The organism is Mycobacterium sp. IS-2888 (assembly GCF_001954215.1).
Lineage (GTDB): Bacteria > Actinomycetota > Actinomycetes > Mycobacteriales > Mycobacteriaceae > Mycobacterium.
This window is the reverse complement of the sequence record NZ_MBET01000070.1, coordinates 56,808-100,717: the sequence shown is the minus strand read 5'-3', so window position 1 is coordinate 100,717 and position 43,910 is coordinate 56,808. Positions and strand designations below refer to the sequence as shown.

40 protein-coding genes, 1 tRNA gene and 1 pseudogene (1 of these 42 only partly in view) are annotated in these 43,910 nt (G+C 66.5%); 28 read left to right on the top strand and 14 right to left on the bottom strand.

Translation table 11 applies throughout. The features are described from left to right. Positions 1 to 91: 91 nt before the first annotated feature. Genes A5745_RS13850 through cysK form a run of 3 tightly spaced genes read right to left on the bottom strand, consistent with a single transcriptional unit; the run spans position 92 to position 3,377 of the window. A complete protein-coding gene (locus tag A5745_RS13850; protein ID WP_076116638.1) occupies positions 92 to 1,738 on the bottom strand; it encodes an NAD-dependent malic enzyme in 1,647 nt (548 codons plus the stop codon). 20 nt (positions 1,739 to 1,758) lie between these two features. Beyond that, positions 1,759 to 2,442: a serine O-acetyltransferase gene (cysE, locus tag A5745_RS13845; RefSeq protein WP_076116637.1), complete on the bottom strand. Its 684-nt coding sequence runs from the start codon at positions 2,440 to 2,442 to the stop codon at positions 1,759 to 1,761. Positions 2,443 to 2,444: 2 nt separating this feature from the next. Continuing rightward, a complete protein-coding gene (cysK, locus tag A5745_RS13840) occupies positions 2,445 to 3,377 on the bottom strand; it encodes a cysteine synthase A (RefSeq protein WP_076064687.1) in 933 nt (310 codons plus the stop codon). Positions 3,378 to 4,058: 681 nt separating this feature from the next. Here cysK and A5745_RS13835 point away from each other — a divergent pair. The 11 genes from A5745_RS13835 to A5745_RS13785 are packed head-to-tail and all read left to right on the top strand — an operon-like array spanning position 4,059 to position 14,743. After that, positions 4,059 to 4,826 (top strand): ABC transporter permease, encoded by a 768-nt coding sequence (locus A5745_RS13835; RefSeq protein WP_076064688.1) that lies wholly within the window; start codon positions 4,059 to 4,061, stop codon positions 4,824 to 4,826. After that, the gene (locus tag A5745_RS13830) at positions 4,823 to 5,671 is read left to right on the top strand and encodes an ABC transporter permease (protein ID WP_076064689.1); all 849 of its coding nucleotides are present in this window, start codon (positions 4,823 to 4,825) and stop codon (positions 5,669 to 5,671) included. The genes A5745_RS13835 and A5745_RS13830 overlap by 4 nt, the downstream gene beginning before the upstream one ends. A gap of 2 nt (positions 5,672 to 5,673) precedes the next feature. Then, positions 5,674 to 6,939 (top strand): MCE family protein, encoded by a 1,266-nt coding sequence (locus A5745_RS13825; protein WP_139329602.1) that lies wholly within the window; start codon positions 5,674 to 5,676, stop codon positions 6,937 to 6,939. Between the two features lie 11 nt (positions 6,940 to 6,950). Then, positions 6,951 to 7,967: an MCE family protein gene (locus A5745_RS13820; RefSeq protein WP_371336942.1), complete on the top strand. Its 1,017-nt coding sequence runs from the start codon at positions 6,951 to 6,953 to the stop codon at positions 7,965 to 7,967. Continuing rightward, on the top strand, positions 7,964 to 9,139 hold the full coding sequence (locus A5745_RS13815) for an MCE family protein (RefSeq protein ID WP_139329597.1): 1,176 nt from the start codon (positions 7,964 to 7,966) through the stop codon (positions 9,137 to 9,139). The genes A5745_RS13820 and A5745_RS13815 overlap by 4 nt, the downstream gene beginning before the upstream one ends. Positions 9,140 to 9,141: 2 nt before the next feature. Then, positions 9,142 to 10,485, top strand: coding sequence for an MCE family protein (locus tag A5745_RS13810; RefSeq protein ID WP_371336941.1), 1,344 nt, complete (start codon positions 9,142 to 9,144; stop codon positions 10,483 to 10,485). Then, positions 10,482 to 11,603 (top strand): virulence factor Mce family protein, encoded by a 1,122-nt coding sequence (locus A5745_RS13805; RefSeq protein ID WP_076064693.1) that lies wholly within the window; start codon positions 10,482 to 10,484, stop codon positions 11,601 to 11,603. The genes A5745_RS13810 and A5745_RS13805 overlap by 4 nt, the downstream gene beginning before the upstream one ends. Continuing rightward, the gene (locus A5745_RS13800; protein ID WP_076064694.1) at positions 11,603 to 13,072 is read left to right on the top strand and encodes an MCE family protein; all 1,470 of its coding nucleotides are present in this window, start codon (positions 11,603 to 11,605) and stop codon (positions 13,070 to 13,072) included. The genes A5745_RS13805 and A5745_RS13800 overlap by 1 nt, the downstream gene beginning before the upstream one ends. A 15-nt stretch (positions 13,073 to 13,087) precedes the next feature. Then, positions 13,088 to 13,651, top strand: a complete 564-nt coding sequence (locus A5745_RS13795; RefSeq protein ID WP_076116628.1) for an Mce protein — start codon at positions 13,088 to 13,090, stop codon at positions 13,649 to 13,651. Further along, on the top strand, positions 13,648 to 14,226 hold the full coding sequence (locus tag A5745_RS13790; protein WP_139329596.1) for a hypothetical protein: 579 nt from the start codon (positions 13,648 to 13,650) through the stop codon (positions 14,224 to 14,226). The genes A5745_RS13795 and A5745_RS13790 overlap by 4 nt, the downstream gene beginning before the upstream one ends. Positions 14,227 to 14,236: 10 nt before the next feature. After that, positions 14,237 to 14,743, top strand: a complete 507-nt coding sequence (locus A5745_RS13785) for a CAP domain-containing protein (protein WP_076116626.1) — start codon at positions 14,237 to 14,239, stop codon at positions 14,741 to 14,743. 16 nt (positions 14,744 to 14,759) lie between these two features. Here A5745_RS13785 and A5745_RS13780 read toward each other — a convergent pair whose 3' ends face one another. Next, positions 14,760 to 15,041 carry a hypothetical protein gene (locus A5745_RS13780; RefSeq protein ID WP_254848571.1) on the bottom strand — a complete coding sequence of 94 codons (282 nt, stop codon included), beginning with the start codon at positions 15,039 to 15,041 and terminating at the stop codon, positions 14,760 to 14,762. Between the two features lie 101 nt (positions 15,042 to 15,142). Between A5745_RS13780 and A5745_RS13775 the strand changes: the two genes are divergently transcribed. Continuing rightward, positions 15,143 to 15,610 carry an LppP/LprE family lipoprotein gene (locus A5745_RS13775; RefSeq protein ID WP_076064746.1) on the top strand — a complete coding sequence of 156 codons (468 nt, stop codon included), beginning with the start codon at positions 15,143 to 15,145 and terminating at the stop codon, positions 15,608 to 15,610. 22 nt (positions 15,611 to 15,632) lie between these two features. On the opposite strand, the gene A5745_RS13770 is transcribed toward A5745_RS13775, so the two are convergent. After that, complete coding sequence (locus tag A5745_RS13770; protein ID WP_076116621.1) at positions 15,633 to 17,576, bottom strand: acyl-CoA dehydrogenase; 1,944 nt, start codon at positions 17,574 to 17,576, stop codon at positions 15,633 to 15,635. Between the two features lie 95 nt (positions 17,577 to 17,671). Between A5745_RS13770 and A5745_RS13765 the strand changes: the two genes are divergently transcribed. Beyond that, positions 17,672 to 18,400, top strand: coding sequence for a VIT1/CCC1 transporter family protein (locus A5745_RS13765; protein ID WP_076116618.1), 729 nt, complete (start codon positions 17,672 to 17,674; stop codon positions 18,398 to 18,400). Here the strand turns inward: A5745_RS13765 and A5745_RS13760 are convergent. Together A5745_RS13760 and A5745_RS13755 are read right to left on the bottom strand one after the other, a co-directional pair. Continuing rightward, positions 18,395 to 20,821, bottom strand: a complete 2,427-nt coding sequence (locus A5745_RS13760; RefSeq protein WP_076116616.1) for an ATP-binding cassette domain-containing protein — start codon at positions 20,819 to 20,821, stop codon at positions 18,395 to 18,397. The genes A5745_RS13765 and A5745_RS13760 overlap by 6 nt on opposite strands. Before the next feature lie 118 nt (positions 20,822 to 20,939). Then, the gene (locus A5745_RS13755; RefSeq protein ID WP_076064702.1) at positions 20,940 to 21,437 is read right to left on the bottom strand and encodes a MarR family winged helix-turn-helix transcriptional regulator; all 498 of its coding nucleotides are present in this window, start codon (positions 21,435 to 21,437) and stop codon (positions 20,940 to 20,942) included. Between the two features lie 106 nt (positions 21,438 to 21,543). Here A5745_RS13755 and A5745_RS13750 point away from each other — a divergent pair, with 106 nt between their 5' ends. Genes A5745_RS13750 through A5745_RS13735 form a run of 4 tightly spaced genes read left to right on the top strand, consistent with a single transcriptional unit; the run spans position 21,544 to position 26,705 of the window. Next, positions 21,544 to 23,589, top strand: coding sequence for an ABC transporter ATP-binding protein (locus A5745_RS13750; RefSeq protein ID WP_083662925.1), 2,046 nt, complete (start codon positions 21,544 to 21,546; stop codon positions 23,587 to 23,589). Continuing rightward, complete coding sequence (locus tag A5745_RS13745) at positions 23,586 to 24,443, top strand: energy-coupling factor transporter transmembrane protein EcfT (RefSeq protein ID WP_076064703.1); 858 nt, start codon at positions 23,586 to 23,588, stop codon at positions 24,441 to 24,443. Before A5745_RS13750 ends, A5745_RS13745 begins: the two co-directional genes overlap by 4 nt. A gap of 8 nt (positions 24,444 to 24,451) precedes the next feature. After that, on the top strand, positions 24,452 to 24,901 hold the full coding sequence (locus tag A5745_RS13740; protein ID WP_076116661.1) for an SRPBCC family protein: 450 nt from the start codon (positions 24,452 to 24,454) through the stop codon (positions 24,899 to 24,901). Beyond that, positions 24,894 to 26,705, top strand: coding sequence for a sulfatase-like hydrolase/transferase (locus A5745_RS13735; RefSeq protein WP_076116614.1), 1,812 nt, complete (start codon positions 24,894 to 24,896; stop codon positions 26,703 to 26,705). Before A5745_RS13740 ends, A5745_RS13735 begins: the two co-directional genes overlap by 8 nt. Here the strand turns inward: A5745_RS13735 and A5745_RS13730 are convergent. Beyond that, positions 26,683 to 27,129, bottom strand: coding sequence for an Lrp/AsnC family transcriptional regulator (locus tag A5745_RS13730; protein WP_076064705.1), 447 nt, complete (start codon positions 27,127 to 27,129; stop codon positions 26,683 to 26,685). The genes A5745_RS13735 and A5745_RS13730 overlap by 23 nt on opposite strands. Before the next feature lie 114 nt (positions 27,130 to 27,243). Here A5745_RS13730 and ddaH point away from each other — a divergent pair, with 114 nt between their 5' ends. The 4 genes from ddaH to A5745_RS13710 are packed head-to-tail and all read left to right on the top strand — an operon-like array spanning position 27,244 to position 31,706. Further along, positions 27,244 to 28,089: a dimethylargininase gene (gene ddaH / locus A5745_RS13725; RefSeq protein ID WP_076116612.1), complete on the top strand. Its 846-nt coding sequence runs from the start codon at positions 27,244 to 27,246 to the stop codon at positions 28,087 to 28,089. Next, positions 28,086 to 29,321 carry an ornithine--oxo-acid transaminase gene (rocD, locus tag A5745_RS13720; RefSeq protein WP_076064707.1) on the top strand — a complete coding sequence of 412 codons (1,236 nt, stop codon included), beginning with the start codon at positions 28,086 to 28,088 and terminating at the stop codon, positions 29,319 to 29,321. The genes ddaH and rocD overlap by 4 nt, the downstream gene beginning before the upstream one ends. Before the next feature lie 28 nt (positions 29,322 to 29,349). Continuing rightward, positions 29,350 to 30,831 (top strand): amino acid permease, encoded by a 1,482-nt coding sequence (locus A5745_RS13715; RefSeq protein WP_076064749.1) that lies wholly within the window; start codon positions 29,350 to 29,352, stop codon positions 30,829 to 30,831. Further along, on the top strand, positions 30,828 to 31,706 hold the full coding sequence (locus A5745_RS13710) for a universal stress protein (protein ID WP_076064708.1): 879 nt from the start codon (positions 30,828 to 30,830) through the stop codon (positions 31,704 to 31,706). The genes A5745_RS13715 and A5745_RS13710 overlap by 4 nt, the downstream gene beginning before the upstream one ends. Before the next feature lie 75 nt (positions 31,707 to 31,781). Here the strand turns inward: A5745_RS13710 and A5745_RS13705 are convergent, their stop codons facing one another. The 5 genes from A5745_RS13705 to A5745_RS13685 all read right to left on the bottom strand — a co-directional run bounded on the left by A5745_RS13705 (position 31,782) and on the right by A5745_RS13685 (position 35,612). After that, positions 31,782 to 32,060, bottom strand: a complete 279-nt coding sequence (locus A5745_RS13705; RefSeq protein WP_139329595.1) for a hypothetical protein — start codon at positions 32,058 to 32,060, stop codon at positions 31,782 to 31,784. Positions 32,061 to 32,083: 23 nt separating this feature from the next. Then, a complete protein-coding gene (locus A5745_RS13700; protein WP_139329594.1) occupies positions 32,084 to 32,413 on the bottom strand; it encodes a hypothetical protein in 330 nt (109 codons plus the stop codon). 98 nt (positions 32,414 to 32,511) lie between these two features. Next, a complete protein-coding gene (locus tag A5745_RS13695; RefSeq protein ID WP_076064711.1) occupies positions 32,512 to 33,849 on the bottom strand; it encodes an extracellular solute-binding protein in 1,338 nt (445 codons plus the stop codon). A 79-nt stretch (positions 33,850 to 33,928) separates the two neighbouring features. Then, positions 33,929 to 34,753 carry a carbohydrate ABC transporter permease gene (locus tag A5745_RS13690; protein ID WP_076064712.1) on the bottom strand — a complete coding sequence of 275 codons (825 nt, stop codon included), beginning with the start codon at positions 34,751 to 34,753 and terminating at the stop codon, positions 33,929 to 33,931. Next, complete coding sequence (locus A5745_RS13685) at positions 34,740 to 35,612, bottom strand: carbohydrate ABC transporter permease (RefSeq protein WP_076116610.1); 873 nt, start codon at positions 35,610 to 35,612, stop codon at positions 34,740 to 34,742. The genes A5745_RS13690 and A5745_RS13685 overlap by 14 nt, the downstream gene beginning before the upstream one ends. A gap of 33 nt (positions 35,613 to 35,645) precedes the next feature. Between A5745_RS13685 and A5745_RS13680 the strand changes: the two genes are divergently transcribed. From A5745_RS13680 to A5745_RS13650, 7 genes and pseudogenes are all read left to right on the top strand, one after another. Beyond that, positions 35,646 to 37,163, top strand: a complete 1,518-nt coding sequence (locus A5745_RS13680; protein ID WP_076116608.1) for a TldD/PmbA family protein — start codon at positions 35,646 to 35,648, stop codon at positions 37,161 to 37,163. Further along, entirely contained in the window at positions 37,160 to 38,533 is a 1,374-nt protein-coding gene (locus tag A5745_RS13675) for a metallopeptidase TldD-related protein (RefSeq protein WP_076116606.1), read from the top strand. The genes A5745_RS13680 and A5745_RS13675 overlap by 4 nt, the downstream gene beginning before the upstream one ends. Before the next feature lie 40 nt (positions 38,534 to 38,573). Beyond that, complete coding sequence (locus tag A5745_RS13670; protein ID WP_076116603.1) at positions 38,574 to 39,401, top strand: carboxymuconolactone decarboxylase family protein; 828 nt, start codon at positions 38,574 to 38,576, stop codon at positions 39,399 to 39,401. 34 nt (positions 39,402 to 39,435) lie between these two features. Then, positions 39,436 to 39,509 (top strand) — tRNA-Ile (locus A5745_RS13665). 111 nt (positions 39,510 to 39,620) lie between these two features. Beyond that, a pseudogene (locus A5745_RS24710) lies at positions 39,621 to 39,739 on the top strand (helix-turn-helix domain-containing protein); the annotation flags it as partial. A 9-nt stretch (positions 39,740 to 39,748) separates the two neighbouring features. Beyond that, positions 39,749 to 40,951: a calcium/proton exchanger gene (gene cax / locus A5745_RS13655; protein WP_254848570.1), complete on the top strand. Its 1,203-nt coding sequence runs from the start codon at positions 39,749 to 39,751 to the stop codon at positions 40,949 to 40,951. 261 nt (positions 40,952 to 41,212) lie between these two features. Next, a complete protein-coding gene (locus A5745_RS13650) occupies positions 41,213 to 42,310 on the top strand; it encodes a cytochrome P450 (protein WP_139329593.1) in 1,098 nt (365 codons plus the stop codon). Between the two features lie 35 nt (positions 42,311 to 42,345). On the opposite strand, the gene A5745_RS13645 is transcribed toward A5745_RS13650, so the two are convergent. Next, positions 42,346 to 43,910 carry the 3' portion of an NAD-binding protein gene (locus tag A5745_RS13645; protein WP_076116598.1) on the bottom strand. Its footprint extends 196 nt past the window's final position, so the window shows 1,565 of its 1,761 coding nt (coding positions 197-1,761); its start codon lies off the right edge, out of view; its stop codon occupies positions 42,346 to 42,348.

The following is a 43,910-nucleotide window of genomic DNA, read 5'->3' as shown; positions in this document are numbered from 1 at the left end:
TGTGTGTGAACCCAGGGCGGGAAATCGCCTGAATCCCGCCACCAGCTCACACTGAAAGCCGAGGATTCACACTCGACGCCCTAAACCCGGGCTAGTCGTAGACCGGCCGCCACATCGCGTCGTGCACAGCCTGCCGAACATCGTCGTGCTCCCGGGTCGCCACTCCGTCTTCGACGGCGGCGCGGTAGACGGCCTCCGCGACCGCCGCCGAGATGGCACGCAGGTTCTGCACATCGGGCAACAGTGAATCGCCAGGGTTCGCCGGACTGGCTTGCCGCACAATGGCTTTCGCCGCCGCCTGCAACATGCCCGGGGTGAACAGCCGCGCTCGGGCGACGATGATCCCCAGGCCGATTCCGGGGAATACCAGCACGTTGTTGGCCTGGCCAATGGTGTAGGTGGTGCCGTCGTACTCGACTGGGGCGACCGGGGTGCCGGTCGTGATCAGTGCCCTGCCCTTGGACCACTGCAGCACATCGGCCGGCATGGCCTCCATGTGCGAGGTCGGGTTGGACAGCGGAAAGATCATCGGCCGTTCGCAGGAAGCGGTCATCGCCTCGACGACCTCCTGGTTGAACGCGCCGAACACGGTCGACGAACCCAACAGAATGGTGGGTGACGCCAGCTTGATCGCGTCCACCAATCCCACCCGGGCCCCGGCGGCCACACCGAGCTGCTGGCGGTTCTTGGCGTAGGGCACCTGGAAAGCGCGCAAGTCGTCCATGTCGTCGAAGAGCAGGCCCTGCTTGTCGATCGGCCAGATCTGGGACCTGGCCTGTTCGTCGGTGGCGCCATCGGCAACCATCGCATCCCGGATCTGATCGGCGACACCGATGCCGGCGGTCCCGGCCCCGAAGACGATCGCTTTCTGGTCGCGCAGCGGAACGCCGGTGATGTGGCAGCCGCCGTACACGGCGGCCACGACCACCGCCCCGGTGCCCTGGATGTCGTCGTTGAACACGCAATAGTCGTCGCCGTAGGTCTGCAGGATCTTCCGGGCGTGGAGCGGTCCGAAGTCCTCGAAATGCAGGATGGCATGCGGAAACATCTCGTGGGCGGTCTCGATGTAGCGCCTGATGAACTCGTCGTACTCCGCGCCGCGGCGCCGCGCGTGCCGGTTGCCCAAATAGAACGGGTCTTGTAATAGCTGTTCGTTATCCGTGCCGACGTCGAGCGACACCGCGATGCAACGACGGGGATCGACGCCCCCGCCGGCGGTGTAGAGCGCCAATTTGCCGACGGCGATTTGGATTCCGCCCACACCCCAGTCACCGATACCCAAAATGGCTTCGGCGTCGGTACAGACGATCAGGTCGACATCGTCGGGTTGCAATCCGAAAGTCTCGAAGGCCTCGCCGATCTCGTCGGGCTCGTCGATGGTCAGAAAAAGCCCGCGCTGCCCACGATATTCGTCGGAGAATCGTTGAATGGCCTCGCCGACGGTGGGCGTGTAGACCACCGGCATCAGCTCGGTCAGATGGTCTTCGAGCACCTTGTAGTACAGCAGTTCGTGACGGTAGTGCAGCTGCTCCAGGAGCAGATTGCGCCCCAGATCAGTTGCGAGGCTTTGCAATTGACGCCATACGCGATCGGCTTGTTGATCGAGCGTGAGCACGGCCGACGGAAGGCGGCCGGTAAGGCCCAAGCGTCGCCGCTGCTCGTGGGTGAAGCCCACCCCGCGATTGAGGCTCGGCGCGGCCAACGCTGGCGGGATGCGCGGCGTGCAGGGATCGCTCATCACAACCTCCAGGCCTGGTGTCAGATGGAGAAGTCCTCGCCGTGCCACACCCCGGCCTCGGGTGGCCGGATCACTCGGCCGTTCTGCGGGCCCTCGCCCAAAGCCTCCAGCTTGGCCACCCTGGTGAGCAGGGATTGCAGGCTGACGCCGACGAGGTCGGGCATCATCGAGTCGTCCGGCGTGCCCCGGCCGGCGCGGCTGATGACCTGCCCGGGGACCCCGACGACCACCGAACTCGACGGCACCGGCTTGACCACCACGGCGTTGGCCCCGATCCGGCTGTCGTCGCCGATTTTGATCGCGCCGAGGATCTTGGCGCCCGCGCCGATGGTCACGCGGTCGCCGACGGTGGGATGACGTTTCCCGGTATCCGCCCCGCTGCCGCCGAGGGTGACGCCGTGGTACATGTGGACGTCCTCGCCCACCTCCGCGGTTTCCCCGATCACCACGCCGGTCGCGTGGTCGATGAACAGGCCGGGGCCGAGGGTCGCGGCGGGGTGGATGTCGACTCCGGTGAAAATGCGGGTGAGCTCGGCGAACGTCCGCGCGGCCAATCTCGCGCCACGGTTCCACAGCCAGTGGCTGATCCGGTGACCCCAGATGGCGTGCACGCCCGGGTAGGCGAAAACGACCTGCAGCGTCGTGGGCCGGGCGGGATCGCGCTCCTTTGCCGCCCGTATATCTCGCCGCATCGCTGCGAACATGGCTAGTCCGCCACGTCGGCGAACAGGGGCGTGCTCAGGTAGCGCTCGCCGAAGTCGGGGAGCACGACGACGACCAGCTTGCCGGCGTTCTCGGGCCGGCGCGCCACCTGCAGCGCCGCCACGGCGGCGGCCCCCGAGGAGATGCCGACCAGCAGTCCCTCTTCGGCGGCCAGCCGCCGGGCCAGGTTCAGCGAGTCATCGTTGCCGACCGTGATGACCTCGTCGACCAGATCCATATCGAGGACCGCCGGGACGAATCCGGCGCCGATGCCCTGGATCGGGTGGGGTCCCTTCTGTCCGCCGGACAGCACCGGCGACGCGGCCGGTTCGACGGCGACGAATTGCGCCGACGGCTTGCGTTCCTTGATGACCTGGGCGACGCCGGTGATGGTCCCGCCGGTGCCGATCCCGGCCACGAAGATGTCGACCTTGCCGTCGGTGTCGCGCCATACCTCCTCGGCGGTTGTCGCGCGGTGTATCGCCGGGTTGGCCAGGTTCTCGAACTGCTGGGGCACGAAATAGCGCTGGTCGGTCTTGGCCAGCTCCTCGGCCTTGGCGATGGCGCCCGGCATGCCATCCGGCCCGGGGGTCAGGACGAGTTCGGCGCCGTAGGCGCGCAGCAGCATCCGCCGCTCGATGCTCATCGTCTCGGGCATGGTCAGTACGCATCGGTATCCGCGGGCAGCGCACACCATTGCCAGCGCGATGCCGGTGTTACCGCTCGTCGGCTCGAGGATGATCGTGTCGGGCTTGATCAGGCCGGCCTCTTCGGCCGCGTCCAGCATGGCCACCCCGATGCGGTCCTTCACACTGTTGGCCGGGTTGAACGATTCCAGCTTGGCGACGACGTCGGCGACGGCGCCCTCGGTGACCCGGCGCAGCCGCACCAGCGGCGTGTTTCCGATCAGCTGTGTGACATCCTCGGCGATGCTCATGAAACTTCTTCCTTAGGCGACGGTGGTGCGGGACTGATCGGATCTGCCAGTTGACGGTGCGCCCGGTGCCGGACGTAGTCCTTCAGTGACGCCGAGCGTCAATGGGATTGGCACCTGAAATCGTCCTATGAGTTCGGATTCGGCGGTTGCTTCGGTTGTTTTGGGTTCGTCGATGTCCCGAAAGACTTTGCTCACCCACTGAGTAGGCAATTGTAGAGGTCGCGCGATTGGGTCTGGATTCCGGCTGCCGGCGGCCGGGCCGGCACCGCCTGCATCCCTTCGTGGGCGGCGCAATTGCGTTCACCCTGAATCGAACACTTGCTTTCGGGCTGACTTCTCCGAACTGTGAGCTTTGACAGCGACTGCCGAACGGTCGGCGGTCGCAGATGCGCGAGTAGGTTCCGACATGGCGGAAAGAAATCCGCACGGCCTTGCTGTGGTCGCCCGCGCCCCGCCCAGTCTCGCACCGGCCCCCATCTGAACGCGGCGGCGCACGTTCGCCGCATTGACCAGATTTCTTCTGATTGATTGCAACCCTCACGCCGGGCATCTCTTTGCCCGTAAGTTGCTGCAATGTTCTATGCGTGCAACAGACGACGCCGTCCGCATGTAAACAACGCTTACCCGTTACCGCGCAACTGATTACGAGCGGGTGAAACTTATTACGAAGTTGGGGGACGGATGAACGCCACCGCCGTGGCACGGCCCATGAACGCGCTGGGTCAGTTCTTCGTGCTCAGTATCGAATCCCTGATTGCGGTGGTGCGTGGTCCCTGGGCGTGGCGTGAACTCCTCGAACAGATCTGGTTTGTCGCCCGGGTCTCGATCTTTCCGACGATCATGCTGTCGATCCCGTACACGGTGCTCATCGTATTCGTCCTGAACATCCTGCTCGTGGAGATTGGAGCCGGCGATCTTTCGGGTGCCGGCGCGGCGCTCGCGTCGGTAACTCAGGTTGGGCCGGTCGTCACCGCGATGGCCGTTGCCGGCGCGGGCTCGACGGCGATGTGCGCCGATCTGGGCGCGCGCACCATCCGCGAGGAAATCGACGCGATGAAGGTGATCGGCGTCAATCCTGTTCAGGCCCTGGTGGTTCCGCGCATCCTCGCCGCGACCTTCGTGGCGTTATTGCTGTACTCGGTGGTCGCGGTCACGGGCTTGACGGGCAGCTACATCTTCGTGGTCTTCGTTCAGCACGTCACGCCGGGCGCCTTCATCGCCGGCATGACACTGGTCACCGGGCTGCCGCAGGTGGTGATATCGCTCATCAAGGCGACGTTGTTCGGGTTGTCCGCCGGCCTAATCGCTTGCTACAAGGGCCTGTCGGCGGGCGGGGGCCCCTCTGGCGTAGGGAACGCGGTGAACGAGACCGTGGTGTTCTCGTTCATGGCGCTGTTCTTCATCAACATCGTGGTCACCGCGCTCGGGGTAAAGGTGACCGCGAAATGAGTGACGTCGCGGGCGAACCGACGTGGGTCGCCAACCTCGGGCCCCGGCTGGTCGCCGCCACCCGGAGGCTGGGTGAACAGACGGCGTTCTATGGCCAGTCCTTAGCCTCCACCGGTGACGCGGTACGGCGTTACCCGGGGGAACTGCTGCGGCTGATCGCCGACATGGGTATGGGCACAGGCGCTCTCGCGGTGATCGGCGGCACCGTCGGCATCATCGGCTTCCTCACGCTGACCACCGGCGCCCTCGTCGCCGTACAGGGCTACGACACCCTGTCCAACATCGGAGTCGAGGCGCTGACCGGATTCCTGTCGGCGTTCTTCAACGTCCGGATGATCGCACCGTGCACGGCCGGGGTGGCGCTGGCCGCCACCATCGGCGCCGGCACCACAGCGCAGCTGGGCGCGATGCGCATCAACGAGGAGATCGATGCGCTCGAAGTGATGGGGATCCGCTCGATCACCTATCTGGCGTCCACCCGGATCATCGCCGGCATCCTCGTCGTCATCCCCCTGTACGCGGTTGCGGTGCTGATGTCGTTCTTCGCGGCCAAGTTCGGCACGATTTACATCTACGGCCAATCGCGCGGCGTGTACGAGCACTACTTCTCCACGTTCCTGCGTCCCACCGACCTGTTTTGGTCGTTTTTGGCGGCGCTGACCATGGCGGCGGGCGTGATGGTTGTGCACACCTATTACGGCTTCACGGCGACGGGAGGCCCCGCCGGGGTGGGGGAGGCGGTCGGTCGGTCTGTGCGGTCGTCGATGATCGTCACCGCCTTTGTGTGCCTGATGATTTCGCTGTCCATATACGGGCAATCCGGCAACTTCAACCTGTCGGGATGACGATGAGTACCGACCGCAGCAGGCATAGCAAGGGCAACCGCACCCGCCGGGGCAAGATCGACCCGATTTGGTGGGCGCCAACGTTGTTTCTTCTGGTGGCGGGTTTGATCGTGCTCACGGCCGCGTCGTTCTCGGGCACGTTCCGCCCATCCATCCCGCTCACGCTGGAGTCGGACCGGGCGGGACTTGTCATGGAGCCCGGGGCGAAGGTGAAGCTGCGCGGTGTACAGGTCGGCCAGGTCGCATCGATCGGCACCGACGTGAAAGCGGCTCAGCTGCGTCTGAAAATGGACCCGGGCCCCTTCAAATACCTGCCGAGCAACATCGAGGCGGAAATCAAATCGACCACGGCGTTCGGATCGAAGTATGTCGATCTGATCGTGCCCGAGCACCCCAGCGCTGCGGCGCTGCGGCCCGGCGCGGTGCTGCACTCACGCAATGTCACCGTGGAAGTCAACACGGTGTTTGAAAACCTGCAGTCCGTGGTCCAGGCGCTTGACCCGGCGAAACTCAACGCGATCTTGTCGGCCTTCGCGCAGTCGGTGCGCGGCAAGGGCGACCGGATCGGGCAGGCGATCACCGACGCGGACAACCTGCTGCTCGCCGTCAACCCCAGGATGGGAACGATCCAGCGGGACTGGCGGCTGTTCGGCAAGACGTCGACCGCCTATTCCGATGCGGCACAGGATATCCTGTCAATCCTCGACTCGGCGTCGACCTCGAGCACCACCCTTACCGAAAACCAGCGGTCGCTGGACACGCTGCTGTTGTCGGCGGTGGGCTTCAGTCAGGCCGGCATCAATGTGCTCGGCAACAACGAATCCAACATTGTGCGTTCGGTCAACCTGCTCGACCCGACCACGGCGCTGCTCAACAAATATTCGCCGACCTACACCTGCTTGTTCCAGGGCGCACAATGGTACGTCGACCACGGCGGCCGAGACGCGTTGGGCGGCAATGGCTATTCGGTAATCCTGGACGCGGCCCTGCTTTTCGGTGACGACCCGTACCGATACCCGAAGCATCTACCGAAGGTCAACGCGACGGGCGGTCCCGGGGGCAGGCCGAGCTGCGGTTCGCTGCCCGATCCGAGTGCGAACTTCCCGGTGCGAGCGCTGGTCACCGACACCGGCTGGGGCGCCGCGCCGAACGAGATCCGCACTAACGTGGCCGCCGGTAATCCATGGTGGGCCAACTACTTCCCGACCACCAAGAACCCGCCCGAGGCGCCGCGCTACTTCTGGCGAGGGGGACAGCCGCCGCCATGAGAAGACGAAAGATGTCCGCCGTGATCGCCCGGGTGGCGCTGTTCACGGTGATCTGCCTGGTATTCACCTTCGCGCTGATCGCGGTGTTCGGGCAGTTGCGTTTCGAGGACCGCACCGGCTATCAAGCGGTCTTCACCAACATCTCCGGCCTGAAGTCCGGCAATTTCGTCCGCATCGCCGGGGTCGAAGTCGGCAAGGTCGGCGACCTCACACTGCATCACGATGGCACGGTGACCGTCGGCTTCGCGGTCGACAGAGGAGTGCGGCTCACGGAGGGCACCAAAGCCGTTGTGCGGTACGAAAACCTGATCGGCGACCGGTATCTCGCCCTCGAAGAGGGTGCCGGCGCGCCACGCCGGTTGGCACCCGGCTCGACGATTCCGTTGGCGCGAACGTCCCCGGCACTGGACATCGATGCGCTGATCGGCGGCTTCCGGCCGTTGTTCCGCGCGCTGGATCCCGATCAGGTGAACGCGCTGTCCGGCGAGCTGCTGCGCATTTTCCAAGGTCAGGGCGGCACCCTCGCGTCGGTGCTGGCGCAGACCTCGATGCTGACCTCGACGCTGTCCGGGCGCAGCGAACTGATCGGCGAGCTGATCACCAACTTGAACACCGTGCTGCACACCTTCGCCACGCGCGACCACGAGTTCTCCGACGGCCTGGACAAGCTGTCGGCGCTCGTGGACGGCCTGGCGCAGCGCAAGACCGACATCTCCACCGGGCTGGCGTACATCAACGCGGCCGCCGGATCGGTCGCCGACCTGCTGGTGCAATCGCGCCAACCGATCAAGGACGTGGTGCGCGAGACCGACCGGATGTCCAACCAGATCCTCTCCGACCGCGAGTATTTCGACAACCTGCTCAAGGAGCTGCCCGACATCTATCAGGTACTGGCCCGTCAGGGTCTCAACGGTGACTACTTCGGCTTCTACTTCTGCGAAGTGTTGCTCAAGCTCAACGGCAAAGGCGGCAACCCGATCTTCGCCAAACTGATCGGCCAGCCGAGCGGGCGGTGCACGCCGCGATGAAGCGAATCAACATCAAACCGCTCAGCGAGCGCAACCCCGTCCTGGTCGGCCTTGTCGGCACGGTGATCGTGACGTGCGTGGTGATCGCCGCCTTCGAATACAACAAGTTGCCCTTCATCAAGAACACGAATGACTACTCGGCCTACTTCTCCGAGGCCGGCGGCATCAAAACCGGTAGCACGGTTCGGGTTTCGGGCATGGGGGTCGGGAGGGTCTCGGAGATCCGCCTGGACGGCACCAAGGTCCGGGTCGGCTTCACCGTCCGCAAGGACATTCAGCTCGGCGACCGCACGGAAGCGGCGATCAAGACCGAGACCATTCTGGGCAGCAAGATGCTCGAGCTCACGTCGCGCGGCAACGGGAGCCTGACGGGACCCATCCCGCTGGAACGCACCCGCTCGCCGTACGACCTTCCCGACGCGCTGGGCGACCTAACGACCACCATCAGCGGCCTGGACACCGCCCAATTGTCATCCGCGCTAACGACATTGGCGAACACCTTCAAAGAAACGCCGCCGGATCTCAAACCCGCGCTGCAGGGGGTGGCCCGGTTCTCGGAGACCCTCAACAGCCGCGACGCGCAGCTGCGCAGCCTGCTAGGGAATGCCAACAAGGTCTCGGCGGTACTGGGCAAGCGCAGCCAACAGATCGCCTCCCTGGTCGCCAACTCCAACGCACTGCTGGCGGCGCTGCTGGACGAACGGGATTCACTCGACGTCTTGATGAACAACCTCACCGTGGTGTCACACCAGATCTCGGGGCTGGTCAACGACAACAGGACTCAACTCAAGCCCGCCCTCGACAAGCTCAACGGGGTGCTCGAGGTCCTCGACAACCGCAAAGAAGACCTGCAACGCACCCTGCCCAAGTTCAAGCGGTACGCGATGTCGTTTGGCGAATGCCTGGGTTCCGGCCCATTTTTCAAGGCCTATGTGGCCAACCTGATTCCCGGCCAGCTCAGCGGCCCCGTCCTCGACGCCGACATGTACGACCGGCTTTTGGACCCGAACCAGAAGCTGCCGTCGGAGTCCGTCGACCCGCCGACCGGCACTCCGCCCGTGCCGCCGGAGAACGCGCCGGTCCCGTTGTGGTCCCAGCCGCCGTCACCCCCGCCGTCGACGCCGCCGGTCCGGATCGTCCCCCCGCCAGCCCACCAGCCCGACGGGCCGTGAACATGAACCGTCGCACCCTGCAGATCCTGGCCGCCGTCAGCCTTGCGGCCACGCTGACGATTTCTTCGGTGATCGTCGGCGTGAAGCTTTTGCGCACCGTCGAAAAGAACGCGTACTCGGCGTATTTCGCCGAGACCAACGGCCTGTTCGTGGGCGACGAGATCCGCATCCTCGGCGTCGCCGTCGGTGTGGTGAACAAGATCGAGCCCCAGCCCACCAGCTCCAAGGTGACGTTCTCGGTCGACAAGCAGTATGCGGTCCCCGCCACAGCTCGCGCCGCGATCCTGTCGCCGTCCCTGGTGACCTCGCGGGCGATCCAACTTGTCCCGGCATACTCCGGCGGGCCCAAACTGAGCCCCGGCGCGTCGATCCCGCTCAACCGCACCGCGGTACCGGTCGAATGGGACGACTTCCGCAAGCAACTGGAAAAACTGACCGACGCGCTGCAGCCGACGGCCCCGGGCGGCGTGAACTCGGTCGGCGAATTCATCAACTCCGCCGCCGACAACCTGCGCGGCGAGGGGGACACCGCCCGGGACACCGTACTCAAGCTCTCCGAAGCGATTTCGGCGCTCGGCGATCACGCCGACGACATCTTCAGCACCGTGCACAATCTGCAGCTGCTGGTGTCGGCGCTGTACTCCAGCAGCGACCTGCTGGCCTCTTTCAACCAGAACCTCGCCGGCGTGACGACGGTGCTGTCGAACACACCCAACGAGGTCGCCAACGCGGTGAAGGGACTCGACCAGGCCCTGGGCGATGTGCGCGACTTCCTCGCCGAAAACCGGGAAACAATGGGCGTCACGTTCGACCGGATGGGTTCCATCACCACCGCGCTGAACGACAGCCGCGGCGACATCAAGCAGATCCTGCACATCGCCCCAACGGTTTTCCAGAACTTCCTCAACATCTACCAGCCGGCGCAGAGCGCGATGACCGGCATCATCGCGCTGAACAACTTCGCCGACATCCCGCAGTGGATCTGCAGCTCGATCGAGGCGGCGTCACGCGCGCGGCTGACCCGGGTGTCAAAGCTGTGCATGCAGTACGTCGAGCCGGTCATCAAGAACCGTATCTACAACTACATCCCGGCGGGGCTCAACCCGTTCGTGGGAACGCAGGCCCGTCCCAACGAGATCACCTACAGCGAGGACTGGCTGCGGCCCGGCTACACGCCCCCCGCGGCGCCCCCGCCGCCCGCGCCGCCCGAGGCGCCCGCACCGCCCGACGCGCCCGCACCGCCCGACGCACCGCCCCCGCCCGAGGCGCCGCCTCCACCACCGAACGGCACGATCAGCTCGACGCAGGTGCTGCAGAACCTGATGCTTCCGACGGGGCCATCATGAGACGCGCGATAGCCACGGTGCTCGGAGCGATATGCGTTGCCGCGCTTGCGGGTTGCGGATGGCGAGGCTTGAACTCGTTCACCCTGCCCGGCACCGCCGGCGGTGGCCCGGGCTCCTACACGATCCAGGCGCAGATGCCGGATGTGGTCACCATTCAGGAGAACACCCGCGTCCGCGTCGACGACGTCAACGTCGGCAACGTCACCAAGATCGAGCTGCAGGACTGGCACGCGTTGGTCACCATGCGCATCAACGGCGACGTCCGACTGCCCGCCAATTCGACCGCCAAACTTGGGCAGACCAGCCTGCTCGGGTCGATGCATATCGAGCTCGCACCGCCCAAGGACGAGCCACCGGCAGGTCAGCTCACCAACGGATCGGTCATCCCGCTGGCACGCGCGAGCCTGTATCCGAGCACCGAACAGACGCTGGCCTCGGTGTCAATCCTGCTCAACGGCGGGGGAATTGCGCAGTTGCAGGAGATCAACCAGGCGATCGCCAAGGCGTTCGCCGGCCGGGAAAACGACATGCGCAGCCTGCTGGGCCAGTTGGACGAGTTCATCGCGCGCACCAACGATCAGACCGACGACATCATCGCCGCCGCCGAGAACCTGAACTCGCTGGCGGGTCAGGTGGCCGACAAGGATCCGGTCGTCGACAAGGCGTTGACGACGGTGCCCAAAGCCCTTGCGGTGCTGGCCGACGAGCGCACCAAGATCGCCGACGCGATCGATCAGCTGGGCAAGTTCAGCGCGCTGGCGGCCGACACCATCCACCAAAGCCGGGAATCCCTGGTGAACAACCTGCGCAATATCGCGCCGGTGCTGCGCTCGCTCGCCGACGCCGGCCCGGCGCTCACCAGGGGCCTGGACGGGTTGGCGGCCTACCCCTGGCCCGCGTCCACCGTGCGCAATTGGTTCCGCGGTGACTACGCGAATCTCACCCTGGTCGTCGATTTGACCTTGAGCCGCATCGACCAAGGGCTTTTCACCGGCTCACGATGGGAAGGCAATCTCACCCGACTCGAACTGCAGTGGGGACGCACGATCGGCATGCAGCCGAGCCCGGCCACCGCCGGAAACCCGCTGACCTATCCCTACCACAACGGGGGATACTGATGCTGCGCCTCAATCGCAGGACCTGGATCCAGTTGGCGGCCCTGTCGCTGGTGACGGTGTTGTCCTGTGGCGCAATGGCATTCAACTTCATGAAGTTGCCCGCGACGGTGTTCGGGATCGGGGAATACACCGTCACGGTCGATCTGCCGCAGTCGGGCGGGCTGTATGAGACGTCTGTTGTCACCTACCGGGGTACCGACGTGGGTCAGGTCAAGTCGGTCGACGTCACCGCCACCGGGGTGCGCGCGGTGCTCGCCATGCGATCCGGGGTCAAGGTGCCATCCGACGTCCAGGCGTCGGTGCACAGCCGCTCGGCGATCGGTGAGCAATACATCGAACTGACCCCGCAGCCCGGCAAGGATGGCGACCATTCCCGGTCGCTGCGTGCCGGCGACGTGATTCCAGCCGGCCGGGTCGACGTGCCCGTCGACATCGGTCACCTGCTGGACCTGACCAACCGTGCGCTGCAGGCGATTCCGCGCGACAATCTGCGCACCGTGATCGACGAGAGCAACCGCGCCGTCGCCGGGCTGGGGCCCGAGCTGTCGCGAATCGTCGACGGGTCGACCGCGCTGGCCATCGCGGGAGGCCGAACTGTCGACCCGCTCGCCACCCTGATCGACCAATCGCCGCCGGTGCTCAACTCTCAAGTCCAGACGTCGGGTGCCATCGCCAGGTGGGCCGATCGCACCGCCGCCATCATGGCGCAATTCAAGGCGCAGGACGCTGCGGTGCGAGATCTGCTGACACAGGGCAGTTCCGGGGTGGAGGAGGGTCGCGCGCTGCTCGACCGCGTTGCGCCGGCGATTCCGGTGTTGTTCGCCAACCTCGCGAGCCTCGGTGACATCGCGGTCGTCTACCGCCACGACATCGAACAACTCCTGGTGCTGTTGCCGCAGGGCATCGCGGCGATGGCGGCGATCGTCGTGCCGAGCTCCAACACCAAACAGGAGTACCGGGGCGCCCAGTTGGACTTCAATCTCAACATGAACCTGCCGCCGCCCTGCACCACCGGGTATCTGCCGCCGACCCAGCGCCGCTCACCGGCCAGCGTCGACGCCCCGGACCGTCCGGCGGCGGACCTGTATTGCCGCCTGCCGCAGGACTCGGAGCTCAATGTCCGTGGGGTACGGAACATTCCGTGTGAGGCCAAGCCATGGAAGCGCGCCCCGACGGTTGAACTCTGTGAGAGCGACGAGGAGTACGTGCCGCTCAACGATGGCTACAACTGGAAGGGCGACCCGAACGCCACGACGACGGGCCAGGGCGTACCGCAGTATCCGCCGGGCCAGGACCCGCGGTTGCCACCGCCGCGCGGCACCGCGCCGTCGGCCCCGCCACTTGCCGTCGCAACGTATGACCCGGCGACCGGCGACTACGTGGGCCCCGACGGACACCGCTACACCGAATCCGACCTGGCGCACCCGCGTGCCAAGAACTGGCAGTCGCTGCTGGTGCCGCCACCGTAAGAATGAAGGAGCAAGATGGCCGACGAACCTGAAACCACCGACGAAACGCAATCCGAAGGGCGGCTTGCCCGTTGGCGACACCGGGTCACCGGGCGGCGGCTCTCGGGCGCCGCATCGGTGTTGGTGGCCAGCGCGGCAATCCTGGCGACGCTGACCGGATTGGCCGGCTGGCTCGGATACCGCGCCTACGAAAAGCATGAGGCCCAGGCCCAGCGCGATCTGTTCGTCCAGATCGCTCGCCAGGGCGCGGTGAACCTCACGTCGATCAACTACACCGAGGTCGACGCCGACGTACAGCGGATCCTCGATTTGGCCACCGGAGCGTTCCGCGACGACTTCGCGCAGCGCTCGAAGCCCTTTATCGAGGTCGTCAAGGCCGCGCAGTCGAAATCCGAAGGCACGGTTACCGATGCCGGGCTGGAATCCCAGCGAGGCGACTCGGCCCGAGTTCTGGTGGCCGTCGCGGTGAAGTCACGGACCGCCGGGGGCGAGGAGGCCCCGCGGGAATGGCGCATGCGAATCGAGGTCCAGGCGGTCGGCGACAGCGCCAAGGTCTCCAACGTGGTGTTCGTGCCATGACGACTCTGAGCGACAAGATCGAAGACACAGTCGACGCCGACGAACCAGAGATCGACGAGGTATCCGATGAGGAGCCCGACGCCAGGCGTCCGATCGCGTGGACGCGAGTGCTCACCTACGGTGTGTTCCCCGGGCTGGCATTGCTGGTTGCGCTGGCGGCGGGCTACTTCAAGTGGGTGGACGGGTCGGCCGAGGCCGTTGCGCTGGCCCGCACCGAATCGGCGCGGGTCGCAAGCGAAGACGCGGCCGCTCTGTTGTCGTACAAGGCGGACTCGGCCGACAAGGAGCTCGGGGCGGCGCGGGAACGGCTGACCGGCGAGTTCAAGGACGCTTACACCACGCTCACCCGCGAGGTCGTCATCCCGGGAGCGAAGGAAAAGCACATCTCGGCGACCGCCAAAGTGAGTGCGGCGGCGCCGGTTTCGGTGACCGCCAACCACGCCGTCGTCCTGCTGTTCGTCAACCAAACCGTGACCATCGGCAACGGCGCCCCCACCGACACCCAGCCCGTCATTCGGGTGACGCTGGAAAAGGTCGACGGGCGATGGCTGGTTTCCCATTTCGATCCGGTGTGATGGGGGCCCCATGATCGTGTGGAAGCGCGGTAGCGCGCGGGCGCTGCCGGTGGCCGTGATCATCTGGGGGATAGCGGGATTGGCGACGCCGGCCGCGCACGCCGATAACAAGCGCCTCAACAGCGCCGTCGTCTCCGGCGTCTACACGCTGCAGCACCAGGCCGGCTGCACGAACGATGTCGTCAGGAACAACGCGCTGACGTTGGCCGCCGAATGGCACGCGGATGACATGCTCAACAACCGGAATATCAACGACGACACCGGATCCGACGGGTCGTCGCCGCAGGACCGCGCGAACGCCGCCGGCTTCCAGGGCAAGGCCGCCGAGACCGTGGCGATCAACCCGGCCATGTCGATCAGCAGCCTCGAGCTGATCAACCAGTGGTACTACAATTCCGATGCCATGGCGATCATCCGCGACTGCGCCAACACCGCCATCGGGGTGTGGTCGGAGAACAGTTTGGACCGCACCGTCGTGGTGGCGGTGTACGGGCAACCGGCGCCGCGTAACCGATGACACGCCCAGTCGGCATTTACGACGTGACGTAGTCCTTCGCCGCGTCGAGGTCCTCCACGGCCTCGCCGGTGACTTCGCAGACGCACACTTGCTCGCTGCCGGGCAACCAGCGTCGCAGCTGGGCGTGGCGCTTGCGCAGCAGGTGTTGCGCGTAGACCTTGTCGCATTGCGCCTGGGAAAACGCCATGTCCAGGTTGGTCGGCAGGCCCGCCCAGTCGACGTGGTCGCGACTTACCGCGCCGTGCCGCAACCCGCACCGCAACGGGCAGGCGGGCTTCCCGGCGTCTCTAGCTGCCACATCCGAAATGCTGCGACGGGGATGTTTCAGCCGAATGCGCCGCATGTTTCGGCCGCATTACGGCTTTTGGCTAAGCTCGCGCTGTGCGTCGTCGGCTGATCCTGATGCTCCTGATCCTGGCGACGTCGGCTTGCGGCTCGAACGCTCCGACACCCCGCGCGACGCCGGCTCAGACCTGCAAGGAATCCGACGGGCCCACGGCCGACACGCTGCGAGAGGCCATCGCCTCGGTTCCGGTCATCGTCCCTGGCTCGACGTGGGTCGAGATCGCGCGCGGGCACACCCGTAAATGCCGCCTGTACTGGGTGCAGATAATCCCGACCATCGCCAGCGAAAACACGCCCCAGCAGTTGCTGTTCTTCGATCACAACACGCCGCTGGGTCCCGCTACGCCGAATCCGAAGCCGTACATCACCGTGCTGCCGCCGTCGGATGACACGATCACGGTCCAGTACCAGTGGCAGAAGGGCAACGACCAGCCGTGCTGTCCCACCGGAACGGGCACGGTGAAATTCCAGATAGGACCCGACGGTAAGCTGCGCGCGCTCGGGAAGATCCCCAACGAATAGCGTTGCCCCCCAGGCCCGGCGCCTAGGAATCGGGCAGATTTTCGGGGTGCAGCATTTCGGCGTAGCGCAGCGGCTCGGGGATGCCGAACCCGTCGACGAGCGTTTCGGCATGCGGGCGCAGCGCGCGGCAGCGATCGTTGATACCCCGGGTGACCGCCTTGGCTCGCCCGGTGGACAGATACCCGTGCTCGACATACCAGGCCTTGTCGTCCTCGATCACCGACAACGCGTAGAGGTCGCACACAAGCTCGAGCAGTTCGCGGGCGTCGTCGTCTTCGCACGCGTCGATCCCGGCGACGAAAGCTTCCAGCACCACCCGGTCGATGTGTGCGCTCGCCGCGTGCAGCACGTGATCCTGTACGGCGTTGAACGCGTCGAACTCCGACATGTCTTTCGATTTGTCCCGCAGCCGGCGCGCGACCGAAGACAGCAAGTAGTCCTCGCGCTCCTCGAACATGTTGACCTGGGTGCCGCGGTTGAACAGGCTGCCCTCTTCCTCGCTGTCCTGCCGGGCGTCCACGATTCTTTGCATAATCGCCTCGGCCGCAGTGCGTTTCATCACCCGCTCACCGACGGTGTTGGCGGCGAAGCGCACCCACTCGACCGGGCTCATGCTGCGGATGTCGTCGGCGTAGGCCGTCAGCAGTTCCTTGGCCACCAGTTGGGTAAGCACATGGTTGTCGCCTTCGAACGTGGTGAACACGTCCGTGTCGCCGCGTAGCGCGATCAGCCGGTTCTCGGCCATGTAGCCGGCGCCGCCGCAGGCCTCGCGGGCCTCCTGAATGGCCTGCGACGCGTGCCAGGTGTTGGCCGCCTTCAGCCCTGCGGCGCGCGCCTCCAGTTCGCGCTGCTCGTCGGCGTCGGGTTCATCGGCGGTCTGGATGTCGTGGCACTTGCTGACGAGCTCGTTCTGGGCGAATTGCAGGGCGTATGACTTGGCGATCAACGGAAACAGCCGGCGCTGATGCACCAGATAATCCATGATCAGCACCTCGGTGTCCTCGTCGGGTGCGCTGAATTGCCTGCGCTGCAACGCATATCGGGTGGCGATATCCAGCGCGACACGAGCCGCCGCGCCCGCACTCCCGCCCACCGTGATGCGGCCGCGTACCAGTGTGCCCAGCATGGTGAAGAACCGCCGGTTGGGGTTCTCGATGGGGGAGCTGTACGTGCCATCGGGGGCGACGTCGCCGTACTTGTTCAGCAGGTTCTCCCGCGGTACCCGGACGTGGTCGAACACGATGCGGCCGTTGTCGACGCCGGGCAGGCCGCCCTTGTATTCGCAGTCGGACGTCGTGACCCCGGGGAGGTCGTTGCCTTCGGCGTCGCGGATCGGGACCATCACGCAGTGCACGCCGTGGTTGACCGGCTTGCCGTCCTCATTGGTGATCAGCTGCGCGAAAACCGCTGCCATGGTGGCGGTTTGGGCGGCGCCGCCGATGTAGTCCTTACGGGCCGTGGGGCTCGGGGAGTCGATGACGAACTCTTCGGTCTCAGGGTCGTAGGTGGCGGTGGTCTCCAGCGCCTGAACGTCGCTGCCGTGTCCGGTCTCCGTCATCGCGAAGCAGCCGCGCAGCTCGAGGCTGATGATCTGTTTGACGTAGGCGTCGTGGTGGCGCTCGGTGCCCAGGTTTTCCACGGCGCTGCCGAACAGCCCCCACTGCACCCCGGCCTTGACCATCAGCGACAGATCCGACATCGCGAGCATCTCGATCATCGTGATGGCCGCACCGATGTCGCCCGTCCCGCCGTGCTCTTTGCGGAAGTTGTCGGCGGCGACACCGAACGCGGCCATGATCCTCATCTGCTCGGCAACCTTGGTGCGGGCGATCACCGTGTTCGGCGTGTAGTGCGGGCGGAACAGCTCCTCGGTCAGCGTCCCGCGCATGCGGTTCTTCACGTCACGCCAACGTCCGTCCAACGTGTTGCGCAGATGTTCGGCAGTGCTACTCGTCTCCGGCGCCATAGTGCGACGGTAACCCGCTGCTCGGGCCTTCGAAACAAGTCGGGAGACGCGGGGCTGCCTAGCGGTGTGCCGGTGCCCACCGTTTAGATGGCGTCATGGCCCAGCCGGACACCCCGTCACAGCAACCCGACCCGGCGTACGACGTCGGGCACACCCATCCCGACATCAGCGGAGGCTGGTTACGCGCGGCCACCTTTGGCGCGATGGACGGCCTGGTCAGCAACACCGGCCTGATCGCCGGCGTGGCCGCGGGCGAAGGCGCCCATGCCGTCACCGTCGCCGGGGTCGCCGGGTTGCTCGCCGGGGCGTTCTCCATGGCACTCGGCGAGTACACGTCGGTGACGACGGCCAACGAGCAGATCGAATCCGAGGTCCACGTCGAACGCCGCGCCCTGCGCACCCGCCCGGAAGCCGAACGGGCCGAGCTGATCGGCATGCTCGTCGATCTCGGCCTGTCCGAGAAAACCGCACAGCTCGCCACCGACGAGATCCATCGCGACGAGAACCGCGCGGTCAACGTCCACCTGGTGCGGGAGACCGGCATCAATCCGGACGAGAAGCCGTCGGCGTGGGTAGCCGCGAGTTCCTCGTTCGTCATGTTCGCCGTCGGCGCGCTAATTCCCCTGATCCCTTACCTTCTCGGGTACGGGACGCTGGCGACGGGGATGGCGTGCGGCGCGGCAGGGCTGCTCGTCGCCGGCGGACTGACCGCCCGGTTCACCCGCAAGCCGGTGTGGTGGGCGGCGTCTCGGCAGCTACTCTTTGGCGCGGTCGCCGTCGCGGCGACGTACCTGCTCGGTTTGCTCGTGGCCGCGCTCTTATGACGCCGGCGCCCGATCGACCGGGTTGGGCGAGCGCAGCCGGTACAGGATGAACCCGATCCCGAGCACGCCGAAGCCGGTGAGCATGATCATGTCGAACGCCCACCAACCCGAATAGTGTGTCCACATCTGCGCGTTGGCGGCCAGCGCGTCGATCCGGCGCAGATCGGCGGTGGACGCCGAGGCGGCGAAGCCCCATTGGGCCGGGACAAACCATGAGATCTGCTGGAATCCCCACCTGCTCGCCAGCTGCACCAGGCTGCCGTTGAACAGTACGGATGCCAGAAGCAGCGGTAGTAGCAGCGGCACGACCTCCCGCAGCGAATTGGCCAGCGCCGACAGCGCGAGCGCGACGATGGCGGACACGATCGCGGTCACGGCCACGCTCACGTAGAGCTCGATCGTGGCATTCTGCAGCGCGGCGGCGCCGTGCACGGGCGCGCCTTTGCCGACTACGACGATCGAGAACGTGATAGCCGTGAGGATGGCCGCGGCCACGCTGACGAAGATGAGCTTGCCGGCGACGTAGGCCGGCGTGGACAGCCCGACAGCCTGCTCGCGCCGAAAGACGCGGCGCTCACCGACCACCTCGCGGATGCCCAACGCGGCGCCGATGAGCACCGCGGAGACGTTGAGCGCCGCCAGGATCTCGATGGCCTCATGCAGGTGGGGGCTGGCCGGATTCGGCTTGCCCAGGCCCGAATTGCCGGGAATCAGCAGTGTCAGCGCCGCCAAAACGAAGGGCAGTAAGACCAGGAAGACGGAGTAGACCCGGCTCGCGAGTAGGAGGCGAAGCTGGCGGCCGATCACCAACCGGATTTGCCGGCTCGCGCTGAGTTCGGCGGGCGGTGGCCATGGCGCGGCCGCCGCCGGCGGAGGGGCCGCCGGCTGTTGGGCACGGGCCGCGGCGGGATCGGCGCTCACCTGCCCGAGGATCGTCGACCAGTCGGTGCTGCCCGTCAAAGACTGGATCTGCAGCGGTGTGCCGGCGAAGGCCATGCTGCCGGTGGCCGTGAGCACCACGACCTGGTCGCACATGTTGAGCCCCGCCGGCGAGGTCGGCGAATTCATTGCCACCACCACGACACAACCGATGTCGGCCTGGCGGCGCAGCACCGCCATCACGTGACTTTCCTGACCCGCGTCCAGCCCGGCGCCCGGCTCGTCGACGACGAGCAGCGTCGGCCTGGTAGTGAGCTCCACCGCCAGCGCGGTGCACCGGCGCGCTTCGGGCGGCAGCTTGCTGATCCGGGTCGAGCGGTACGGCGTCAGCTCGAGTTCTTCGAGAATCTGATCCACCACGCGGCGGCGGTGTTCGGGCAAGGTGTCCGGCGGCAGCCGTAGTTTGGCCGCGTAGTCGACCGCTCGTCCGACGGTGAGCTGCCGATGAAGGCGGTCGTCGCGCGCGACAATTCCGATGCGGGTGCGCATCGACACGGGCTCGGCGTGCACGTTGTGGTCGTCTACGGTGATTCGGCCGGAGCTGAGTTTCCTTGTGCCCGCGAGCATTCCGAGCAGCGCGGAGTTGCGTGCGGCCGACGGACCGATCACCGCGGTCAATGTGCCCGGTCGCGCGGTGAAAGAGACGTCCGTGAGCAATGCGCGCCCGTCGACGACCAGGCCCAAATGGTGTGCGGCCACGCCGACTGTGCGCGCGCCGGCCTGCATCGGCAGCCGAAACGTGGGGTCCGCCTGCTCGGTGCGAAAGGACGGAGCCGCGGCGCGCAGCTTTCGAGTTCTCATCCGCTCGATCAGGCCGGGGGCCCGTAGTTGTTCTGTCGCGCCGGCGGCAGCGGGTTCGGGCGGTGGCGGATGCTCGGCCGGCACCGGTGGCGGTGGCGCGGCCGGCGGAACTGGGGACGACGCCGCGGGCGGGTGCGCGGGCGCCGCGGCCGGCCCGACGGGCGGCACCGGCGGCGTGAACGGCCGAACCGGCGGCGGCGCCGGCTGAGACGGTCGCTCAACCTCGTGCGATTGGGTGGGTATCCGCATGGGTCCGGTGTCGCGCTGTGTCGGGGCGGGCGGCGGGTGGGCCGGGCCTTGATGCGGGCCCGGCGGCCCGACCGGCGGTGCGATCTGCGGCGCGACCGGCGGCGTGATCTCAAAGACCAGCCGGGGACCGTGCTGCGGGTCACCGAGCGTGATCGCCTGCCCGTCGTGGATGTCGACCGCCGGCACCCGGAACCCGTTGCTGAAGATGCCGCTGCGGCTCTTGTCGATGGCCACCCAGTGCGTGCCGAGGAACCGCAGCAGAACCTCCGGGCGAGGCGCCTGGGGCGGCACCCCCCCGAGTTGCTCCAGCGGAATGTCAGCCCCGGCGCCGTAGCCCACGACCACGTCGCGGCCCGGCGGGAAGGCATAGCGCATCGATCCGACCCATACGGTGAGCGGGGAGGCTGGCACGGCGGAAGCCTCGGGCCGCATCGAACGCCACCTTTCGTCGCCGGTCAGACCGGATTGATCCCGTCTTCAGACCAATCGGGGATTGATCAAGTGTCTACCCGCCGCCGCTCGGCTATCCACCGGGCGTCGATCAAGCCGATCACAGGGTGTGCCGACGCGGCGCGGCCGCCGCATTGTCGAGTAGTCGGCGCAACACGTCGACCGCTTCGGACAGCACCCGGCGATCGGACGGCTCGAGCAGGGCCAGTTGCGGTTCGATCGCGGCCGCGCGGTCGGCCCGCACGGCGTTGAGCGTGCGCATTCCCTCATTCGTGATGCGAATGCGGACCGCCCGGGCATCCCCGGGATCGACGGTTCGAGTGACCAGGCCGGCGTCCTCGAGCCGGCGCACCTGCGTGGTCATCGTGGGCTGCGAGCAGTGGTCGACGGCGGCCAGATCACCGATGCGGGCTTCTCCGTGGACTTCGATGGTGGCCAGCAGCCTGGCCTGCGCGGCGGGCAGCGGCATCTGGATGCGCTGGGTGGCCAGCCGATTGAGGCGCGCGACGACGGCGAGCAGGTCTGCTCCCAGGCCAGACTGGGGATCGGTGTTTGCGGCGTCAACGACATCGGTGTGGTTGGCGGCGGATGCATTCATACCTACATCGTTGCATAGCTTTGCTAAGCGAGCCGAACCGTGGACACCCCGAGATCCGTCTGTGTGCTGCGACGACTTGGCGCCGCGGCCTGGCAGAATCGTTGGGGTGACCGTTCCGAGATCTCCCCGGGTGGGCCGTCGGGGTGGGTCGCTGCGTCCGGTCGAATTGGCGCAAGCCTCGGTCATGGGCGCGCTGTGTGCGGTCATCGCAATCATTTCCGTCGTCATCCCGTTTGCGGCGGGATTGGCCTTGCTGGGCACCGTGCCCACCGGGCTGCTCGCCTACCGCTATCGGCTGCGGGTGTTGCTCGCGGCGACGGTTGCCGCCGGGATGATCGCCTTCCTGATCGCCGGGTTGGGCGGTTTGATGACGGTCATCCACTGTGCCTACATCGGCGGCCTGACCGGAGTCGTCAAGCGCAGGGGCCGGGGCACGCTGACGGTCGTCGTCTCCTCGCTGATCGCGGGGGTCGCCTTCGGCGTGATGTCCGTCGGCGCGCTGACCGTGATGACCCGCCTGCGGCACCTGATTTTCGACGTGATGACCTCGAACGTGCACGGGGTCGCGTCGTTCCTAGGCCGGGTGCATCTGCAGCGGCCCGCCGATGCGCTGATGCGGTATTTCACTTGGGCACTGGGCTACTGGCAGTGGTGGATGGTGGCCTACTACGGCCTGGGAATCATGGTCGTGTCGTTGATCGGCTGGTGGGCGCTGTCCCGTCTGCTGGAGCGGATGCGCGGCCTGCCTGATGTGCACAAATTGGAGGCGTGGGGTCACGGCGACACTGTCCCGGTCGGGCCGGTCCCCGTGCGGCTGGACCGCGTGCGCTTCCGTTACCCCGGCGCCGGCCAAGACGCGCTGCGCGAGATCAGCCTGGACCTGAAGGTCGGGGAACACGTAGCCATCACCGGGGCCAACGGCTCCGGGAAGACCACGTTGATGCTGATCCTGGCCGGCCGCCAACCGACGTCGGGCAGCGTGGAGCGACCCGGCGCGGTGGGTCTGGGTGAGCTGGGCGGTACGGCCCTCGTTCTGCAGCACCCCGAAAGCCAGGTCCTGGGCACGCGGGTGGCCGACGACGTGGTGTGGGGCTTGCCGCCGGGCACCGAAATCGACGTGAACCGGTTGCTCAGCGAGGTCGGCCTCGAGGCACTCGCCGAGCGCGACACCGGAAGCCTGTCCGGCGGCGAACTGCAGCGCCTCGCGCTCGCCGCGGCGCTGGCCCGGGAGCCGGCACTGCTCATCGCCGACGAAGTCACCACGATGGTGGACCAACAGGGCCGCGACGCGTTGTTGGGTGTGCTCTCCGGTCTCACCACGCGGCACCGGACCGCGCTGGTGCACATCACGCATTACAACAACGAGGCCGATTCCGCGGACCGCAGGATCGATCTCAGCGATTCGCCGGACAACACCGGCATGGTCGAGACCTCGGCTGCCCCCACACCGGCAATCCCGGTGGATTACCGCCAGCCGCACGCACCGGTCATCGAACTCATTGGCGTCGGCCACGAATACGGCAGCGGCACGCCTTGGGCCAAGACCGCGCTGCGCGACATCAACTTTGTGGTAGAGCAAGGCGATGGCGTGCTGATCCACGGCGGCAACGGCTCCGGTAAGTCGACGCTGGCGTGGATCATGGCCGGCCTGACCATTCCCACATCCGGCGCCTGCCTCATCGACGGCCGGCCCACCCATGAGCAGGTCGGCGCGGTGGCGTTGTCGTTCCAAGCGGCCAGGCTGCAGTTGATGCGCAGCCGCGTAGACCTCGAAGTGGCTTCGGCAGCGGGCTTTTCGCACCTCGACCAAGATCGGGTCGCAACCGCTTTGGGCGTGGTCGGACTGGATCCCACACTGGCCAAGCGGGGCATCGACCAGCTCAGTGGTGGCCAGATGCGCCGCGTCGTGCTGGCCGGACTGTTGGCCTGCTCGCCACGCGCCTTGATCCTCGACGAGCCGCTGGCGGGTTTGGACGCCGCCAGCCAGCGTGGCCTGCTGCGCCTGCTGGAAGACCTGCGTCACGAGCGCGGCCTGACCGTGGTGGTGATTTCGCACGACTTCGCCGGGCTGGAGGAGCTGTGCCCGCGCACCCTGCATCTGCGCGAGGGCACCGTCGAACCGATGCCGACCGCGGCGGGAGGCATCGCGTGACGACGACTTCGACGACGGCAACGGCGGACGGCGCAACGCGTCGCCCCACTCGCCCGGTGGTGCTGCTGATCCCGGTGCCCGGACATTCGGCCATCCACGGCTTGTGGGCAGGGACCAAACTGCTTGTCGTTTTCGGTCTTTCGGTGCTGCTGACGTTCTACCCGGGCTGGGTGACGATCGGGATCGCGGCGGCCCTGGTGGTTGCGGCGCTTCGGATCGCACACATCCCACGCGGCGTGCTGCCGTCGATACCACGGTGGCTGTGGATCGCTCTCGCATTGGGCTTCGTCACGGCCGCCCTCTCCGGCGGTCGCCCCAAGATCTTGATCGCCGGGGTCGAGATCGCACTCGGCGGGGCGCTGAACTTCCTGCGGATCACCGCGCTGTCGATCGTGTTGCTCGGGCTGGGAGCACTGGTGTCCTGGACCACCAATGTCGCCGAAATCGGGCCGGCGTTGGCGACATTGGGCCGACCGCTGAAGATATTCCGAATCCCGGTCGACGAATGGGCGGTGGCATTGGCGCTCGCGCTGCGCGCGTTCCCGATGCTGATCGACGAATTCCAGATCCTCTACGCCGCCCGCCGGCTACGGCCGAAACGAATACCGAAGAGCCGCAAGGCTCGTCGCCGACGCCATGCCCTGGAGCTGATCGACCTGATGGCCGCCGCCATCACCGTGACCCTGCGGCGCGGTGACGAGATGGGCGACGCGATCACCGCGCGCGGTGGCACCGGTCAGCTCTCCGCCCGTCCGGTCCGGCCGAAGCTGGCCGACTGGGTGACGATCGCGATCACCATCGCGGCCAGCGGGGCGGCGGTGGCACTCGAGACGATGATGCATTCGCCCTACTGAGCGTGAAAGTGGCCGAGGCTCAGAGCGTCCGCGCGATCGCGGCCCGCGTCCAAGAAGTCTGGGAGGTCCTCGCCGATTTCGGCTCGATCGCTTCGTGGGCCGACAACGTCGACCACTCCTGCATCCTGTCCTGCGGCCCCGACGGCGGGCGAATTGGCACCACCCGGCGAGTTCAGGTCAAACGGGACACCCTCGTCGAGCGCATCACCGAGTTCGACCCGCCGCACGCACTCGCCTACGACATCGACGGCCTGCCCCGGCGCCTGCGCAGGGTGACCAACCGCTGGACGCTGGCGGCGGCGGGCGATTCGACAGTGGTGACCCTGACCAGCACGGTCGAAATCGGGTCTCGCCCACCGCAAAAGCTGGCCGAACGCGTGCTGTGCCGCTTCCTCGCACGACAGTCCGACGTGATGCTCGCCGGGCTCGCGAACCGATTGGAGAACGCCCGTGTCTGATCGCCCCGACATCGTGATCGTGATGACCGACGAGGAGCGCGCCGTTCCGCCGTATGAGGATCCGGACGTCCTCGCCTGGCGCGACCGAACGCTGACGGGACGCAAGTGGTTCGAAAGTCACGGCGTCAGTTTCGCCCGGCACTACACCGGCTCGCTGGCCTGCGTGCCCAGCCGCCCAACGATTTTCACCGGCCACTTCCCCGACCTACACGGGGTCACCCAGACCGACGGCATCGGGAAGACGGCCGACGATTCGCGCATGCGTTGGCTGCGCCAGGGTGAAGTGCCCACACTGGGAAACTGGTTCCGCGCGGCCGGCTACGACACGCACTACGACGGCAAGTGGCACATCTCGCATGCCGACCTGATCGATTCGTCGACCGGACGTGCGCTGGCCACCAACGACGACGACGGCGTCGTCGATCCGGTGGCGGTGCAACGCTACCTGGACGCAGATCCGTTGGGGCCGTTCGGATTCTCCGGCTGGGTCGGCCCGGAACCGCACGGCGCACTGCTGGCCAATGCCGGCATTCGCCGCGATCCCCTGATCGCCGAGCGGGTGGTCGCATGGCTCACCGACCGCTACGCCCGCCGTCGTGCCGGCGACCCCGCCGCGCAGCGTCCCTTCCTGCTCGTCGCCAGCTTCGTCAATCCCCATGACATTGTGCTGTTCCCGACGTGGTCGCGCAGAGGCCCGGTCAAGCCGTCACCGTTGGATCCGCCTCCGGTGCCCGCGGCGCCGACCGCGGACGAGGACCTGTCGACCAAGCCCGCCGCCCAGATCGCCTTCCGCGAGGCCTATTACTCCGGCTACGGCCCGGCGCCCGCGATCAACTGGACCTACGACCGCAACGCGCAGCGCTACCGCGACCTGTACTACCGCCTGCACGCGGAGGTGGACGCGCCGATCGACCGCGTCAGGCGGGCCGTCACCGAAGGTGGTTCGGACAACGCGGTTTTGGTGCGGACCGCCGATCACGGCGATCTGCTCGGCGCCCACGGTGGGCTGCACCAGAAATGGTTCAACCTCTACGACGAGGCGACGCGCGTTCCGTTCATCATCGCCCGGATCGGCGCGGGCTCGACGTCACCTCGAGTGATCACGGCGCCGACGTCGCACGTCGACCTGGTGCCGACGCTGCTCGCAGCCGCCGGTGTGGATGTCGCGGCGGTGGCCGCGACCCTGGCCGAGACGTTCTCGGAAGTGCACGAGCTGCCGGGCCGTAACCTCATGCCGATCGTCGACGGCGCACCCGCCGACGTCGGCCGAGCCGTCTACCTGATGACCCGCGACAACATGCTCGAGGGCGACAGCGGCGCATCGGGCCTGGCGCGCCGCCTGAAGCGCACCGTCAATCCGCCTGCGCCGCTGCGCATCCGAATCCCCGCGCACACCGCCTCCAATTTCGAGGGACTGGTCCTCCACGTGGACGACACGACGGCGCCCGGGGGCGGCGGTCATCTGTGGAAGCTGGTGCGCACCTTCGACGACCCTGGTACCTGGACCGAACCCGGTGTGCGTCACCTTGCGGCCAATGGGCTTGGGGGAGAGGCGTATCGGACGTCCCCGCTCGATGACCAGTGGGAGCTCTACGACCTGACCGCCGACCCGGTCGAAGCCGTCAACCGGTGGACGGACCCGGGCCTGCACGAGTTGCGTCAGCACCTGCGGGCGCAGCTGAAACACGTCCGCGCCAGTTCCGTCCCCGAACGAAATCAGCCGTGGCCCTATGCCTCTCGTCGACCGCCGAGCCCGGCTCCGTCCAGGCTGAGACGACTCGTCAGGTCCGCATTCGGTCGATGAGGTTCGACAGCACCACAATGCTTTCGCTGCGTTCGATGTCGGCGCTTGACCGGATCCGCTCGAGGGCGGTCTCGAGGTGCCGCATGTCACGCGCCAGCACGTGCAGGATCGCGTCCGACGTGCCGGTCACGGTCGCGGCGCTGACCACCTCCGGCATATCCACCCACGCCGCCCGCAGCTGATCGGGCGCGATCGTGCCGTGACAGAACACTTGCACAAACGCCTCGGTGTTCCAGCCGAGCGCATTGCGGTCGATGACGGTGGTGAAACCCTTGATCACACCGTCGTCCAGCATCCGGTCGACGCGACGCTTCACCGCCGGCGCCGACAGATTCACCTTCTGCCCGATTTCGGCGAACGTGGCCCGCGCGTTCTCGGTGAGCTCGGAGAGGATGCGCTCATCGGTCTCGTTCAGACGTTCCATGCCACTCCTCAGCGCAACAAATCGTCGCAGAAGCAAATCTAGCACAACAAATCATCTATAGACACGCAAGAATCGTCGTTTGCTTGTCACACGAGCGGCAAATACCGTTGATTTATGACGGATTCGTACGTGGTGGCAGCCGCACCTCCCAAGCCCGACCGCACGGCCCGGGTGCGCCGGTACGCGATGACCCGGCCGGACTTTTTCGCCGTCGAGTACGCGATCAATCCCTGGATGGACGTCAACGCACCGGTCGGTGTCCACCTCGCGCACGCTCAGTGGCGGGCGCTCTACCAGACCTACGTCGACCTGGGCCATCGCGTGCATTTGATCGACCCCGTGCCCGGGCTGCCGGACATGGTCTACGCCGCCAACGGCGGCTTCGTCGCCGGCGACGTCGCCATCGTCGCCCGATTCCGATACGCCCAGCGCGCCGCCGAGTCGAAGGCCTACGCCGAATGGATGTCGTCGATGGGCTATCGGCCCGTGACCACACGCCACGTCAACGAGGGCCAGGGCGACCTGCTGATGGTCGGCGACATGCTGCTGGCGGGCTACGGCTTTCGCACCGATCTGCGGGCCCACGACGAAATCTCGGCTCTGCTGGGCGTGCCGGTCGTGTCCCTGGAGCTGGTCGATCCCCGGTTCTATCACCTCGACACCGCGCTCGCCGTCCTCGACGACCACACGATCGCGTTCTACCCGCCGGCGTTCAGCACGGCAGCGCAGGAGCAGCTGCGCGCGCTGTTCCCCGACGCCATCGTGGTGGGCAGCGCCGACGCATTCGTGCTCGGGTTGAACGTCGTATCCGACGGCCTGCACGTCGTGCTTCCCTCCGCCGCAACGGGTTTCGCTGCTCAGCTGCGTGAGGCCGGCTTCGGGCCCGTCGGCGTCGATCTCTCCGAGCTGCTCAAGGGCGGCGGTTCCGTCAAGTGCTGCACATTGGAGGTATTTCCATGACGATCCTCGATGCCCGGCCCACGACACAAACCGACGCGGCGATCGAGCTGGTCGAAAGGCATGCGGCGCACAACTATTCGCCACTACCCGTGGTGGCGGCCAGCGCCGAGGGCGCCTGGATCACCGACGTCGACGGCCGGCGCTACCTGGATTGCCTGGCCGCCTATTCGGCGGTCAACTTCGGCCATCGCAACCCCGAGATCATCGCGACGGCCCACGCCCAACTCGACACCGTCACGCTCGTCAGCCGCGCGTTCCACGCCGAGAACCTCGGACGATTCTGCGCCGCGCTTGCCCAGTTGTGCGGCAAAGACATGGTGCTGCCGATGAACTCGGGCGCCGAGGCGGTCGAGAGCGGTCTGAAAGTCGCCCGCAAATGGGGCGCCGACGTCAAGGGTGTTCCCGCCGGTCACGCCAACATCATCGTGGCCGACAACAATTTCCATGGCCGCACCATCAGCATCGTGAGCTTCTCGTCCGACCCGACGGCTCGCGACGGCTTCGGACCCTTCACACCGGGATTCCGCTCCGTGCCGTTCGGCGACGCCGCGGCGCTGGCACGGGCGATCGACGACAACACCGTCGCGGTGCTGTTGGAGCCGATCCAGGGCGAGGCCGGGGTCATTGTCCCGCCCGACGACTACCTTCCGGCGGTGCGCGCGCTGTGCGACGAGCGCAACGTGCTGATGATCGCCGACGAAATCCAGTCGGGGCTGGCCCGCACGGGCTACACGTTCGCCTGCGACCACTGGGGTGTGGTGCCCGACGTCTACCTGCTCGGTAAGGCGCTGGGCGGAGGCGTGGTGCCGCTATCGGCGATGGTCGCGGACCGCGACATCCTCGGCGTGCTGCACCCCGGCGAGCACGGCTCGACGTTCGGCGGCAACCCGTTGGCCGCCGCGATCGGCACCACCGTGGTGTCCATGCTGGCGACGGGAGAATTTCAGGCGCGCGCCGCCGAATTGGGTGCCCAGCTGCACCGGCGCCTGAAGGCACTGATCGGCGATGGTGTGCGGGCGGTGCGGGGCCTCGGATTGTGGGCCGGGGTCGACATTGAACCGGCCTTGGCCACCGGTAAGGACATCAGCCTGCGGTTGGCCGAGCGCGGGCTGCTGGTCAAAGACACCCACGGCTCGACGCTGCGCTTCGCGCCGCCCCTGGTGATCACCGAGCAGGAAATCGACTGGGCGATCGACCAATTTGCTTTTGCGCTGGCGGAGGCTGCCTCATAATCAGCTGATCCGACCCCAGGAGGCGCAATTGCCGGCCACGTCGATCGGCCTGAGACAGCAGATGCTGCGCCGCCGCCCGGTGACCGGCGCTCCCGTCGCGCACGGGGCCGCGGACCACCTCAAGCGCAGTTTTGGCACGTTCGAGCTGACCATGTTCGGCGTCGGCTCGACGATCGGCACTGGCATTTTCTTCGTGCTTTCGCAGGCCGTGCCTGAAGCCGGGCCGGGAGTGATCGTCTCGTTCGTGATCGCCGGCATCGCGGCCGGACTTGCGGCCATCTGCTATGCCGAATTGGCTTCCGCCGTACCGGTTTCCGGTTCGTCGTACTCGTATGCCTACACCACGCTGGGCGAGGCGGTCGCGATGGGTGTGGCCGCCTGCCTGCTGCTGGAGTATGGGGTGGCCACCGCGGCGGTCTCCGTCGGCTGGAGCGGCTACGTCAACAAGCTGCTGAACAACTGCTTCGGATTCCAGATGCCGCATGGGTTGTCGGCGGCGCCGTGGGATTCGGACCCGGGCTACATCAATCTGCCGGCGATCGTCCTGATCGGCATGTGTGCGCTGTTGCTGGTCCGCGGCGCCAGCGAGTCCGCCCGGGTCAACGCGATCATGGTGCTGATCAAGCTCGGCGTGCTGGCCATGTTCGTGATCATCGCCTTCACCGCCTTCGACGCCAACCACCTCCAGAACTTCGCGCCATTTGGTGTCGCCGGCATCGGCTCGGCGGCGGGCACGATCTTCTTTTCGTTCATCGGCCTCGACACGGTGTCGACGGCGGGTGATGAAGTGCGAAACCCGCAGAAGACCATGCCGCGCGCGCTGATCTCGGCGCTGGCGATCGTCACGACCGTCTACGTGCTCGTCGCGCTGTCCGCGCTAGGCACCCAGCCATGGCAGGATTTCGCCGCGCAGGAGAACGCCGGCCTGGCCACCATCCTTGACAACGTCACCCACGGCATGTGGGCCAGCACGATCCTGTGCGCGGGCGCGGTGATCTCGATCTTCACCGTCACCCTGGTCACCATGTACGGCCAGACCCGCATTCTGTTCGCCATGGGCCGCGACGGACTGCTGCCGTCGCGGTTCGCGACGGTCAATACCCGCACGATGACGCCGGTGAACAACACGGTGATCGTCGCGATCGCTGCGGCCCTGCTCGCGGCGTTCATACCGCTCGACAAACTGGCGGACATGGTGTCCATCGGCACCCTCACAGCGTTCATCGTCGTCTCCGCCGGCGTCATCATCCTGCGGGTGCGCGCGCCCGACCTGCCCCGCCCGTTCAAAGTGCCGGGTTACCCTGTCACGCCCGTACTTTCGGTGCTGGCGTGCGGCTACATCCTCGCCAGCCTGCACTGGTACACCTGGATCGCGTTCACCGGCTGGATCTCGGTGGCGTTGATCTTCTACTTCGTATGGGGCCGTCACCACAGCGCGCTCAATGACGGCGGTGATGGCCTCATCCCGACCGCGGCCGCGTCGGAAGACGAGCCGAGGGAACTGTTGTGACCGTTGTCGTCGGCTACCGGGCCGGCGAGGTCGGCCTGTCGGGGTTGTATCTGGCCGTGCGCGCCGCGCGGACGCTCGAGACGTCGCTGACGGTGGCGACCATCGTCCCCCAGCCGTGGCCGACGCCGTCGTTCGCTCGCGTCGACGCCGAATACGAGCACTGGGCCGACCAGTTGGCCGCGGACTCGGCCGCGGAGGCCCGGGGTTATCTCCACGGCGTGGCCGATGGACTCGAGGTCACCTACTCCCACCGTGCACACCGGTCGGTGTCGGGTGGGTTGATCGAGCTGATCGCGGATGTCGACGCCGAGGTCCTGGTGCTGGGGTCATTACCGAGCGGCGGGCGCGGCCAGGTGGTGATCGGCTCGACAGCCGACTGGCTGCTGCACGTGTCACCGGTGCCGGTCGCGATCAGCCCCCGCGAATATCGTTCGTACACAGGCGGATTGACTCGAATCACCTGTGCCTATGCCGCCACTCCGGACTCGATTGACGTGGTGCACCGGTGCGTCGAATTCGCTCGGCGATTGGGGTTGCCGGTACGGGTGATCACTTTCGCGGTCCGCGGCAAGACGATGTATCCACCCGAAGTGGGGCTGGACGTGGAGGATTCGATCCTGCAGGCGTGGGCGGCGCAGGCGCGAGAGGTTCAGGAAAACCTGAAGACCGACGGCGTCGTCGACGCCGACGTTGCGCTGGACGTGGTGACCGGCCACAGCTGGAACGAGGCGATGGAGAAGGTGGACTGGCAGGACGGCGACGTCCTGGCGTTGGGCACATCGCCGCGCGGCGACATCCGCCGGGTGTTCCTCGGATCGCGCAGCGGAAAAATCATCCGCGAGAGCACCGTGCCGGTGGTGGTGCTGCCTGGCTGAGGCTACCGGCGGGCGTCGGCGTTGGCCGCCTGGTCTGCAGAATTCGGGGTCTGGAGTTCTATGTCGTTGTGCGCGTTACTTTTCGATCCGCACGAGGGCGCGATTCTTCGTATCCACAAAGAAGCGCTCACCCGGCTGAATCGCGGCCGGCTCGATTTGCAGGACATCGACGGTGGCCGGGTCTACTCCGCGTTTCGCGGCCAGACTCAGCACTCGCCTTCCGAGGTCTTGGTCGGGAGTTTCCGCGCCGCCCACCATGGTCACCGAATGATGTACGTGGTGTATCTGCCCGTCGGCGCGACCAAATACCACGAAGCACTTTACGGAATGTACTCGCGCCGTTCCGGTGGTCATGAATTTCATCGCCTACCCCTTTCTCAACCCCAGTAATCCATACGTAGGACGGCCCACGCCTCGGCGTCGGAGCCGGTAGACAGGTCCGCCGTAACGGAACTGATGAAGTCGAAGATGACGGGCGGCTGCGACAGCCAGCCTCCAAGATCGTGATCTTCGTCCGCGCCAGATTCGAGCCGTTTTCGGTAGTGGCTGATCGCTACTCTGGCGGCAGCGCCTCCACTCGTGTCATACCCGTGCAACCAAACCTGCGCGCCGACCCAGGCCGGCGCGATATTCACGTCGATAGTGTGGTTCCACCCGTTACCACCCCAGCCATGCCACCAGTGCCAGTCGATTTCGTATGTCGTCATGATCGGTTCTCCTTCAGGGAAAAGCGTTCGGGACATACGGTAGTCGCTGTTCGATTCACGGAGTGTTGGAATCGGGAACCCGCGCGAGTAACGGGTTGCTAGCGGCGGGCGGCGGCGTTGGCCGCCAGCTGGGCCCTGTGCAGGATGTCCGCGACATCGCCTCGGCCCAGGAACATTTCGTCGAAGTAGCTTTGCAGGGCGGTGTCGCCGGCGGCGAAGCCCGCTCCGCCCGGTGCCGGAATGCGCGGCCCGTCGAGCACCGTGAAGAACGGTGTGACGTCGACGCCGCGGGCGGCCCAATAGTCGTAGTAGACCGGTTGGGCGGACAGCACCGCGGGGATCGCCGCACCTTGACGGCCCAGATACGCGTTGCCCTCACCGCTGCCCATCCACGCCAGCACCTGGCGCACCGCATCCGGATGCTTGGTCGCCGCATTGCCCGCCGCGGCAATGCCGTTAGTAACGCTCACCCGCCCCGCGGGCCCGATCGGCAACATCGCCACACCCCAGTGGAACCGGGCATCGCGGGCCACCGGCGCCAGGTTGTAGGTGCCGGACTGAAAGAGCGCCATCCTGCCGGCAAGAAACTGGTTGCGGGAGAAGTCACCGTTGTCGTTGGTGTCCGAGGCGGGCGGCGCGACGTGATCGTCGTTGATCAGGCGGACCAGGTAGCGGAAGGCCTTGATCGCCGCGGGGTTGTCGAACGCGAACTCGTCTCCGCGCTGAAACACCCCGCCGGCCGACCCGATGTAGTTCAGGTAAATGGCCTGAGCGTCGTTGGCGGCGTTATAACCCCACTGACGTACCCGCCCGGCGTCGAAACCCGGTGTGCCCGCGGCATGTCCATCCGCATCGGCGGTGAGCCGGGACAGCAACGGCCGCAACGTGTCGTCGCCGTCGGGGCTCCACCGCAGGCCGTTCAGCTGGGCGGGATCAATCCCCGCGGCCGCAAGCAGGTCCGCGTTGTAGAACACGGCGATGCCCGCGTCGGTCAGCTGCGGCACACCCCACAGCGTGCCGCCGCGGGTGAATTGATCGACCACGGCCGGCTCCCACGCCGACGCGGCGCCCGGGCCGAGCGTCCTGCCGACGTCCATCAGCCGGCCGCTGTCGGCATACGCGGCCAGATAGGCGTTGGACACCCAGAAGATGTCGTCGGCGCTGCCGCCGGCCACGTCGGTGCGCAGGGTGTTGAAGTACGTCGAGTAGGCCACCGTGTTGAGATGCACCTGGATATCGGGATGCGCGCGGGTGAACGCCTCGAACGATTGCCGATATGCCGTAGCGATCTGATCGCCCCAGACCCGCACCGTCACAACGGTCTTGCCGCCGTGTGGTTCGCCGGAATAGTCCAGCAGCATCGCCGTCGCGGCCAACAATGCCGCGACGAGCGCGAGCGCTCCCGCGACCAGCGTGGAAGACCGAGGACGGGTCATCGCGTGCGCCCAGATTGCCGTGGTGGTCGTAAATTCGTGAAAATCGCAGCCGTGGCGGCAATCTCGGCGCGGGTCCGGGTCACTTGAGCCCCGACACGACGATCGACGCGACGATATGCCGCTGGAAGATCACAAACAGCACGATCAACGGCGCGATCGCGATCGTGGTCGCGGCCATCACCAGCGTCCACTGCGAGTTGAACCGCGACTGCAGGTCGGCCGTGGCCACCGTCAGCACCCGCCACTTGTGTCCACTGGTGATCACCAACGGCCACATGAAGTTATTCCATTGCGACACCACGGTGATCAGCGTTAGGGCGGCCAGGACCGGACGGCTGGACGGAATCACCACGTGCACGATCACGTCCAGCGTGGTGGCCCCGTCGAGGCGCGCGGCGTTGATCAAGTCGTTCGGAATGATCCGAAAGTGCTCGCGCAGCAGGAAAATCGCGTAGGGCGAGCCGAACATGAACGGCAACACCAACGCCCAGAACGTGTTGCGCAGACCGAGCTGCGCCATCATCAGGTACATCGGGACTACCGTGACGGTGCCCGGCACCATCAGCGTCGCGATGTAGACCCAAAACAGCGCGTCACGCCCGGGAAACTGCAGCCGAGCAAACGCGTAGGCAGCCAGCACCGAAAACGTCAGTTGGCCAACCAGAATCACCGCCGTCATCAACGCGGTCACCGCCGCCGCCCGGCCGAACCCGGCCCCGGCGAGGTCGGCATAGTTGGCCAGCGTCGGTGGCCGCGGCCACTGCAGCGGCGTACCCGTCGCGAACTGATGAGCCGACGTGAACGACGTCAGCAACCCAAGTCCGAAGGGCGCCAACGTGATCAGGGCACCGATCACCAGGCCCGAATAGATCACGCCGTTGGAGAGGCGACTAGGTGAGGTCATAGCTGATCCGCCGCCGGAAGTACAAGTGCTGGACGGCCGTGACGCCGACCAGGATGACGAACAGCACCACCGCCATGACCGACGCCCGGCCGATCGCCGCCGAGCCGAACGCCTCGGCGTAGATGCGGTGGGCCACCAGGTCGGTGCGGAGTTCCGGACCGCCGCCGGTCAGCGCGTAGACGGTGTCGAAAACCTGTGCGCTGCTGACGATCCCGGTCACCAGGACGAAAAACATCGTCGGCCTCAGCATGGGCAGCGTGATGCGCCAGAACCGCTGCCAGGCGGTGGCGCCGTCGGCGCGCGCGGCGGCGTAGATGTCGGCTGGGATCGCCAGCAGCCCCGCGAGAAAGGACAGCGAGACGTAGCCGACGTTGGTCCATACGACCACCGCCGACACCAGCGGCAGCGCAAAGCTGGGATCCGACAGCCAGCCGATGCTGTGCCCGAGCACGGCGCTGACAGCGCCGTCGGTGGGAGCCAGGATCCAGCGCCACAACACGGCGATGGCCAGCGGCGCGCAGATCCACGGCAGCACGTAGAGGGTGCGAAACAGGCCGGTGCCCGGCAACTCGCGAGCCAGCATCGTGGCGGCGGCCAGCCCCAACACGGTCTGCGCCGGAACGACGATCGCCACGAAGACGGCGGTGACGATCAGCGAGTTGCCGAAGTCGGCGTCGGCCAGCACCGCGCGCCAGTTGGCCAGACCCACGTAGCGCAGCGGGCCGAGCAGGTCCCAGCGGTAGAGGCTCAGCCAGATCACCACGAGGATGGGCAGTAGCAAGAACGCGACGACCCCGAACAGGCTGGGCGCCAGCAGGGCATAACCCAGCGGAGTGGATCGGCGGGGCGCGTCGGCCATGGGTGTATTAAAGCGGGTCGTTACGGTGGATTCGTGACACCGAACCGGGGGATCGATGCCGACTTCCTGGACCTGCCGCGCCACGAACTGGCCGACGCCGCGCTGTCGGCGGCCACCAAGGCCGGGGCCAGCCACGCCGACCTGCGGGTTCACCGCATCAGTACCGAGATCGTCCAGCTGCGTGACGGCGAGCTGGAGACCGCGGTCATCAGCCGAGAGGTGGGCCTCGCGGTGCGCGTGATCGTCGACGGCACCTGGGGATTCGCCTCGCATGCCGAGTTGGCGCCGTCGGTCGCCGCCGAGACCGCGCGCCGTGCCGTGCATGTCGCCACCACGCTCGCGACGCTGAACACCGAGCGCGTCGAGCTCGCGCCGGAGCCGGTCTACGCCGACGCCACCTACGTGTCGAACTACCGGATCGATCCGTTCGACATCCCGGCCGCCGACAAGATCGCCGTGCTCGAGGACTACTCCGGGCGGCTGCTGGACGCCGACGGCATCGACCACGTGTCGGCCGGGTTGACCGCGGTCAAGGAGCAGACCTTCTACGCCGACACCTTCGGATCGTCGATCACCCAGCAGCGGGTGCGGCTGCAGCCCTCGCTGGAAGCGGTGACCGTCGATGCCGCCGCGGGCAGTTTCGACTCGATGCGCACGCTGGTGCCGCCGATGGGGCGGGGCTGGGAGGTTTTGGCCGGCGACGACGTGTGGAACTGGACCGACGAGCTCGCGCAGCTGCCGTCGCTGCTGGCCGAGAAGGTCAAGGCGCCCAGCGTGACCCCGGGCCGCAAAGACCTGGTGATCGACCCGACCAATCTGTGGCTGACGATTCACGAATCCATCGGGCACGCTACCGAATACGACCGCGCGATCGGCTACGAGGCCGCCTACGCCGGAACGTCGTTCGCCACCCCAGACAAGCTCGGCACCATGCGCTACGGGTCGCCAGTGATGAACGTGACCGCCGACCGCACCGTCGAATTCGGCTTGGCCACAATCGGTTACGACGACGAGGGCGTGGCCGCGCAAAGCTGGGACCTGGTGCGCGACGGGGTGTTCGTCGGCTATCAACTCGACCGGGTGTTCGCGCCCAGACTGGGCCAGCCGCGTTCCAACGGCTGCTCGTATGCCGATTCGCCGCATCACGTGCCGATCCAGCGGATGGCCAACGTGTCTCTGCAGCCCGGCCCCGACGACACCAGCACCTCCGATTTGATCGGCCGGGTCGAGGACGGCATCTACATCGTCGGCGACAAGTCGTGGTCGATCGACATGCAGCGCTACAACTTTCAGTTCACCGGGCAACGGTTCTTCCGGATTCGCGACGGCCGCCTGGACGGCCAGCTGCGCGATGTCGCCTATCAGGCGACCACGACCGACTTCTGGAATTCGATGGAAGCCGTGGGCGGCGCGTCCACCTGGCGGCTGGGCGGCGCGCTCAACTGCGGCAAGGCCCAGCCCGGGCAGATCGCCGCCGTCAGCCACGGCTGCCCGTCGGCGCTGTTCCGGAACGTCAACGTGCTCAACACTCGTACCGAGGGTGGCCGATGATTTCTGCGCAGCACGTCGTCAACATCGTTTTGGACGAGGCGGCAAAACGCGGCGGTGCCAACGAGACCATGGTGCTGGTCACCGACCGCGTCGAGGCGACGTTGCGCTGGGCGGGCAATTCGATGACCACGAACGGGGTTTCGGTCAACCGCAGTGTGACGGTGATTTCGATTGTGCGCGATGGCAGCAGCACGCGCGTCGGCACCATGGTTTCCGCGGAAGTGGATCCGCGGGTGATTCCCGGGCTGGTTGCGGCGTCCCAGGACGCGGCCCGCTCCGCGCCGGAGGCCGGCGATGCCGCACCGCTGCTCGCCGATACCGGGGTGCCGGCCGATTGGAATGCCCCCGCGCCGGGGACGGGCCCGGAGATATTCGGCGACCTCGCCGCTTCGCTGAGCCGCGGGTTCAAGGGCAGCGACCGTTTGTATGGCTATGCGCACCATAGTGTTTCGACGACGTTCCTGGCGTCGTCGACCGGGTTGCGCCGCCGCTTCACCCAGCCCGCCGGCGCGGTGGAGATCAACGGCAAACGCGGCGACGCGAGCGCCTGGGTGGGGGTCGGCACGCCCGATTTCGTCGATGTGCCAACGGATCTGCTGCTCGAGCAACTGTCGACGCGTCTCGGTTGGGCGCAGCGGACCGTCGAATTGCCGGCGGGGCATTACGAGACGCTCATGCCCCCGTCGACGGTGGCCGACATGATGATCTACCTGGGCTGGTCGATGGCCGGCCGTGGCGCGCACGAGGGCCGGACCGCCTTCTCCGCCCCCGGGGGCGGGACCCGGATAGGGGAGCGGCTCACCGATCTGCCGCTGACGTTGTTCTCCGATCCGATGGCGCCGGGTCTGGCCTGCACGCCGTTTGTCGCGACGAGCAACTCCTCGGAGACCGTGTCGGTGTTCGACAACGGCATGGAGATCGGCCAGGTGGACTGGATCCGCGATGGGGTGATCAACGCGTTGGCGTATCCGCGGGCCATTGCCGCCAAATACGACGCCCAGGTCGCCGTGGCCGCCGACAACCTGGTGATGACGGGCGGGTCGGCTGAGCTGGCCGACATGATCGCGAGCACCGAGCGCGGACTGCTGCTGACCACGCTGTGGTACATGCGGGTGGTCGACCCGACCACACTGCTGCTCACGGGCCTGACCCGCGACGGCGTGTACCTGGTCGAAGACGGCGAGGTGACCGCGGCCGTCAACAACTTCCGCTTCAACGAGAGCCCGCTGGGCCTGCTGCGGCGGGCTACCGAGGCCGGGGTCAGCGAGAAGACCCTGCCGCGCGAGTGGGGAGATTGGGCCACCCGGGCGGCGATGCCGTCGCTGCGCATCCCGGACTTCTACATGTCGTCGGTGAGCCAGGCGCACTAGCCGATTGCCCAGCGGCGGGGCGGGTTCTAACGTGTGACGGATGCTGACGCGGTTAGTGGCGCTGTCGCCGGGCGACGGACGCATCACGGGACTGGTGCGGCGGGTGTGCGGGCAGACGTTGTCGCTGCCGCCGTTGCCGGCTTGCGTCGAGGTGGACGAGCCCGCGACGGAGGCTGAGGCCGTCGTCGCCGAGTTCGCCGAGCAGTTCAGTGTTGACGTCTCGGCCATCACCGGCGACCAGCGATCGCGGCTGTGGAAGCAGTTGGGGGACAGCACCTTTGGCGTTGTGGTGCAGATGTACATCGCAGACTTCGTGCCGCGGGTCCGCGCTGGGTTCGAGGCGCTCGGTGTCGGCTCCGAATATCTCGGCTGGGTTGACGGGCCGATCTCGTGGGATCACGCCACCGACCCTTCCGATGTGGTGTTCAACGACTTCCTGCCCGCCGTGGCGCGGATGCGCGCGCTTGACCCCGTCACCGCCGAGCTGGTGCGGCTGCGCGGCGCGGCGCAACACAACTGCCGGCTGTGCAAATCGTTGCGCGAAACCACCGCCCTGGACGCCGGCGGTTCCGAGACGCTGTACGGCGATATCGAGCGTTACGCGGACTCAAGTTTGCTCGACGAGCGCGCTAAAGCAGCGCTGAGCTACACCGATGCGTTAATTTGGACTCCTGCGCACCTCGTCGCCGACGTTGCCGCCGAGGTGCGCTCCCGGTTTTCCGAGGCGAAGGCCGTGGAGCTCACGTTCGACATCATGCGCAATGCCAGCAACAAGATCGCGGTGTCGTTGGGCGCCGACGCCCCCCGCGTCGAGCACGGCACCGAGCGCTACCTGCTCGACGCCAGTGGCCAGACGGTGTTCAGCTAGAGGCGGCGTGGCACCATGGATGCCGCGCCAAGCGGGGGCGGTAGCTCAGTTGGTTAGAGCCGCGGACTCATAATCCGTTGGTCGCGGGTTCGAGCCCCGCCCGCCCCACGTCAGCTGTATGACCTCAGTTGATGCCTGACATCTTGCCTTCGGGTGATGCCCGACAGTGTTCCGGCTGATGGTTGACAGATACTTCGGCTGATCCTTGACACTCCTTCGATGAGGGAGTTAACCGTGGCCGAGCAGAGGGACCGGGCCTTGCTGGCGGTGATGGGTTAGCGATTTCGCAGGTCGCCGAGAAGGTGGGTGTGTCGCGTCAGACGCTGCATGCCTGGTTGGTGTGAACCGTGCGATTCTGGAAAACTTCGGCGCGATCAGAGCAGGAGAGGCGCGTGACAACCACCCATACTGAACGGCTCCCGCTGCTGACCCGGCGCGACCGCATCATGATCACCATCACGGTTATCGCGGCCGTGGCGACCGGAGTTCTGCACTTCGCCCACGTGAATGCAGTGCTGGCGTTCATCGTGTCCGCACTTGCGTTGGCCACGCTGGCATCTTTGGTCGGCCGTTCGGTGGAGGCGCTCGGAGACCGGCTCGGTCCCAACGCGACTGGGATACTGCAGACGGCGTTGGGGAACCTGCCCGAATTGTTCGTCATACTGTTCGCACTCAAAGCAGGCCTTTATGGGGTGGTTAAGGCCACCATCGTCGGCTCGATTCTCTCCAACGCCTTGCTGGTGCTCGGGCTGTCCTTCGTGGTCGGCGGTATCAAACACGGCCGCCAGCGCTTCGCCGCCGACGACGGACGCACCCTCGGATTGATGTTCACCCTCGCGGTATTCATCCTCGCTGTCCCCTCGCTCACCGCTGCAACACACACCCCGGCGCAACCGCACGAGCGGGCGGTGTCGGTCGTCGTCTCCATCGTCATGCTTGCGCTGTTCGCACTCTCGCTGCCGGCCACGCTCGGAAAGCGTGCTGTCGACCCGGTGGGGCAAGTTCGTCATGAAACGTCCAGAGCGTCGTCTCCCATTGTGGCCAGCCCCGATTCGGCCAAAGCCGCCAGTGTGGCGGCAGCACACGGGGAGTGGCCGCTGGCGATGGCTATCGGCATGCTGGCCGTCGCCGGGATCGGTGCGGCCTTCGTGTCGGAATGGTTCGTCGCTGCCCTAGAGCCGGCGATGCATGCAGCGGGCATTAACGAGGTGTTCGCCGGTCTGGTGATCGTGGCGATCGCCGGCAATGCTGTGGAGAATTTCGTCGGCATTCAGCTGGCGGCCAAGAACCAGATGGACTACGCGGTCCAGGTGATCCTCCAGTCGCCCGTCCAGATCGCGCTCACCATCGCCCCGATCGTCTGCCTGGCGGCGGCATGGCTCGGCCAGCCTGGTTTCGATCTGGTGTTCTCACCGCTGTTGCTGGCGTCGATGATCATGTCGGCGCTCGTTGCGGTGCTGGTGACCTTCGACGGCGAGTCGACCTGGTTCGAGGGGACGGTGCTCATCGCGCTCTACGTGGCGATCGCCACGTCGTTCTGGTGGGGGTGAGTACCTCAACCGTCTGAGATGCGTCGTCGCGCCTGGCGAGTTCGCGCTCAAGGCTTGCCCTCCGTCAGCACGGTCGAAATCCACCGGGAGTGCGGCCACGTGACAGCGGCGCGACAGCGTACGGCTCCGCTAGTCGTCGGCCGTGTAGCTGGCGGCGCCTGTGGCCGATCCTGAGGATAGACTCGCGGCATCGAAGTTCCAGGTGGCGCCGCTAATCCGTGGTTCGCAGCGACCGCCGATCGTGAAAGTCGGTGGTGCGCGGTGATCGGGTCTGGCGACGAGGCCGCTGACGCTGCGCTGGAAGTCATGCGGTCGGACGAGGACGCTGCAGCGGGTTTTCGGGAGTGGCTGGCTGCCGCAGAGCGAGCCGGTCAAAGAGTGCTGCGGGAGCCTGACGGCACGTACGTGTTATGGCGGCGCGACGACGTCCTCGCCGCCGTACGTGATGGCGAAGTCTTCGCCAGCCGCCAAGGCGAACTGATGGAAGGCAACCCGCCGTTCGGCCCGTACCGGAAAATCATGGTCGAACTGTTGTTCAATCCGGAAAATTCGCGGGAAATGCTGAAGCCCGTGCGTGGGATCATCGAAAAATGCGTCGGCGCCGTAGCGACGACACGAGACCGTTGCGACGGTGCGGCTGTCGCTGAGGTTGTTTGGCGCGCAGCATTCGTTACGGTCTGCGGGCTGCCGACTGACGTCGCTCTCGAAGCGATCGACACGCAGCTGGTGCGGGAGACCCGTCGAGCACCGCAGGGTGGCCCTGATGTGATCAGCCGCCTCGCCACCGAACCGCTCAGCGACAAAGAAGTGTTGGGACTGATGGCGTCGGTGGGCCGCGGTTTGATTTTCGCGTCGTTCGCTATTAGGGCCGGACTGGCGGTGCTGGCGCGGATGCCGATGCTTCAGCGGGAGCTACGCGAAAATCCAGGCCGGCAACGTAGATTCATCGAGGAACTGTTGCGGTTGGATGGCGGGGCGAAGACCGTTTCACGAATCACTAGTCGCAGCGTGACAATCGGCGGAACGACGATCCCAGCCGGGTCCCCTGTCGAGTTGTGCGTCGGACTTGTTCACCGTGATGAGACCGACGAGATGTCAGGTCACAGCATTAAACTGGATGGTCCGCAACGTAATTGGAGTTTTGGGGGAGGACCGCACCGGTGTCCGGCGTCGCACCTGGCCCGGGATCTGCTGGGCGCATTCTTTGAAGTGTGGCTTGCCAAAGTCCCATTTTTCTCGTTCGACTGGGACGGCGGCGATGTCCCCAAAGCGTGGTACCCCAAACCGTACGACCCTTCGCGGGGCGCAATTTTCGAGGGTTGGTTCCCTACTCACGTGCCGCTCACGTGGCGACCATAGCGGTAACTACCACTGGCCCATTTTTGGCGCGTTACTCAGACCTCCGTGTCTCGCGCCCATTTTGGCGGGCGAGTTTTTGGCCTGTGCGGCGAGCGCGCCGCCGCCAGTGTCGCCGCGCGCTCACCAGTGATCGCGGTCTGCGCCGGAGGCTGGCCCTTGCGCAGCGTCGCGATCAACTCCCGGTAGGGACCGATCAGGTACACGGTGTCGCCGGCTTTCAGTCGGGAGTCGCGGCGGGGTCGCAAGCTGACCGGCCCTTCCGGTCGAGTGATCGCGATGACGCGCGCTTGCGTGGATAGTTCCAGCATGCGCAGTCCGTCGAGCTCGCTGCCCTCCGCTACGAGCATCGCGCCGACCATGAAAGAGCGCTGCCCGACCCAGAATGTCCCCAGCACCTGCAGACCCATCGCGGCGCCGATGAACCACGGGGCCGCCAGGTCGACGATCGATCGCACGTTTTCGAAACCGAACCGCTGATTTATCGCAGCACCCAGCGCGGGGCCTTGCACGCGCATCACGATCGGCGTCTTGGTGTCCGATCCGAGGATCTCGAGCAATACGATCCCGGTCTCGATATTTTTCATGTCGTCCTGGGTCACGACCGCCACCCCGCGGGCGCGATCGACACGCGCCGATTCCAGCGTCTGGCGCATCGTCGGGTCACCGAAAATCACCGGAACGTCGAGTTCGGCCGCGGTCGGCAGGAACCGGTTGTTCTCGTCCTTCTCGATGACCAGGACGTCGCATCCGGCCGCGGTCAGGTCACTCACGACGCGGATGCCGACCGAACCCAGTCCGACGACGACGACGTGGCCGCGCATATGGCGCGCTCTCCGGAGCCCGGCCAATTGCATGAAACGGCGCGACAGCAGCAGGTCCGCGAGGAACGCGACAAGGATGGCCGTAACCATCGCGCCGCCGAACATCAACCCGACATTGAACAGTCGCAGGAAGATTGGCTGCTGACCGAAGCCGACTTCGCCGTAGCCCACGGTCGTGATGGTCTCGGAGGCGAAATACAGGGCATCGATCCACGACATCCGCGGGTTGCGGTAGGCGAAGTGCTCCACGGCCGTCGAGCCGAGCGTGAGGAACAGCGCGAACGCCAACGAAGGAAAAAGCAGGGGGTTCACGTCGTCGCGCATTGCGCGCGCGGCATCGATCGCGCGTCGCACCCGGGAGTGGCGAGAGCGTTGCGCGGACGCCGGAGGCAGGGTGATCCCGCGAGCCTGTAGTTCGTCTTTGACGCCGATCATCGACGTCCAATCGCCGGCAGAGACCCTTTCATCGCGTCCCGGGCACGGCACCACTTCGCCGGGGGCGGGAGAGTTCTTGCCGTGCACCACCGCCACGGGCGCCAGGTCGCCGTAGATCTCGCGCAGAGTCCCGTCGCACGGCGCCTCGGCTCCCCAGACAACGAATTCGATACCCGCCGTGTCGAACTGGTGCGCGTTGCGCGACAGAACCGCCTCGACGAGGGAGGGGGTCGCGAGCTCGGCGACGTCCAAGATCGCGCCGGGGCCGTTCACGGCGGACACAGCCTCGCGCAGTACATCGTTGGCCAGGCGCGCCACCACGCGGACATTCGGGCTGTATTGCC

Excerpts from the sequence above, each read along its gene's own strand:
- rocD (WP_076064707.1), top strand. The coding sequence starts at position 28,086 with ATGACGATCCTCGATGCCCGGCCCACGACACAAACCGACGCGGCGATC.
- A5745_RS13810 (WP_371336941.1), top strand. The coding sequence starts at position 9,142 with ATGAACCGTCGCACCCTGCAGATCCTGGCCGCCGTCAGCCTTGCGGCC.
- A5745_RS13830 (WP_076064689.1), top strand. The coding sequence starts at position 4,823 with ATGAGTGACGTCGCGGGCGAACCGACGTGGGTCGCCAACCTCGGGCCC.
- cysK (WP_076064687.1), bottom strand. The coding sequence starts at position 3,377 with ATGAGCATCGCCGAGGATGTCACACAGCTGATCGGAAACACGCCGCTG.
- A5745_RS13730 (WP_076064705.1), bottom strand. The coding sequence starts at position 27,129 with ATGGAACGTCTGAACGAGACCGATGAGCGCATCCTCTCCGAGCTCACC.
- ddaH (WP_076116612.1), top strand. The coding sequence starts at position 27,244 with ATGACGGATTCGTACGTGGTGGCAGCCGCACCTCCCAAGCCCGACCGC.
- A5745_RS13820 (WP_371336942.1), top strand. The coding sequence starts at position 6,951 with ATGTCCGCCGTGATCGCCCGGGTGGCGCTGTTCACGGTGATCTGCCTG.
- A5745_RS13815 (WP_139329597.1), top strand. The coding sequence starts at position 7,964 with ATGAAGCGAATCAACATCAAACCGCTCAGCGAGCGCAACCCCGTCCTG.
- A5745_RS13685 (WP_076116610.1), bottom strand. The coding sequence starts at position 35,612 with ATGGCCGACGCGCCCCGCCGATCCACTCCGCTGGGTTATGCCCTGCTG.
- A5745_RS13800 (WP_076064694.1), top strand. The coding sequence starts at position 11,603 with ATGCTGCGCCTCAATCGCAGGACCTGGATCCAGTTGGCGGCCCTGTCG.
- A5745_RS13670 (WP_076116603.1), top strand. The coding sequence starts at position 38,574 with ATGCTGACGCGGTTAGTGGCGCTGTCGCCGGGCGACGGACGCATCACG.
- A5745_RS13705 (WP_139329595.1), bottom strand. The coding sequence starts at position 32,060 with ATGACCACCGGAACGGCGCGAGTACATTCCGTAAAGTGCTTCGTGGTA.
- A5745_RS13790 (WP_139329596.1), top strand. The coding sequence starts at position 13,648 with ATGACGACTCTGAGCGACAAGATCGAAGACACAGTCGACGCCGACGAA.
- A5745_RS13675 (WP_076116606.1), top strand. The coding sequence starts at position 37,160 with ATGATTTCTGCGCAGCACGTCGTCAACATCGTTTTGGACGAGGCGGCA.
- A5745_RS13755 (WP_076064702.1), bottom strand. The coding sequence starts at position 21,437 with ATGAATGCATCCGCCGCCAACCACACCGATGTCGTTGACGCCGCAAAC.
- A5745_RS13795 (WP_076116628.1), top strand. The coding sequence starts at position 13,088 with ATGGCCGACGAACCTGAAACCACCGACGAAACGCAATCCGAAGGGCGG.
- A5745_RS13695 (WP_076064711.1), bottom strand. The coding sequence starts at position 33,849 with ATGACCCGTCCTCGGTCTTCCACGCTGGTCGCGGGAGCGCTCGCGCTC.
- A5745_RS13825 (WP_139329602.1), top strand. The coding sequence starts at position 5,674 with ATGAGTACCGACCGCAGCAGGCATAGCAAGGGCAACCGCACCCGCCGG.
- A5745_RS13805 (WP_076064693.1), top strand. The coding sequence starts at position 10,482 with ATGAGACGCGCGATAGCCACGGTGCTCGGAGCGATATGCGTTGCCGCG.
- A5745_RS13770 (WP_076116621.1), bottom strand. The coding sequence starts at position 17,576 with ATGGCGCCGGAGACGAGTAGCACTGCCGAACATCTGCGCAACACGTTG.
- A5745_RS13690 (WP_076064712.1), bottom strand. The coding sequence starts at position 34,753 with ATGACCTCACCTAGTCGCCTCTCCAACGGCGTGATCTATTCGGGCCTG.
- A5745_RS13850 (WP_076116638.1), bottom strand. The coding sequence starts at position 1,738 with ATGAGCGATCCCTGCACGCCGCGCATCCCGCCAGCGTTGGCCGCGCCG.
- A5745_RS13760 (WP_076116616.1), bottom strand. The coding sequence starts at position 20,821 with ATGCGGCCCGAGGCTTCCGCCGTGCCAGCCTCCCCGCTCACCGTATGG.
- A5745_RS13785 (WP_076116626.1), top strand. The coding sequence starts at position 14,237 with ATGATCGTGTGGAAGCGCGGTAGCGCGCGGGCGCTGCCGGTGGCCGTG.
- A5745_RS13835 (WP_076064688.1), top strand. The coding sequence starts at position 4,059 with ATGAACGCCACCGCCGTGGCACGGCCCATGAACGCGCTGGGTCAGTTC.
- A5745_RS13765 (WP_076116618.1), top strand. The coding sequence starts at position 17,672 with ATGGCCCAGCCGGACACCCCGTCACAGCAACCCGACCCGGCGTACGAC.
- cysE (WP_076116637.1), bottom strand. The coding sequence starts at position 2,442 with ATGTTCGCAGCGATGCGGCGAGATATACGGGCGGCAAAGGAGCGCGAT.
- A5745_RS13700 (WP_139329594.1), bottom strand. The coding sequence starts at position 32,413 with ATGACGACATACGAAATCGACTGGCACTGGTGGCATGGCTGGGGTGGT.